Source organism: Haloleucobacter ellipsoideus, assembly GCF_052491725.1.
Genome location: NZ_JBQWAR010000020.1, coordinates 371771 through 428450, shown reverse-complemented (window position 1 = coordinate 428450; position 56680 = coordinate 371771). Strand labels below are relative to the sequence as shown.

The 56680-nt window shown below is 63.8% G+C and carries 51 protein-coding genes (2 of these 51 cut by a window edge); 17 read left to right on the top strand and 34 right to left on the bottom strand.

Features of this window, described 5'->3' with window-relative positions; translation table 11 throughout:
* Positions 1-1525, top strand: partial view of a 2-polyprenylphenol 6-hydroxylase gene (ubiB, locus tag ACT6QG_RS13810; protein ID WP_444978141.1) — the 3' portion only. The gene continues 44 nt to the left of window position 1, outside the view; the window shows 1525 of its 1569 coding nt (coding positions 45-1569); the start codon falls outside the window, past its left edge; it ends in the stop codon at positions 1523-1525.
* A gap of 119 nt (positions 1526-1644) precedes the next feature.
* On the opposite strand, the gene ACT6QG_RS13805 is transcribed toward ubiB, so the two are convergent.
* The 8 genes from ACT6QG_RS13805 to ACT6QG_RS13770 form a co-directional block, all read right to left on the bottom strand.
* Complete coding sequence (locus ACT6QG_RS13805) at positions 1645-2733, bottom strand: linear amide C-N hydrolase (protein WP_444978140.1); 1089 nt, start codon at positions 2731-2733, stop codon at positions 1645-1647.
* Positions 2734-2861: 128 nt separating this feature from the next.
* Entirely contained in the window at positions 2862-4679 is a 1818-nt protein-coding gene (locus ACT6QG_RS13800; protein ID WP_444978139.1) for a V-type ATP synthase subunit A, read from the bottom strand.
* Entirely contained in the window at positions 4676-5371 is a 696-nt protein-coding gene (locus tag ACT6QG_RS13795; RefSeq protein ID WP_444978138.1) for a hypothetical protein, read from the bottom strand. The genes ACT6QG_RS13800 and ACT6QG_RS13795 overlap by 4 nt, the downstream gene beginning before the upstream one ends.
* Complete coding sequence (locus ACT6QG_RS13790) at positions 5368-6054, bottom strand: hypothetical protein (protein ID WP_444978137.1); 687 nt, start codon at positions 6052-6054, stop codon at positions 5368-5370. Before ACT6QG_RS13790 ends, ACT6QG_RS13795 begins: the two co-directional genes overlap by 4 nt.
* A gap of 51 nt (positions 6055-6105) precedes the next feature.
* Positions 6106-6546, bottom strand: coding sequence for an ATP synthase subunit C (locus ACT6QG_RS13785; RefSeq protein WP_444978136.1), 441 nt, complete (start codon positions 6544-6546; stop codon positions 6106-6108).
* On the bottom strand, positions 6543-8426 hold the full coding sequence (locus ACT6QG_RS13780; protein WP_444978135.1) for a V-type ATP synthase subunit I: 1884 nt from the start codon (positions 8424-8426) through the stop codon (positions 6543-6545). The genes ACT6QG_RS13785 and ACT6QG_RS13780 overlap by 4 nt, the downstream gene beginning before the upstream one ends.
* Positions 8423-9100, bottom strand: coding sequence for a V-type ATP synthase subunit D (locus ACT6QG_RS13775; protein WP_444978134.1), 678 nt, complete (start codon positions 9098-9100; stop codon positions 8423-8425). The genes ACT6QG_RS13780 and ACT6QG_RS13775 overlap by 4 nt, the downstream gene beginning before the upstream one ends.
* 5 nt (positions 9101-9105) lie before the next feature.
* Positions 9106-10482: a V-type ATP synthase subunit B gene (locus ACT6QG_RS13770; protein ID WP_444978133.1), complete on the bottom strand. Its 1377-nt coding sequence runs from the start codon at positions 10480-10482 to the stop codon at positions 9106-9108.
* Positions 10483-10976: 494 nt separating this feature from the next.
* Here ACT6QG_RS13770 and fabI (ACT6QG_RS13765) point away from each other — a divergent pair, with 494 nt between their 5' ends.
* The 5 genes from fabI (ACT6QG_RS13765) to ACT6QG_RS13745 all read left to right on the top strand — a co-directional run bounded on the left by fabI (ACT6QG_RS13765) (position 10977) and on the right by ACT6QG_RS13745 (position 15864).
* Positions 10977-11741, top strand: a complete 765-nt coding sequence (gene fabI, locus ACT6QG_RS13765; RefSeq protein WP_444978132.1) for an enoyl-ACP reductase FabI — start codon at positions 10977-10979, stop codon at positions 11739-11741.
* Between the two features lie 159 nt (positions 11742-11900).
* Positions 11901-13289: a bifunctional enoyl-CoA hydratase/phosphate acetyltransferase gene (locus tag ACT6QG_RS13760; protein ID WP_444978131.1), complete on the top strand. Its 1389-nt coding sequence runs from the start codon at positions 11901-11903 to the stop codon at positions 13287-13289.
* 14 nt (positions 13290-13303) lie between these two features.
* Entirely contained in the window at positions 13304-14509 is a 1206-nt protein-coding gene (locus ACT6QG_RS13755; RefSeq protein ID WP_444978130.1) for an acetate/propionate family kinase, read from the top strand.
* An 18-nt stretch (positions 14510-14527) separates the two neighbouring features.
* Entirely contained in the window at positions 14528-15181 is a 654-nt protein-coding gene (locus ACT6QG_RS13750; protein ID WP_444978129.1) for a CoA transferase subunit A, read from the top strand.
* A gap of 32 nt (positions 15182-15213) precedes the next feature.
* Positions 15214-15864: a 3-oxoacid CoA-transferase subunit B gene (locus ACT6QG_RS13745; protein ID WP_444978297.1), complete on the top strand. Its 651-nt coding sequence runs from the start codon at positions 15214-15216 to the stop codon at positions 15862-15864.
* A gap of 152 nt (positions 15865-16016) precedes the next feature.
* Here ACT6QG_RS13745 and ACT6QG_RS13740 read toward each other — a convergent pair whose 3' ends face one another.
* The 6 genes from ACT6QG_RS13740 to ACT6QG_RS13715 all read right to left on the bottom strand — a co-directional run bounded on the left by ACT6QG_RS13740 (position 16017) and on the right by ACT6QG_RS13715 (position 23739).
* Positions 16017-17951 carry a BatD family protein gene (locus tag ACT6QG_RS13740; RefSeq protein WP_444978128.1) on the bottom strand — a complete coding sequence of 645 codons (1935 nt, stop codon included), beginning with the start codon at positions 17949-17951 and terminating at the stop codon, positions 16017-16019.
* A 70-nt stretch (positions 17952-18021) separates the two neighbouring features.
* Positions 18022-20154, bottom strand: coding sequence for a vWA domain-containing protein (locus ACT6QG_RS13735; RefSeq protein WP_444978127.1), 2133 nt, complete (start codon positions 20152-20154; stop codon positions 18022-18024).
* Positions 20151-21161 (bottom strand): vWA domain-containing protein, encoded by a 1011-nt coding sequence (locus ACT6QG_RS13730; protein ID WP_444978126.1) that lies wholly within the window; start codon positions 21159-21161, stop codon positions 20151-20153. The genes ACT6QG_RS13735 and ACT6QG_RS13730 overlap by 4 nt, the downstream gene beginning before the upstream one ends.
* Positions 21158-21676: a DUF4381 domain-containing protein gene (locus tag ACT6QG_RS13725; RefSeq protein ID WP_444978125.1), complete on the bottom strand. Its 519-nt coding sequence runs from the start codon at positions 21674-21676 to the stop codon at positions 21158-21160. The genes ACT6QG_RS13730 and ACT6QG_RS13725 overlap by 4 nt, the downstream gene beginning before the upstream one ends.
* Positions 21676-22674, bottom strand: a complete 999-nt coding sequence (locus ACT6QG_RS13720; RefSeq protein ID WP_444978124.1) for a DUF58 domain-containing protein — start codon at positions 22672-22674, stop codon at positions 21676-21678. The genes ACT6QG_RS13725 and ACT6QG_RS13720 overlap by 1 nt, the downstream gene beginning before the upstream one ends.
* Before the next feature lie 18 nt (positions 22675-22692).
* Entirely contained in the window at positions 22693-23739 is a 1047-nt protein-coding gene (locus tag ACT6QG_RS13715; protein ID WP_444978123.1) for an AAA family ATPase, read from the bottom strand.
* 380 nt (positions 23740-24119) lie between these two features.
* Here ACT6QG_RS13715 and ACT6QG_RS13710 point away from each other — a divergent pair, with 380 nt between their 5' ends.
* Complete coding sequence (locus ACT6QG_RS13710) at positions 24120-25358, top strand: DUF2778 domain-containing protein (RefSeq protein WP_444978122.1); 1239 nt, start codon at positions 24120-24122, stop codon at positions 25356-25358.
* 95 nt (positions 25359-25453) lie between these two features.
* Here ACT6QG_RS13710 and ACT6QG_RS13705 read toward each other — a convergent pair whose 3' ends face one another.
* Together ACT6QG_RS13705 and ACT6QG_RS13700 are read right to left on the bottom strand one after the other, a co-directional pair.
* Positions 25454-26548: a hypothetical protein gene (locus ACT6QG_RS13705; protein WP_444978121.1), complete on the bottom strand. Its 1095-nt coding sequence runs from the start codon at positions 26546-26548 to the stop codon at positions 25454-25456.
* A 51-nt stretch (positions 26549-26599) separates the two neighbouring features.
* Positions 26600-28048 carry an FAD-binding oxidoreductase gene (locus ACT6QG_RS13700; RefSeq protein ID WP_444978120.1) on the bottom strand — a complete coding sequence of 483 codons (1449 nt, stop codon included), beginning with the start codon at positions 28046-28048 and terminating at the stop codon, positions 26600-26602.
* Positions 28049-28194: 146 nt separating this feature from the next.
* Here ACT6QG_RS13700 and rimM point away from each other — a divergent pair, with 146 nt between their 5' ends.
* Positions 28195-28773: a ribosome maturation factor RimM gene (gene rimM, locus ACT6QG_RS13695; protein ID WP_444978119.1), complete on the top strand. Its 579-nt coding sequence runs from the start codon at positions 28195-28197 to the stop codon at positions 28771-28773.
* 122 nt (positions 28774-28895) lie between these two features.
* Here rimM and ahcY read toward each other — a convergent pair whose 3' ends face one another.
* On the bottom strand, positions 28896-30293 hold the full coding sequence (gene ahcY / locus ACT6QG_RS13690; RefSeq protein ID WP_444978118.1) for an adenosylhomocysteinase: 1398 nt from the start codon (positions 30291-30293) through the stop codon (positions 28896-28898).
* Between the two features lie 550 nt (positions 30294-30843).
* Between ahcY and ACT6QG_RS13685 the strand changes: the two genes are divergently transcribed.
* The gene (locus ACT6QG_RS13685; RefSeq protein ID WP_444978117.1) at positions 30844-31437 is read left to right on the top strand and encodes a CarD family transcriptional regulator; all 594 of its coding nucleotides are present in this window, start codon (positions 30844-30846) and stop codon (positions 31435-31437) included.
* Positions 31438-31528: 91 nt separating this feature from the next.
* On the opposite strand, the gene ACT6QG_RS13680 is transcribed toward ACT6QG_RS13685, so the two are convergent.
* A complete protein-coding gene (locus tag ACT6QG_RS13680) occupies positions 31529-31885 on the bottom strand; it encodes a hypothetical protein (RefSeq protein WP_444978116.1) in 357 nt (118 codons plus the stop codon).
* A 169-nt stretch (positions 31886-32054) separates the two neighbouring features.
* On the bottom strand, positions 32055-33698 hold the full coding sequence (locus tag ACT6QG_RS13675) for a gamma-glutamyltransferase family protein (RefSeq protein ID WP_444978115.1): 1644 nt from the start codon (positions 33696-33698) through the stop codon (positions 32055-32057).
* Positions 33699-33819: 121 nt separating this feature from the next.
* On the opposite strand from ACT6QG_RS13675, the gene ACT6QG_RS13670 reads away from it, so the two are divergent.
* From ACT6QG_RS13670 to ACT6QG_RS13660, 3 genes are all read left to right on the top strand, one after another.
* Positions 33820-34062 (top strand): hypothetical protein, encoded by a 243-nt coding sequence (locus ACT6QG_RS13670; RefSeq protein WP_444978114.1) that lies wholly within the window; start codon positions 33820-33822, stop codon positions 34060-34062.
* A 541-nt stretch (positions 34063-34603) separates the two neighbouring features.
* Complete coding sequence (locus tag ACT6QG_RS13665; RefSeq protein ID WP_444978113.1) at positions 34604-35257, top strand: cold-shock protein; 654 nt, start codon at positions 34604-34606, stop codon at positions 35255-35257.
* 158 nt (positions 35258-35415) lie between these two features.
* Complete coding sequence (locus tag ACT6QG_RS13660; RefSeq protein WP_444978112.1) at positions 35416-35607, top strand: hypothetical protein; 192 nt, start codon at positions 35416-35418, stop codon at positions 35605-35607.
* Positions 35608-36165: 558 nt separating this feature from the next.
* On the opposite strand, the gene yihA is transcribed toward ACT6QG_RS13660, so the two are convergent.
* From yihA to ACT6QG_RS13590, 14 genes are all read right to left on the bottom strand, one after another.
* Positions 36166-36819: a ribosome biogenesis GTP-binding protein YihA/YsxC gene (gene yihA / locus ACT6QG_RS13655; protein WP_444978296.1), complete on the bottom strand. Its 654-nt coding sequence runs from the start codon at positions 36817-36819 to the stop codon at positions 36166-36168.
* 151 nt (positions 36820-36970) lie between these two features.
* The gene (locus ACT6QG_RS13650; protein ID WP_444978111.1) at positions 36971-39409 is read right to left on the bottom strand and encodes a transglycosylase domain-containing protein; all 2439 of its coding nucleotides are present in this window, start codon (positions 39407-39409) and stop codon (positions 36971-36973) included.
* Between the two features lie 229 nt (positions 39410-39638).
* On the bottom strand, positions 39639-41330 hold the full coding sequence (pgi, locus tag ACT6QG_RS13645) for a glucose-6-phosphate isomerase (protein ID WP_444978110.1): 1692 nt from the start codon (positions 41328-41330) through the stop codon (positions 39639-39641).
* Between the two features lie 389 nt (positions 41331-41719).
* A complete protein-coding gene (rpsU, locus tag ACT6QG_RS13640) occupies positions 41720-41992 on the bottom strand; it encodes a 30S ribosomal protein S21 (RefSeq protein WP_444978295.1) in 273 nt (90 codons plus the stop codon).
* 125 nt (positions 41993-42117) lie between these two features.
* Positions 42118-43227: a 5-(carboxyamino)imidazole ribonucleotide synthase gene (locus tag ACT6QG_RS13635; RefSeq protein ID WP_444978109.1), complete on the bottom strand. Its 1110-nt coding sequence runs from the start codon at positions 43225-43227 to the stop codon at positions 42118-42120.
* Entirely contained in the window at positions 43228-43713 is a 486-nt protein-coding gene (gene purE, locus ACT6QG_RS13630; protein ID WP_444978108.1) for a 5-(carboxyamino)imidazole ribonucleotide mutase, read from the bottom strand.
* 94 nt (positions 43714-43807) lie between these two features.
* Entirely contained in the window at positions 43808-44773 is a 966-nt protein-coding gene (locus ACT6QG_RS13625) for a lipid A biosynthesis lauroyl acyltransferase (protein ID WP_444978107.1), read from the bottom strand.
* Between the two features lie 61 nt (positions 44774-44834).
* The gene (locus ACT6QG_RS13620) at positions 44835-45857 is read right to left on the bottom strand and encodes a zinc-binding dehydrogenase (protein ID WP_444978106.1); all 1023 of its coding nucleotides are present in this window, start codon (positions 45855-45857) and stop codon (positions 44835-44837) included.
* Between the two features lie 157 nt (positions 45858-46014).
* On the bottom strand, positions 46015-47298 hold the full coding sequence (locus ACT6QG_RS13615) for a beta-ketoacyl-ACP synthase (protein ID WP_444978105.1): 1284 nt from the start codon (positions 47296-47298) through the stop codon (positions 46015-46017).
* A gap of 68 nt (positions 47299-47366) precedes the next feature.
* Positions 47367-48554 carry a beta-ketoacyl-ACP synthase gene (locus ACT6QG_RS13610; RefSeq protein WP_444978104.1) on the bottom strand — a complete coding sequence of 396 codons (1188 nt, stop codon included), beginning with the start codon at positions 48552-48554 and terminating at the stop codon, positions 47367-47369.
* On the bottom strand, positions 48547-49020 hold the full coding sequence (locus ACT6QG_RS13605; RefSeq protein ID WP_444978103.1) for a 3-hydroxyacyl-ACP dehydratase FabZ family protein: 474 nt from the start codon (positions 49018-49020) through the stop codon (positions 48547-48549). The genes ACT6QG_RS13610 and ACT6QG_RS13605 overlap by 8 nt, the downstream gene beginning before the upstream one ends.
* A gap of 15 nt (positions 49021-49035) precedes the next feature.
* Positions 49036-49317 (bottom strand): acyl carrier protein, encoded by a 282-nt coding sequence (locus tag ACT6QG_RS13600; RefSeq protein ID WP_444978102.1) that lies wholly within the window; start codon positions 49315-49317, stop codon positions 49036-49038.
* A gap of 318 nt (positions 49318-49635) precedes the next feature.
* Positions 49636-50535, bottom strand: coding sequence for a KPN_02809 family neutral zinc metallopeptidase (gene ypfJ / locus ACT6QG_RS13595; protein ID WP_444978101.1), 900 nt, complete (start codon positions 50533-50535; stop codon positions 49636-49638).
* A 159-nt stretch (positions 50536-50694) separates the two neighbouring features.
* Positions 50695-51354 (bottom strand): phosphatase PAP2 family protein, encoded by a 660-nt coding sequence (locus ACT6QG_RS13590; RefSeq protein ID WP_444978100.1) that lies wholly within the window; start codon positions 51352-51354, stop codon positions 50695-50697.
* A 464-nt stretch (positions 51355-51818) separates the two neighbouring features.
* On the opposite strand from ACT6QG_RS13590, the gene ACT6QG_RS13585 reads away from it, so the two are divergent.
* Positions 51819-52517 (top strand): orotate phosphoribosyltransferase, encoded by a 699-nt coding sequence (locus tag ACT6QG_RS13585; RefSeq protein WP_444978099.1) that lies wholly within the window; start codon positions 51819-51821, stop codon positions 52515-52517.
* A gap of 4 nt (positions 52518-52521) precedes the next feature.
* The gene (locus tag ACT6QG_RS13580) at positions 52522-53592 is read left to right on the top strand and encodes a quinone-dependent dihydroorotate dehydrogenase (RefSeq protein ID WP_444978098.1); all 1071 of its coding nucleotides are present in this window, start codon (positions 52522-52524) and stop codon (positions 53590-53592) included.
* Between the two features lie 176 nt (positions 53593-53768).
* Here ACT6QG_RS13580 and mscL read toward each other — a convergent pair whose 3' ends face one another.
* A complete protein-coding gene (gene mscL / locus ACT6QG_RS13575; protein ID WP_444978294.1) occupies positions 53769-54200 on the bottom strand; it encodes a large conductance mechanosensitive channel protein MscL in 432 nt (143 codons plus the stop codon).
* 353 nt (positions 54201-54553) lie between these two features.
* Here mscL and fabA point away from each other — a divergent pair, with 353 nt between their 5' ends.
* The 3 genes from fabA to fabI (ACT6QG_RS13560) all read left to right on the top strand — a co-directional run.
* Positions 54554-55093 (top strand): 3-hydroxyacyl-[acyl-carrier-protein] dehydratase FabA, encoded by a 540-nt coding sequence (gene fabA, locus ACT6QG_RS13570; protein WP_444978293.1) that lies wholly within the window; start codon positions 54554-54556, stop codon positions 55091-55093.
* 46 nt (positions 55094-55139) lie between these two features.
* The gene (fabB, locus tag ACT6QG_RS13565) at positions 55140-56357 is read left to right on the top strand and encodes a beta-ketoacyl-ACP synthase I (protein WP_444978097.1); all 1218 of its coding nucleotides are present in this window, start codon (positions 55140-55142) and stop codon (positions 56355-56357) included.
* Positions 56358-56522: 165 nt separating this feature from the next.
* Positions 56523-56680, top strand: the beginning of a protein-coding gene (gene fabI, locus ACT6QG_RS13560; RefSeq protein ID WP_444978096.1) for an enoyl-ACP reductase FabI. It continues 691 nt past the right edge of the window; the window shows 158 of its 849 coding nt (coding positions 1-158); the start codon lies at positions 56523-56525; its stop codon lies beyond the right edge, outside the window.

The following is a 56680-nucleotide window of genomic DNA, read 5'->3' as shown; positions in this document are numbered from 1 at the left end:
TTATGTGCTGGCGCGTGAGGGCGTTCTGTCCCTGGTGTCGCCGGCCGTTGCACCGCCGCTGGCCCGCCCGGCATTGCGCATCGCCCGCATGATGGCGCGCCGGGATGCCGGCAGCCGCGCGGCCCGCTTCTCCCGCGCCCTTTCCCGCCTTGGCCCTTCCTATGTGAAGCTCGGCCAGTTTCTGGCCACGCGCCCGGATGTGGTTGGCCCTTCTGTGGCGCGCGATCTTGAGGTGTTGCAGGACCGCATGCCCGCCTTCGGGCAGGATGTGGCCGAGCGTATCGTCTCGGAAGCTTTCGAGAAGCCGGTGAAGGATGTCTTCCCGGTGTTCGGCCCGGCGGTTGCCGCCGCATCCATCGCCGAGGTGCACAAGGCCGAGGTGGTGGAGCGCGATGGCGAGCGCCGCACCGTTGCCGTGAAAGTGCTGCGCCCGGGCGTGCAGCGCCGTTTCTCTTCCGATATGGCAAGCTTCCGCCGGCTGGCGAAATTTGCCGAGACCAATTTCGCCGAGGCCCGCCGCCTGCGCCTTGAAAGCGTGGTGGATACGCTGGCCCGCTCGGTCGCCATGGAAATGGACCTGCGCCTTGAGGCGGCAGCCTATACCGAGCTTGCCGAAAATACCCGCGAGGACAAGGATGTCCATGTGCCGGAGGTGGACTGGGGCCGTTCTGGCCGCGAGGTGCTGACCACCGAATGGATCGACGGCATCAAGCTGTCCGACAAGGACGCCATCATCGCCGCCGGGCATGACCCGAAGGAGATTGCCCGCATTGTCATGCAGAGCTTCCTGCAACAGGCGATGCGGGATGGTTTCTTCCATGCCGACATGCATCCTGGAAACCTGTTCGTGGATGCCACCGGCCGCCTCGTGGTGGTGGATTGCGGCATCATGGGCCGCCTTGGCATGAAGGAGCGCCGCTTCCTTGCGGAAATCCTCTATGGCTTCATCACCCGCAATTATCGCCGCACGGCGGAAGTGCATTTCGAGGCCGGCTATGTGCCGCGTCACCATTCGGTGGAGGATTTCGCCCAGGCCATCCGCGCCATTGGCGAGCCGATCCATTCGCGCACGGCCGACCAGATTTCCATGGCGCGCCTGCTCTCCCTGCTTCTGGAAGTGACCGCGCTGTTCGACATGCGCACACGGCCGGAACTGCTGCTGCTGCAAAAGACCATGGTGGTGGTGGAAGGCGTTGCCCGTTCACTCGATCCGCAGCTGGATATGTGGAAGACCGCCGCGCCTGTGGTGGAGGACTGGATCGCCGGAAATCTTGGTCCGGTGGGCCAGCTTCAGCATGTTGGTGCGGGGCTGGGCGAAATTGGCCATTTCGCCAGCGGCATTCCGGCCCTGCTCGGGCAGGGTGCGCGGGTGATGGACCAGCTGGATACCGCTACGCGAAACGGCCTTCAGCTTTCACCGGAAACGCTGGATGGCATTGGCCGGGCCGAGGCGAAACGGGCGCGCTGGGGCAATATTGCACTGTGGATCATCGCCATATCCCTTCTGGGCATCTGGCTGGGATAGATCGCACCGGCCCCTGCCGGAGCAGCGGTTCCGGGAATGGGGCAGACAGGCTCTGTCTCATGGGCTGTGCAGGGGAATGCCCTGCACAGCCTTTTTTCTGGCCTTCCTTTTTTCGGGCCTTACTGCGCCGCGATCTGGCTGAGAACAGGCGGGCTCGCGGGGGTGAGGCGTGCCATGGGGCTCACCTGAAAGGCCTTGCCCTCCGCCATGGCGGACAGGTCAAGGGCGATATAGTTCATGCCGCCCGCATTGCGCAGGAAGAGACGGCGGCGGTCCAGATCGGAAATGCTTGTCCATGAGGTGGATTCGGTGGGGATGGCCCCGGCCTCATGCCCGCTGACCTGCAAATGCCCGCTGCCAAGATCTGGCGGGTCGATCGCAATCCCGCGCGGGCGATCGAAATTGTTCATGATATGGGCGACCATCTCCACAGCCTTGTCCGCCTCGGTCTGCTTCTCGGCAAACTGGGCGTAGAAGACGGCACGGATGAAGCGGTCAACCGATGTATCCGTACCCGGAAGGCCAGCCTTCGAGATGCCGGAGCCGGGCTGCATGGCGCTATAGTTCCCGAATGTTGCCTTGGAGTGGTCGACATTGTTCAGGAAAGTATAGTTGTTCACATTGGTCAGATGCCATGAGAACTGGGGCGCATTGGTCATGACGCCGACAGGATTGTCATAGATCGTGCGCACGCCATTGTGGAACTCCACCACCAGGCTGGCCCCGCTCGGATCATGCAGCCCATAGTGGAAGGGCATATCCAGATTACCGAGGATCGGCACCGGTTGCAGGATCACCGGCATGTCGGCCAATGCGGCCCTGGCCTCGGCCACACAGGAGAACTGGCCGAGAAGCCATGTGCCGAGATCGATGGCCGAGAGCGCCGCGCGGTCCGCATCCACCGGAGCCTGCGGGCCGCCGGCCTGCGGATAGGACTGGACGCTGAAGGTGAGGCCGGCATCGTTCAGCCCCTCGATCATCTTGAAATCATCCGGCGCGCTGGTCTTGTCGGGCGAGGCCGGCATCGTCACGGCAATGATGGCGTGACGGTTCTCCCATGTCAGCACGGGGTGGCCCTGCACATGCGATGACAGCTGCTGCCCCTTCGGGAAGAAGGCGACCTGATAAGGCAGATCGATGCTCAGTTCCAGTGTGCGGCCAAGATAGGCGCGGTTGGCGGCGTCCCGGTAAAGCAGTGAAGTGCACATGAGAACGAATTTCTGCCTCTGGTCATTGGGGGCACAAGATATGATGTCTTGCGAAACAATAGCATGACTTCACAAGACATGAATGCCCGATATGGCGGTGTGGACGATGGCTTTCGCGCCGGCTTCCATCAGGTCACGGGAATACTGGCGCCCAGCTCATCGATTTCGCGCACAAGGCGCTCGTAATCCGGCGAATTGGGAGCGGCATAATTCAGGTTCCTGAACAGGCCGGTGAGCCGGGTGAAGTGCCGGCGCACGCTTTCCTTGTCCTCGAACTCGTATCGGCTGGTGGCAATGGCATAGACCATGTCGAACAGCGCCTTTTGCCGCTCCAGCGAAACAGAGCTGTCGATAGGGTCGAACGCATCCTGCTGGAGAAACACCATGTCGAGGAATTTCGCCGCCTCCATGGCGAGGAAATCCTCGATGGAGATGCCTTCCTCGCCGGCCACCTGCTCCATGCGCTGGATTTCATCACCCTGCTGGAGCAGCGCGACCATTTCATCGATGCGGGCGGTCCAGTCCGCTCCCATATGGGTGGCCGACCAGCCCTCAAGCTGCTTGCGATAGCGGGACCAGGAGGTGAGTGGGTCGATGGCCGGGTAGAAGCGCTTGTAGGCCCGGTCATAGGAGAGGCCGAGAAAGCACTTCACCGCGGCGAGGGTGGACTGTGTCACCGGCTCCTCGAAATTGCCGCCGGCCGGGGAAACCGCGCCGATAATGGTGAAGGAGCCGGTGGAGCCATCATTGGTGCGGATGACGCCGGCGCGCTCGTACACACTCTTGATGGCGCTGTCGAGATAGGCCGGGAAGGCTTCCTCGCCGGGAATTTCCTCCAGCCGGCCGGAGGTTTCGCGCATGGCCTGCGCCCAGCGGGAGGTGGAGTCGGCGATCATCAGCACCCGCAGGCCCATCTGGCGATAATATTCGCCGATGGTGATGCCGGTATAGATCGAGGCCTCGCGCGAAGCGACCGGCATGGAGGAGGTGTTGCAGACAATGACGGTGCGGTCCATCAGCGAGCCGCCGGTGCGCGGGTCCTTCAGCCGGGGAAAATCGGTGATGGTTTCCACCACCTCGCCCGCCCGCTCGCCGCAGGCCACCAGAACCACGACATCCACATCCGAATGGCGGGCGATGAGGTTGAGCAGAACGGTCTTGCCCGCCCCGAACGGGCCGGGAATGCAGGCCGCACCCCCCTGTACCACAGGGAAGAAGGCATCGATGATGCGCTGGGTGGTGATCATCGGCTCGGAAGGATAGAGCCGGGTGGACAGGCCATTGCGCAGTTGCAGGCGCGGCAAAGTGCGGCGCACGGCCCATTCCTGCGCGAGGGAAAGCGTGCGCTCGGCGCCCGAGGCGGTGGTGATCCGGGCGACGGGCTCGTCCACCGTCACCGTGTCATTGCGGATCCAGTCGACCGTCCAGTCCTCGTCGAGATCGAACGGCACCATGATCTTGTGGGTGATGGGGCCTTCCGGAACGGTGCCGATGGCATCCCCCGCGCGCACCTTGTCACCCACCCGCTTCAGGGCGGTGAAGGACCATTTTTCCGAAGGGTCCAGCCCCGGTGCGGCCACACCGCGGGGCAGAAAGGTGCCATGGCCCTGCGCCAGAATTTCCAGCGGGTTTTGCAGGCCATCATAAACCTGCCCCAGCATGCCCGGCCCGAGGCGGATGGAAAGCAGGCGGCCGGTCTGTTCCACCCCGTCGCCAAGGCCCACGCCTGCCGTGCTTTCATAAACCTGCGCATCCGCCTCATCGCCGATGACGCGCAGCACCTCGGCCTTGAGACGCTCATTGGGCGCGCGGGCGGGGCGGATATAGACGACCTCGTTCTTCATCAGCCGGCCCTGTTCCGGGTCCACCAGACGCAGGCGCACAATGTCCTCCTGCACGGCAACGATGGTGGCGGTGATTTCATCCGGGCTGCGATGGGCACTCATGCGGGAATCCTGACATCAAGGGCGTCGCCGCAGGCGGCGTCGAGCAGGGCGGAGAAGCGGGCGGTGGATATGGCCACATCATAATGGACCCAGTGATCCGCCAGATACCATTTGACGAGATAGCAGGCGACCGCCTCGAAATCGAAGAAATGGCCATTGGCATAGCGCGAGGTGGCGTCCCATGCGGCCTGCAGGGCGATGCGTTCCACGCCGGCGCTGTCATCCGCCTCCAGCCGTTCGCGCGCCTTGTTCACCCACGGGAAGGAATGGGTGACGCCAAAATCCGGCAGGTTCCAGTTTTTGCGGATGGTCTCGACATAACGGCCATAGCCCCATGCGGTGCCGGGGGCTGGGGCCTCTTCTCCCGCAAGGCGGCGGCGCAGGGCGGCGAGCAGGGTGCGCACCTCCAGCCGGTCGCGGATCATGTTGCGCAGGCACTCATTGCGGATGGTGCACATGATGCGGTGGAGCGAGGCCAGATAGGTGGCGTCATCCGTGCCCAGCGGAATGCGGCTCCAGGCCAGCGCATCGCCAAGGCGCTCAAGGTCCGCCCGGTCTTCGGGAAGCAGGAAACCGAGCCTTTCCTCCAGCCGGATGGCGCTGATGACGGGCGTGGCATTGGCCAGCAATGGCCCGTGCGCCGGCAGGGAGGCCATGAGCATCACATATGGCTCGTGGGGCCCGCCCATCATCTGACGACACCCTCCAGAAGGGCGCGGAAGCGGGGCTGGAGATGGGCGAGAAGCAGATCGGCAACCGCCTTGTCGGTGAGGTCCACGCTCACGCCACGGTCCGCGAGATGAATGCGGATGCCTGCCTCCTCTCCCTCCTGCCGGGTGAAGGAGACGCCGGCGCGCAGCATGTCCGCGGCGGTGGCAGCGGCGAAATGGGTGAGCGAGCCTTCCACCAGTTCTTCCGGGTTGCGGCGCAGCTCATCCAGCCCCACCGCATGGCGCGGAAGCTCGATCTCCACCTCGGCGGCCCGGTCGATGCCGGATTCAGCGCGGGTGCGGCTGGCCACGGCGAGGATCATGCGCTTGAGCAACTCATCATCCCGCATCACCGAGGAAACGGTCTTGCCCACTTCCGCCGCGAAACGCTGGGAGATCTGCCCTTTCAGGTCCAGCAGCGTGTCCCGCACGGCGATGCGCAGTGCATCCTCTCCCGCCCGTTGCAGTGCCTCGGCATCCTTGCGGGCGGTTTCGCGCAGGGTGCGGGCCTGCGCCTCCGCCTTTTCCAGAATCTCGCGGGCATGGGCCTGTGCCTCCGCCACGATGCGCTCGGCCTCGGTGCGGCCCGCGCACACGCCCTCATCCCGCAGGCGGGTGATGAGGGCTTCGACGCCGGAGGTGGTCGCAGTCTGCTTGTGGGCCATGGCGCGCTCCTGGTGCATGTACGGGCAAGGCCGGCCGAGGCCGGCCCGGGGTCAGATGGTGCGGGCGAGAACCAGCGCGAACACGAAGGTGAACACCGCAAAGCCTTCCACGATCGCCGCCGGGGCAAGGCTGAGGCCGAAGATCTCCGGCTTGGTCTTGGAGGCGGTGATGGCGCTGGCGCAGGCTCGCCCCTGCCATGCGGCCGCATAGCCCAGAACCAGTGCGGAGATGAAGCCGATGCCGAACAGCGCCCCCCCGTTCTCGGGCGTGATGTCCTGCTGCAGGGAGAACATCACCACGATGCCATAGATGACATTGGAGGAGGGGATGACCGAAACGCCGATGAAACGCCCATAGCCGCTGTCGGTTTCCAGCATGGCGCCAATGGCGGCCTGCCCGGCAATGGCCACGCCCACGGCGCTGCCCCATGCCCCGAAGGCCATGGGAGAGAAGACCCCGATCCAGCCCAGGGCGACAATGAGTTCATTCATGCGGCAATCTCCTGAACGGTGCCGGGCAAGGCGGCGGGTGCGCCATCTGCGGGCTGTGAGGGTGTTTCGCCTTGCGCGCGGCGGGCAAAGGCGCGGAATGGATAGCCTTCTTCGGTGAGGCCCCAGCCGAAGAATTCGATGAAATTGAGCCTCAGCCCGTGCACCACGCCGCTCATGATGCCCAGCATGAAGTTCACGCTGTGGCCAAACACGAGGATGACCAGCATCAGGAGCACGCCAAGGCCGGGATGGGTGTCGCGCATGTCCATCGCCAGACCGTTGAAGGTGATGGCGAGCGAGGCGCTGGCAAGGCCAAGGGCGAACAGGCGCAGATAGCTCAGGATATCGCCGAAGAGCTTGGAGGCGCTGGTCAGCGCCATGGCTCCGGCGGCAAGGCGTTTCAGCCAGTCTTTCGGCGCATGCACGGGCGTCTGCGCCGCCGCGCCCGCGGACACCAGAAACAGGCCCAGCGCCACACCGATGCTGCCCGCGGTTTCAGCCGAAATGCGGCTTTCATCCGCCCCGTGCGCCAGCATCATGCCGGACCATATGGTCACGATCCACCCCAGTGCCGAAAGTCCGGCTCCCGAGCGGCGGTTGAGCCAGGCCACAGCCCCGAGCGCGATGGAGATATGCAGCGCGCCGATGAGCAGGGAGAGCGCCATCATGGCGTCGAAGTCCTGCACATCGATGATGGAAACCGCGGAAAGCCATGTGTCCTCAGGCGGCTCCAGCCCGAAATAGGAGCCGGCCAGAATGCCATAGACCAGCGCGGTGGTGGCAAGGGTCGCCAGCAGCACCCGCGCGCGCCGCCCTTCCGCCTTCGCGCCCAGCCGGCCCCAGAACAGCAGCGTGCCCAGGGCGATGATGGCCGCATAGCCTGCATCCGCGACAATCATCGAGAAGAACAGGGCGAAGGAGGCAAACACCATCAGGCTGGGGTCCCAGCTGCGATAGCCGGGGCTGGTGTAGAAGAAGGTCAGGTCGCTGCCGGCGCTGAATTTTTCCGGCACCCGCAATTGCGTGGGCGGGGCATCTTCCGGCCCGGGATTTTCGGTCACCATGGCCAGATGTGCATCATCGGCAAGACGGTTCACCGCCGAAACCCTGTCTGCCGGCACCCAGCCCTGCACGGCGAACACCGTATCTGCATCCAGCGTCTGTTCCAGCGCGACATGCAGGTCTTCCCGGTCTGCCGCCGCGGCCAGATGCAGGCCCAGCACCAGCCGCCAGCGGGTCAGTTCCGCCCGCGCGCTTTCAGCCCGGTCTATGGTGATGGCCAGATCGTCCAGCTCCCGCTTCAGCAGGCTGCGGGGCACCGCGCCCACCAATGTGCGCTGCACCGGCAACAGGTCGGGCGGGGGCTCCTCGGGGGAGATCAGCACGGTGAAGAGTGTGGTCGCATTCTTGCCGACAATCTGCCAGGGAAATGCGGGCGCCTCACGCTCCAGCCGCTCCAGTGCGGGCCGGGCGGCCAAAGGCAGGGCATAGAACCACAGGCGCTGTCCACCCAGCGCATCGGGCGGGGGAAAGTGGATATCGCCCCATTCGGTGAGGGCCTCCACCCGGTTCTGCAGAAAATCCCGCCGGTCCTGAAGGGCGCGCAGATGGGTGCGGTTATCCAGCACCTCGGCAACAACCGCATCCAGATCGAAAGCCGTGCCGGGGCGATAGGGCAGGCGCTCTTCCGGGCTTTCCTGCAGGTGCCGGTAGGCGGCCTGGGTCCTGTTCAGGCGGGTGACATCGCGCGGCACCAGCGGGCCGGCATCGCGCAGGGGGATGAGATGCATCACGCCGAGGCTTTGCAGGGCCTCCAGCGTGCGGGTCTTGTCCGCCACCGGGCCGCACAGGGTGATGCGTTGCATGGGGGCAATGGTCATGCGCCTGCCTCCGGCTGCGGGAAGGAGGGGGCAGGGCGCCGTGCATCCTGCCGCGGATGGGGGGCCCCGGCGCCTGCCCGCTTGGCCTTGGCGAGCTTGGCGGAAACCACGGCGGCGCGCTCCGTATCGCCAATGAAGACCAGGATGCGCCGGATATTCTGTTCCGCCTGCGGAATGAGGATCTTCTCGAACAGGTTGGTGCGCTGGGTCACCCGTGTCACCGCCTGATCCAGCAGGGCAAGGCGGCGTTCGGCAACCGCACATTCCACCTTCAGCCGCACGGCCTGGGTGAGGCGGCGCACAACGGAATCGACCCAGTGCGGACGGGTCATCGGCCCATAGGGCGCAACCTTGATGTGCAGTGCGTTGACCCGGGGTAGGCGCACCCCGGCCACATTCTGCGCGCCCATGTCAACGCTTTCCAGCGTCACCAGAGCATCGAGACTGACCCGCTTGTCCGCCAGCATGGGCAGGTTTGCGCCCGCGCTTTCCACGGCCTGGCGCAGCTCATCCTGCAAACGGGCATGAAGAGTGCGCGCCCGGTTCCGCTCGGCCATGAGCTGCTGGCGCTTCAGGTCCAGCGCCGGCAGATAGCGCCGGTAGGTCGCGAGGCTTTCTTTTTCCCGGCTGAGCTGGGACTTGCTGAGGGTGATCTTGCTGCCTGTCTGCGCCATCACGCTCAGCTTTCTGATGCGGGATAGTATTTCTCAAGCAGATTCTGCCGGATGAGAAGTTCTTCCGGCCCGAAACATTCCGCCATGGTCTTCCAGCCAAGGTCCAGCGCATCTTCCAGCGCGAGATTGGCGCCGATATCCATGAAGCGGGTCTTGAACAGGGCGCCATAGCGCAGCAGCCGGCGGTCATAATCGGAAAGCTCGAACGCCATGGCCTGCTTGCGCTCGGCATCGCGCGCCTCGGCATAAAGGCGGATCATGGTGTTCATCACGGCCGAATGATCGTCCCGCGTTTCCTTGCCGATCACATGCTGCTTGAGGCGCGAGAGGGAGCCGAACGGGTCAATAAAGCCGTCGCGCAGGTAGAACTGCCCCTCGGTGATGTAGCCGGTATTGTCCGGCACGGGGTGTGTCACATCGCCGCCCGGCATGGTGGTGACGGTGAGAATGGTGACAGAGCCTGCGCCCTGAAACACCGCCGCCTTCTCATAGCGCCGGGCGAGCTGGGAATAGAGATCCCCCAGATAGCCGCGATTGGAGGGCACGCGCTCCATCGCCACGCCCACTTCCTTCAGCGCATCGGCAAAGGCGGTCATGTCGGTCAGCAGCACGAGAACGCGCTTCTTTTCCTCCACCGCGAAACGCTCGGCCACCGCCAGCGCCATGTCCGGCACCAGCAGGCGCTCCAGCGGCGGGTCGGCCGCCTGATTGACGAACATCACCGTGCGCGCGAACACGCCGGCATCCTCGAAGGTGGAGCGGAAGCGCCAGTAATCATCGAAAGTGAGGCCAAGGCCGCCAAACACCACGATATCGGCATCCGCCTGCACGCCAATGCGCGCGAGCAGGGCGTCATGCGGCTCACCGGCGGTGGAGAAGATGGGGATCTTCTGGCTCTCCACCAGACAGTTGAACACATCGATCATCGGCACATTGGTGCGGATCATGCGGCTGGCCAGCGCACGCCGGGCCGGATTGGCGGAGGGGCCGCCAATATCCACCTGCCGGTCCTGCGCCAGCGAGGGGCCGGCATCCATCACGCTGCCATCGCCGGTGAAGACGCGGCCGAGAATATTGTCTGAAAAGGCCACACGGGGCGGATGGCCCAGAAAACGGGCATGGGTGCGGGTGGACAGGCCCTGTGTGCCGCCGAACACCTGAAGGGATGCCTCGCCTTCCTCCAGCTTCACCACCTGCGCAAGACGCGGGGCGCTAGCCGTGAGGCCGGCAGAATCCTGGCCGCGGTTCTCGTCGAAAACCACGGCGAGATCGCCATAACGGGGCCCTTCGGGGTCATTGCCTGTCTGCTGTGGCAATGCGACGCGCACCACCTCGCCAACAATGGAGAGTATCCGGTCGTACTGGATCGGAATGGTGGACATTCATACTCCCCCAGGAAAGACCTGATCTCCTGAAATGGTGTGGCGGCACAGATCAGGAATGGTCTGTGCCTCAAATCCATGCACAGCGCATGTGGAATGCGCCATTCTGAATATCAAATGTGCTCCGGCGAGAGCATGTGTATGCCACGATTCGCTCTCTATTGTGTGCTGAAACCCTAAAGACAGCCCCGACCCTTGTCCATATGTCGAGGCTGTACAAGGGGATGTGCGCGATCAACATGGCCGTGTGATGGCAGGCGCGCGCTTGACTGGAACCACGCTTGCATTGCCGTCGTGTCATCGTTCTGAAGTGATTGGATGGTTAGAGCATGTTGTGAACTGTGGACATGTTTTGCGTTGTCTTGATCTAGCGCAAGATATTCTTCTGCAAAAAGATGAGGCAGGAGAGATTTTGCGTATTTACGCACTTTCGCGTTGCATCAGGCTCTTCCGTGTTTAAGATGCCGGAACAGTCTAGCCTGGGGGAGGCTGTCATGTTTTCGCTCAAAGGTCAGAAGGCCCTTGTCGTCGGGGTCGCGAATGAACACTCGATTGCATGGGGCTGTGCCCGTGCCCTGCGTGAGCAGGGGGCAGATCTTGCAATCACCTATCTGAACGAGAAGGCCGAACAGTTCGTCCGCCCTCTGGCGGAAGAGATCGGGGCGGAAATCATCGCCCCTCTTGATGTGTCCGAAGACGCGGAGATGGATGCCCTCTTCGCGCAGATTTCGGAAAAGTGGGGGCGGCTGGATACACTTCTCCATGCCATCGCCTTCTGCCCGGCCGAGGACCTGCACGGTCGTGTCGTCGATTGCTCCCGCAAGGGTTTCGCAACCGCCATGGACATCTCCGTCCACTCCTTCATGCGCATGGTGCGGCGGGCCGAACCGCTGATGGCCAATGGCGGCTCCTGCCTCACCGTTTCCTATTATGGCTCGGTGCGGGTGATGGAGAACTACAATGTCATGGGCCCGGTGAAGGCCGCGCTCGAATCCACGGTGCGCTACATGGCCGCCGAGCTGGGGGACAAGGACATCTCGGTCAATGCCCTCTCTCCCGGGCCGATGAAGACCCGCGCCGCCTCGGGTATCGCTGAATTCGACAAGATGATGGATGATGTGGCCGAGCGCGCGCCCACACATCAGCTCACCAAGCTTGAGGATGTCGGCGCCTATGCCGCTTTCCTTGCCAGCCCTTCCGCCCGCAATGTCACCGGCTGTGTGCACATGATCGACGGCGGTTTCCATATCATGGGCTGAAGCTTTTCTAAATATCGCGATGAAACACGGGTGAGGGTTCCCCGCTTCCGCTGTTCTGTATAAGTGGAAGCGGGTTTCCCATGGACGGATCGTCTGGCGTTTATTGCCGGGAAATCCGACCCTCACCTTGTTGCAGATCCAGATTAAGGCAGGGTATTCATGATCCGAGAGAACAAGACATTCGATGAGCTCAAGCCGGGTGACAGCGCTGAACTCAAGCGCACCTGCACGACGGATGACCTGATCGTCTTCGCCAATGTTTCCGGCAACCACAACCCCATGCACCTGCCGCATCACGATATTGATGGCGACGGCAAGGAGGATGAGGTTGTCGCCCCGTCCATGTGGATCGGCTCGCTCATCTCCGCGGTTCTGGGCAATATTCTTCCCGGCCCCGGCACGCTCTATCGCCGGCAGGAACTGCGCTTCAAGGACCGCGCCCGGGCCGGTGACGACCTGATCGCACGCGTCACGGTTCTGTCCAAGAATGACGATGGCAGTGTGCGTCTGGGCACCGAAGTGCGCCGCGCGGCGGACAATGTGCTGGTGCTGGAAGGCGAGGCGGAGGTTCTGGCCCCGCGCGCCAAGTTCCAGTTCGAGGAGCAGGACCTTCCCGGCCTGGTGGTGCAGCGCCATCGCCATTTCGACAAGCTTCTGGAAACGGCGGAGAAGCTGCCGCCCATCTCCGTGGCCGTGGTTTCCCCGGAAGAGGCCAATTCGCTCGGCGGCGCGCTGCTGGGCACGAAGGCCAGGCTCATCACCCCCATCCTCGTCGGCCACAAGGACAAGATTCTCGCCGCCGCCAAGGAGCTGGGCGAGAGCCTGGACGGGATCGAGATCATCGACGCCCCCAATGACACCGCGGCCGCCAATGCGGCTGTCGATCTGGTGGCGGATGGTCGCGCCCATGCGCTGATGAAGGGCCATCTGCATACGGATGTGCTGCTGAAGGCCGCCCTGCGCAAGGAACGCGGCCTGCGCATCGGCCGTCGCTTCACCCATATCTTCGTCATGGATGTGCCCGGCGTCGCCCATCCGCTGCTGGTGACCGATGCGGCCGTGAATATAGCGCCCGACCTGCCCACCAAGGTGGACATCGTGCAGAACGCGATTGATCTTGCCCATTCGCTGGGCATGGACAATCCCAAGGTGGGCGTGCTGTCCGCCGTGGAAACGGTGAACCCGGCCATTCCCTCATCCGTCGATGCGGCACTGCTCTCCAAGATGAACGAGCGCGGGCAGATTCAGGGGGGCATCGTGGATGGCCCGCTGGCCATGGACAATGCCATCAACATCACCGCCGCCCGCATCAAGGGCATTGTTTCGCCGGTGGCGGGGCAGGCCGAGGTGCTGGTGGTGCCGGATCTGGATGCCGGCAACATGCTGGCCAAGCAGCTCACCTTCATCTCCGGCGCCGAGGCTGCCGGCATCGTGATGGGCGCCAAGGTGCCGATCATCCTGACCTCGCGCGCGGACAGCGACAAGTCCCGCCTCGCATCCTGCGCGGTGGCGCTGGTTCATCAGGCCCGTGTCTCCGGCAAGATCTGAGTGGAGTTGAAGACATGACGATTCCCGTCACGCTGACCCTGAATGCCGGGTCATCCTCGCTGAAATTCTCCATGTACAATATCGCCGGTGATGGCGAGCCCCAGCTGATGGCTATGGGCGAGGTGGAGAAGATCGGCAGCCAGCCGCGCCTGAAGACCCAGGTCGGCGTCAAGGGCGCCGAGGTCACGCGCGATCTGGCCGCGGCCGAGGCCAAGGACCACTCCTCCGCGCTGAACACCGCGCTGGGACTGCTGCGCGAAAAGTTCCCGGAGGCCCAGGCCTCCGTGGTCGGCCACCGTGTGGTGCATGGTGGCCCCCACTTCACCGAGGCGGTGGTGATCGACGACGCCATTCTTGAGGAACTGCGTCGCCTTTCCCCGCTCGCCCCGCTGCACGAGCCGCACAACATCGCCGGTGTCGAGGCCGCCAAGGTCCATTTCCCCGATGCCCTGCAGGTGGCCTGCTTCGATACCGCCTTCCATCGTCGTCATCCCAAGGTGAACGACATGTTCGCCATTCCGCGCGAATATTATGAGAAGGGCGTGCGCCGCTACGGTTTCCACGGCCTGAGCTATGAATATATCTCTGGCGAGCTGAAGGAAATCGCCCCCCTGCTGCATGCCGGGCGGGTCGTTGTGGCGCATCTGGGCAATGGCGCCTCCATGTGCGCCATTCTCAATGGCCGCTCTGTCGCCTCCACCATGGGCTTCACCCCGCTGGATGGCCTGCCCATGGGCACGCGCTGCGGACAGATCGACCCCGGAGTCATCTTCTACCTCCTGCAGCAGGAAGGGCTGAGCGTTGATGACGTGCGCAAGATGCTCTATGACAAGTCCGGCCTGCTGGGGCTTTCCGGCCTTTCCAACGACATGCGCGTGCTGCTGAATGCGCAGGTGCCGGAAGCACATGAGGCGATCGACTATTTCGTGTTCCGCATCCGTCGCGAGCTGGGCGGTCTGGCGGCAACGCTGGGCGGCGTGGATGCCCTCGTCTTCTGCGGTGGTATCGGTGAGAATGCGGTCGAGATCCGCCGGCGTATCTGCGAGGATCTGTCCTGGATCGGCATCGAGGTCGACACCAACAAGAACGAGAGCAATGCGCTGGTTATCAGCACCGAGTTCAGCCGCACGCGTGTCATGGTCATTCCGACCAATGAAGAGCTGGTGATTGCCCGCGCCGCCAAGCGGCTTCTGGCCGAACACCAGCAGAAGAAAGCCTGAGGGGGGAGAAAAGCTTTCATGAAAAAGGCAATCAAGGCCGAAGAGGCCGCCGCGCTTATTCCCGATGGCGCCAGCCTGATGATCGGCGGTTTCATGACCGTTGGCAGTCCTTTCCGCCTCATCGATGCGCTCGTGGCGCGCGGTGCGAAGGATCTGACGATCATCGGCAATGATGCCGGCCTGCCGGGCAAGGGCATGGGCGCACTGGTCCATGCCGGTGCGGTGAAAAAGGCCATCATGACCCATATCGGCCTCAACCCCGAGATCCAGGAGAAGATGATCTCCGGCGAGATCGAGGTGGAGCTGGTGCCACAGGGCACGCTGGTGGAGCGCATCCGCGCCGCCGGAATGGGCCTTGGCGGTGTGCTCACCGCCACCGGCATCGGCACGCCGGTGGAAGAGGGCAAGGAAAAGGTGGAAGTGGACGGCAAGACCTATCTGCTGGAAAAGCCGCTGCATGCCGATTTCGCCCTGCTGGCCGCCCATCAGGCGGATTATGTGGGCAATCTCGCTTATGCGCTGACCGCGCGGAACTTCAATCCCTCCATGGCGCTTGCGGGCAAGACCGTGATCGCCGAGCCGGACTTCATCGTGCCCGTGGGCGTCATTCCCCCGGATTCGGTGCACACTCCGGGCGTGCTGGTGGATTACCTTTTGGCGAGGGCTGCGTGATGAGCGAAACCAACAACACCCAGAAGCCCGCAATGAGCGCGAAGGAAATCATCGCCCGCCGCGTTGCGAAGGAACTCAAGTCCGGCATGCTGGTCAATCTTGGCATTGGCCTGCCCTCCATGGTGGCGAACTATCTGCCGCCGGATTCGGATGTGTTCTTTCAGGCGGAAAACGGCCTGATCGGCCTTGGCTCCCGCCCGGTGGAAGGCATGGAAGACCCCTTCCTGACCGATGCCGGCGGCGGTTTTGTCAGCGCCATTCCCGGCGCTGCCTCCATCGACAGCTCCATGAGCTTCAGCCTCATTCGTGGCGGCCATCTGGACATCACGGTTCTGGGCGGCCTGCAGGTGGATGAGCGCGGCTATCTGGCCAACTGGATGGTGCCGGGCCACAAGGTGCCGGGCATGGGCGGGGCGATGGATCTTGTGGCCGGCGCCCGTCAGGTGATCGTGGCCATGGTGCACACCGCCAAGGGCACACCGAAAATCGTCCCCGAATGCAATCTGCCGCTGACAGCCGCGCGACGCGTGTCTCTCATCGTCACCGAGATGGCGGTGATCGAACCGACCGAGGAGGGGCTGGTCCTGCGGGAGCGGGCGCCGGGCGTCTCGGTGGAAGACATCACTGCCGCAACGACAGCAAAGCTGATCGTGAAGGGCGATGTGCCGGAAATGGTGCTCTGAGCTTCAGTCTCTGGTGCCATCTCACCCGGTGAGGATTATGGAACGGGGGCAGGCGACTGCCTCCGTTTTCTTTTGGGCGCTCTTCTTTCACGTCCCGCTGTCCGGTGCGTCTATTACGCCCATGTATCTTGCGCCCATGTACCGGGGCTGTTTCAGCGTGGGTGCGGGTAGAGAGGCGCAAGTCTCGCCCCACCGCCCTGACGGATGCGCTTGCGTACGGGCCTGCGGACCTTGCGCACGGCGGAAAGCAGGGCTTTCCCGCGCCACTGGCCGGGGGAGCCGCCATAAAGATGGGTGCGCAGATCATCCAGCGCCGCGTCGATCCGCCCTGCGTCCAATGCGGAAGCTCTCCATGCCGGCATGTGCGCCGTCTCCATGGCCCGCGCCCATGCCAGATAGGCTGCATGCGCCAATGCGGCATCATGGGCCTTGCATGCCTTTTCCAGTGCCGCGAACGCCTCGGGCTCAGGCCGCGGGGCCGGGGGCGCAGCCTTCGGGCGTGGTGGGGCGGGCGTGGAGGCCGTCCGGCTCCGGCGGCGTTTGCGCCGTGCCACCAGCCACCATGACAGGAGAGCGAACAGGGCCAGAAGGCCGGCCCCTGCCGCCGGCAAATGCCCCAGCACAAGCTGCCAGAGCAGGGTTGCGGTTCCGATGGCCCATACCACCAGCTCCTTCATCAACGGGCTGTCCGGACCGCTGGCGAAAGAGGGCAGGGAGCCGGGTGCCACGGGGGCCGGGCCGGATGGCGTGGCGGCAGCACCGGCCAGCCCTGCGGCTTCCGGCATATCGCCTTCCACCTCGATCGTCACGGCGGGCAGGCGCGCCACTTCCTGCTTGCCGGTATCCAGATTCCACCATTGCACATCAATGGCCGGCAGGGTGTATGTGCCCGGCCGGGTGGGGATGACCGAGATCACCTTCCGCAATTGCGCGCCGAGCTGGCCATCAATCCACGCGGTTTCGGTTTCGCCCTTGTCCTCATACTGGCGCAGGCCGGGCACGGGCGTGAGGGTGAGGGGTGGAAGCTGGTTCGGCGTTGCGCCCTTGGCTTCCAGCGTCAGGGTGCGGGTGAGGGTCTGCCCCACCTTCACCTTGTCGAGCGGGCCGGACCATTCATCATGCAGCATCACGCTGCGGGCGGGCATGAACCAGCCGGTGGCATCGGCCGGGCGCGGCTGCACCTCCACCTTCACCGGAAGGGAGCGCACCGTGATGTTCCGCTCGGGCGGAAGCTGGCCGGTGAAGGTGCCGCGCCCGAGCAGGGCGGCCATGTTTTCATCATTGGGATTGCTGGAGGCAACCCCGGCAACTGTCGCTTCCAGTGTGAGCGGCTGGATCTCGATGGTGCCGGAGCGCTGCGGGCGCATGAGATAGCTCTGCTCCAGCACCCGATAGCGCTTGTTCTTGATGGTTTTGAGAAAATGGCGCTGGTCGCCGTCCGGCACGAAGGTTGCGCCTTCCGCCACCGGCTTTTCCATCGAGCCGCGCATCATGCCAATGCGGTCATAGATGCGGATCGTCACCGGAATGTCGCTCTGGGCGAAGGCCGGGCCCGCGCCGGTGGCCAGCCGCACGAACAGGGGCGTTTCGGGAATGTCATCACTGGCGGCGGCGGGCACCACCTGAATGCGGGAGGGAGGAGAGGTCTGCCCGCCCACGGTGAGCGGGGGAATGGTGAGCGTGCCTTCCCGCTTGGGCAGAAGGGTCATCACCCACTGGTCCAGATGCACCGGGCGGCCATTCTCCATTTCCGCGCGGCTGCTGCGCCGGCGGTCCACCACCTGGAAATTGGTCAGAAGCGGGGTCAGGTCCGGCGGGGAGCGGCCCTGCCCATTGGCAAGGGTGAGCACATAATTGAAGGTCTCGCCCGCGGCGATGACATTGCGGTCCGGCTTGCCTGTGAGCGGCCGTGGCTGGACAGGGGTGCCGGGCGGGGTGGGCAGGCGTTGTGTCTGCGCGCTGGCCGGCTGGGGCAGGGCGGGGGAAAGGCCGAGGCCGGCAAGCCCAAGCCCCAGTGCGCAGAGCATGGCCCGCAGGGCCGGGCTGCGGCGGTGGTGCCCAGAAGGCAGGGCGGGGGAAGGGGCCATGGAGCGCACCGGGCCAGAGCCGGAAGGCCCGCCTTTTCGCAGAGTGATCAAGGCCGGAAGCTGCCACATGTCAGTTCCCCGGCTCGGTGTTGACGCTGAGGCCGGTATAATAGGCGCGGATACGGGCACGCAGCAGGCCGGCCGGGTCATCCGGTACCATCCGCAGCGCCTGCTCGCTGTTCTGGTCCTGCTCGCTCATGGGCTGGGGCTGGGCTCCGCCATTCGGCCCGCCGGCCTCATCCTGCCCGCCAGAACTGTCCGCGCCGCCGCCCTGCGGGGCGGGCTTGTCCGGCTGCCGGCTTTCCGGGGCGCTCTCTTCCGGCTTCTCATCCTGCGGGCTGGCGTCCTGCGGCTGGCCGTCATCGCCATCCGGGCCGGGCTTCTCATCCGGTTCGGGCTTTTGCTGCTGCTGGTCCTTGCCCTCTTCGGGGGCGGGGGCATCAGGCGTATCGCCGGGCTCCATGGGGGCGTCGCGGGAGGGATCGTCCTCCGGCTTGGGGCCGGTGTCATTCTGTGCGCCGGATTTCTGGTCGGGTGCATCGTCCTTGCCGGAGTCCGGCTTGTCCTGCGCGCCGTCACCATCCTCGCCGGGCTTTTTGCCATCAGGCGATTCCTGCTTGCCCGAATCCTGTTCCCTGGGCTGCTGGTCCTGAGGGGTGTCGCCCTGCTGCTGGTCCTTGTCCTGCTGCTGGTTCTGCCCGCCTTGTCCCTGCTGGTCCTGCTGCTGGCTCTCGCCTCCGCCGCCACCGGAGCCGCCACCGCCGCCTCCGCTCTGGTCCTGCTGCTCTTCCTCTTCCTTCTTCAGAAGCTGTTCCACCAGATCGCGGTTGAACAGGGCGTCCTCATTGGTCGGGTCCCTGGCCAGCGCGGCATCATAGGCGGCCAGAGCCTCCTCCAGCCTGCCGGCGCGGGCCAGCGCATTGCCCAGATTATAGTCCGCCCCCTGGGAGGTCTGATAGGCGGATGCGGCCTCCTGAAACTGCCCGGCCCGGTAGAGCGCGCTGGCGCGCCAGTCAGGGTCCTCAAAGCGGCGGGCGGCATTTTCATAATCGCCTTTGGAGAAGGCATCGGCCGCCTGCTGGTCAGGTCGCTTCCACAAATTCTGCCACAGGCCGGGCGGGGGAACCGGAGCTGCATCGCCCGTTTGCTTGTGTTCCTGCGCCTGAACAGGGGGCGCTGCCAGAGGCAGGAGCACGGCCAGCAGCAGCGCGGCCAGCCAGCCGCGCCGGAAGGCCAGCGCACCCAGAAGCAGAACCGGTACGAGCAGAAAGGAGCCCATATCCAGCCATGTATCGGCGGTCATGCCCGTATCCTGAAGCGGATTGTTCGCGGTGGTGGCGACAGGCTGGGCGAAAATGGTGTCGATATCGCGATCATCGATGCTGATGGGGGTAAAAACGCCCTTGCCGGCTTCCGCCACGGCTTTCAGGCCGGCTTCATCCATCGGCGGGGCGGCGGATGCGCCACCGGTCTTGCCCACCGCGATGACGCTGACCTTGTAGCCGGCCTGTTCCACGGCGCGGGCGGCCTGCTGCATGCGCGCGGGGGTATCGCCCGTGCTGTCGGTGATGAGGATGATGCGCCCATGTTTGGCGCCCGCGCCCTGCAACAGGGCCGCCGCCTGCAGAATGCCCTGCTCCGGCCGGTTCGCCCCCTCCGGCATGAGGCTGGTGGACAGTTCCGGCAGCATGGCGGAAATGACGCGGCGATCCTCCGTCAGCGGGGCGGCGACAAAAGGCACATCCGCATAGATGACCAGCCCCACCTGCCCGCCGCGCATATGGTCGAGAATATCCTCGATCTTGTGACGCGCGGCGATGAGGCGGGAGGGTTCCTCATCGCCCGCATCCATGCTGCGGTTGAGATTGAGCACCAGAACGGTGGGATCGAGCTGGTCGAGGGCGGGGGAAGGCAGCTTTTGCCATGTCGGCCCGGCCATGGCGAAGATCGCCAGAACCCAGCCGATCAACAGTGCCGCCACCGGCCAGCGCTGCCCGCTTTGCCGGCCGCGCACGGCCAGATGGCGCAGCAAATGCGGGTCCACCACGCCGGCCCAGTCGCTGCGCCCGCGCCGCATGTGGCGTGCGGCCAGCACGATCAGCACAAGGGCGGGCAGGAGGGCATACAGCCATTCCGGCCGCAGGAAGTGGAAATCCGCCGGCAGCAGGGTGGCGAGGGTGGGCAGGTTCAGGGCCTCCATCATGGCTGCGCCTCCCCGGCACTGGCTCGCCTGCTGCGGGCGGGCCATGCAAGGCGCAGGGCGAAGAGCAGGCTCAGCACCAGCGCCGCCCCCAGCGGCCAGGGAAACAGGCTCACTGTGGGGCGCAGATAGAGCGGCTCGCCGGCCGCCGGCTCCAGCCGGTCGATATCCTGATAGATGGAGGCCAGCCCCCCCGTATCCCGCGCCCGGAAGTAGCGGCCGCCGGTCATGTCGGCAATCTGGGCGAGGGTCTTCTCGTCGAGATCCTCAGGTGCGTTCACCGCCCACATATTGCCGCCGCCTGGGTCCGCGCCCACGCCGATGGTGTAGATCTTCACATGTTCGCGTCGGGCGATTTCGGCGGCCTGAAGAGGGTCCAGCACGCCGGCGGTGTTCGCGCCATCGGTGAGGAGGATGAGCACGCGCTGGTCTTCCGGCCGGTCTCTCAGGGTTTTCACGGCAAGGGCGATGGCATCGCCGATGGCGGTCTCCTGCCCGGTCATGCCAATGGAGGATTCCTTCAGCAGGGCGCGCACCACATTGCGGTCAAAGGTGAGGGGGGCCTGGATATAGGCCCGGCTGCCGAACAGGATGAGGCCCACCCTGTCTCCGCTGCGGCGGGCGATGAAGTCATCCGCCACCGCCTTCACCACGGTCAGCCGGTCGAGCGGAATGCCGCTGACGGAGAAGTCCTGCCGCGCCATGGAGCCGGAAAGGTCCACGGCCATCATCAGGTCCCGCCCTTCCAGCGGAACGGGAACGGGCGCGCCGATATAGGCCGGGCGCGCGGCGGCCAGAACCAGCAGCAGCCAGATGAGCCACATGATGAGGAGCCGCCAGCCTCCGCGCCTGTTCGGGTTCACGCTTACCACGCCCTGCGCCTCCAGCGTGCGGAAGAAGGGCACGCGCAAGGCCCCGGCCTTGCCGGCGCGGGCCTGCGGCAGCAGAAGGCGCGCGAGAAGCGGGAGAGGCAGGAATGCCAGGGCCCAGAGCCATTGGAAGGAGATCATGCGTTGGCCCTGATCCAGCGACGCACGGCCTTGAGCAGTTCATTGCGCAGGGCGGCATCGTCCTTGCCCGCGGCCTCCGGCGTGCGGGGCGGCAGATAGGGCGCGCTGGCGACAAGCTCCGCCAGATGGGGGGCAAGGCCGTGCTTCCCGGCGCCGAGAAAGGCCACCCATGCCGAGCCGGTGAGAGTGGCTTCGCGCGTGCGCTTCCGGCTGACGAGAATGCGGCGGATCAGCTCGGCGGATGCGGCCGCGCTGGCCCGGCTGTCATGCCCCTCCGCCGCATCAAGGGCCTTCAGCGCCTTGTAGGCCAGAGTGCGTCGCCACAGCCATTCGCGTATGCCGAGGATGAGGACCACCAGCAGCACGAGGCCGGCCAGCGCAATCCAGCCCGGCGCGGGGGGCCAGAAGGGCACATCCGGGGGCAGGTGAATGTCCCGCAGCTGGGCGAGCGGGTCATGGTCTCCCTCCAGGGAGAGCGGCACGGGAGCCTGGGGCAGTTTCAGTTCCTGCGCCATCAGGCGGCCCCCCGCCCGCTCACGCCCCGCCCGCCGCGCGGCCGGCCGAGACGCTCCGGATGGAGGATGGCTGCGGGGTCATCCCCCGTGCGCACCGGCAGGAAAGCGATGCCATGCTTGCGGCAGAACAGCTCCAGCCGCCCGCGCCGGGCTGCAAAATGCCGGGCCCATGCTGCTTTCTGGTCTGCCCGCGCCGCATCCAGAACCGCAACGCGCTCGCCATCGCTGATGCGATAATAGCCTCTGGCCGGAAGGCTTTCCTCCAGCGGATCGTGAATGAACAGCGCCGTCACCTGATGCACGGCGGAGAGGCGGCTGAGGGCGAGGGCCGCGGCATCATCGAAATCATCGAAATCGCTGGCGAGGAAGATGAGCGTTCCGGGGCGCGCGGCCATGCGCAGCCGTTCCAGCGCATCGCACAGGGCGGGCTCGGGGGCAGGCGCCTTCACGGGGGCGCGGGGTTTGGCCTCGCTGTCCTCGAAGGCATCCTGTGTGGCTGCGGCCACGCTTTTCAGAAAGTGCAGAATGCGGCGACGGCTGCGTTCCGGCTTGTGCGCCACCAGACGGGTGGGAGAGAGGGTCACCCCGCCCACCCGGTCATTTCCCGCCAGCGCCACCCATGTCAGCAAGGCGGTGACGCGGGCGGAAAGAACGGATTTGAAGCAGTCGCGCGTGCCGAAGCGCATGGCGCGGCGGGCATCGGACAGGAGCAGAACCGGACGCTCGCGCTCTTCCTGAAACAGCTTGGTGTGGGTGCGTCCGGTGCGGGCTGTCACCCGCCAGTCAATGGTGCGGATATCGTCCCCGGGCTGGTAGGCGCGCACCTCGTCAAACTCCATGCCCCGCCCGCGAAAGGCCGAGCGGTGCCCGCCAAACTGGTGGGTGCGCACCTTGCCGCCCGGCGCAAAGCCGCCCAGTCCCTCGCCGGGCTGGAGAGTGATCAGCTCATCAAGACGGGCGACGAGCCCGTAAAGGGAGGAGGGGGAAGGTGCGGCCATGGGGCTTCAGCTGCGCTTTCAGCCCACGGGCACGCGGGAGATGAGGGCATCCAGAAAACTGTCCGTGGTCATTCCATCCGCCTGCGCCTCGAAGGTGAGCAGAACGCGATGGCGCAACACCGGATGGGCGACAGCCTGCACATCTTCCGGCACCACATAATCGCGCCCCTCCAGCCAGGCATGGGCGCGGGCGCAGCGATCCAGCGCGATGGTGCCGCGCGGGCTGGCGCCAAAGCCGACCAGCCCTTCCAGATCCGCCCCGTAAAGGGTGGGCTTGCGGGTGGCGAAGACGAATTGCAGCAGATACTCCTCGACAGCCTCGGACATATAGGTGGCAAGAGCCGCCTGCCGCGCCGCGAAGATGACGGACTGGGGCAGGGCCGCACCGAACTCGACACTCTCGCCATGCGCCTCCCCGCGCACGAGGCGCAGGATCTGCCGTTCGGCGGCAATGTCGGGATAGTCGATCTTCACATGCAGCAGGAAACGGTCGAGCTGGGCCTCGGGCAGGGGATAGGTGCCCTCCTGCTCGATGGGGTTCTGCGTGGCCATGACGAGAAACAGCTGGGGCAGGGCATAGGTGACGCCGCCCACCGTGACCTGCCGTTCGGCCATCGCCTCCAGAAGGGCGGCCTGCACCTTGGCCGGGGCGCGGTTGATTTCGTCCGCCAGAATGAAATTGTGGAACACCGGGCCGGGCTGGAAACGGAAGCTGCCATCTTCCGGGCGATAGATATCGGTGCCGGTCAGATCCGAGGGCAGCAGATCCGGCGTGAACTGGATGCGCTGGTCATCGCAATCAATGGCCCGGGCCAGCGCCTTGATGGCCTTGGTCTTGGCAAGGCCGGGCGCGCCTTCCACCAGCAGGTGCCCATCCGCCAGCACGGCGATGAGCAGCAGTTTCACAAATTCCTCCTGGCCCACAATGGCGCGGTTCATGTGGCTGGCCAGCTTGTGGAATGCCTCCAGCAGCGCGGCAGAGGCCGGGGCATGGGCACCAGGGGGGCGGGCCGCAGGGCTGGAAGGCTGGCCACCCGCGGGGCCTGCATTGGGAAGGGAGGTCATGAAAGGCTGAGATCCAGTTCGGGCCGGCGGAGGAAACCTTGTAACTCAAAAGCTGCGTGCGCTGCACAATGCACCATGCCAGGCATGCATGGCGCGCCTGCGGGGCAGGCCTTTCTATTGGCGTTTCCAAAGTCTAAATTCAATAAAGCATTTACCGGATTGTCGTAACCTGTGATGCAGGAGTTGGGACAACCCCTGATTGGATGGAGAGGATGCCCCCACGCACGGCAAAAAAAAGGCGTGAATGTGGGTTTTCTGCCAAAAAATTGCGGGTTGGCCTCAAAAGTGACGGAATGATTTGAGTTCTGCATGGGGTATGGTTCCGCTGACAGGGCGGGGCGGTGCCCGGGCCGGTCTTGAGCCGGCACGATCATTTGTTCATGAACGGGATCAGGACACAGCGCATGTGGAGCCGCGAGCGGAAAAAGGGAGACAAGCCGGATGCCGGGACGCATCTGGCTGACGATGCCCCTTCCCTCAAAGAGGATCCTGCAGGCTGGGCGCGCGAGGATGGCGAGGATGACGCCAGCCCCCGGCGCAAGGGCCTGCTGTCCCGCATGCTTCCCACAGCGGCCATTGCGGCCGGCGTGCTGGGGCTCGCCATTCTGGCGGCGACACAGGGTGTCGCATGGATCAGCTCCGCGCCGCGGGTTGAGGGTGAGCCCGTGGCCCGGCATGTGGCCGAGACCATTCAGCCCACGGCCATGCCCAGCACCTACAGGCTCGCCAGTGTCGGCGGACATGTGGGCGATGCGTCCATCCTGCCTTCCTCGGGCTGGATGGATGTGGACCCCAACTGGGTCTTGCGCAGTGAAACGTCCGGAGCCGCCACCCGGTTCCAGAGCGCCGCCGATTCCGGTGCGGCCGATCGCCCCCAGACCCATGTGGTGGTGAGCGCGCCCGTTCCCGCGCCAAACCCCATGAGCGCGGCCGAGACCCCGCTTCTCGGCCCCGACATTGCGACAGCCCCCCTGCCGCTCAACCATCCGCTTGCGCGCAGCGAGCGGATGGAGCGTGACAGCGATTCGACACGCATGGCCTCTCTGGGCCCGGCCGGGACGCCCGGCGGGGAGCCTGCGGAGATGCGCGCCGCCCCGAGCGTGCCGGAAGAGGAGGTTCGCCGCCCTCCGCGTCGGCGCGGTGGCATTCCCAGCCATACCGATGTGACGCTGCCATCCCCCGGCGACCGTTATGCCGTGTATGACATTTCCGGCAAGATGGTCTACATGCCCAATGGAGACCGGCTGGAAGCCCATTCCGGCTATGGCGACAAGTTTGATGATCCGCGCTATGTCTCGGTGCGGATGCTGGGCCCCACCCCGCCCAATACCTACCGCCTGACAATGCGTGAGCGCCCGTTCCACGGGGTCGCGGCCCTGCGCATGCACCCCATTGGCAGCGGCAAGATGTATGGGCGCGACGGCTTCCTGACCCACAGCTATCTGATGGGCGCGCGTGGCGATTCCAACGGATGCATCTCGTTCAAGGACTATGACCGTTTCCTGAGTCACTGGAAGCGCGGTGAGATCACCCATATGGTTGTGGTCGCCCGTTTGCCGGACAGCGAAAGGCCGGAGCCCAAGCTGCCGGGCCTGCTCTCCTGGCTGAAGCCGAAGTGATCTTCAGGACATTTGCAGAAACATGAAGAAGGCCGCGCGGATTGTGCGGCCTTTTGCTTTTTTCAGCGCGCTTTTAAGTGTGTCTGTAGAATATCTCAGCTGAACGTATTTTCAGACAGACGAGATGCTATTGTTTCAATGGGTGTGGTCTCCATTAGGTCATTTATTTTTGTGGTGCTCTGGAGGTTGATATATCTATTTCCCATCAGTCCGCCGGAAGATGACTTTCTGAAATTTGTTTCAATGAATTTATCAACTACATAGTATCTTCGATAATCCTTGCAATCCGAAAAACCATGGTCCAGTGCGGATTTGATAGCTCTCAGAATTTTCTTTTTGTTTTCTTCTGTCAGTTGTCCAAAGGATTCGGCTTTAGGATCAACTTCCAGATCGTCGTCCTTGGGGCGAGCGGTAAACCCGCCGACCAGACGTCCTATGTGGCTAACCATTTTATGATGGTAAAGACCCAGAATATGCGCCCTGTACCATTTGGGGCGTCGCAATTCATCTTCAAAGAATACGCCTGTGTCTATGGCCTGCTGAAATGTGCGTCCACTCAAGACTATAGCCATATGCCGGTATTGATCTGGGAGAAGGTTCTGGGATTCCAGGAATGATTCATAATCCTGAACGATATCCTCGAGATCTGGAGTCGATGTCGAAACTTCCTTCAGGTTTTCCATGAGATCAGAATAAGTCAGTGCGAAAAACTTAAGTGTATTTCGCTTGTTCTCATCTGTTTTGTATCCTTGATTAATGTAATATTGCACTTTATCTGCCACATCTGGGCTTATCGGGTGGGCGCTGATGCCGATAAGGTAGGTTGAGCCAGGTGGATGGCCTTGTTTTATGATCGCTTCTGAGTGTTTGATAAGCTGATCAGATGTGAGGCTGCTATTCAGCTTCGCTTCCACATAGATATGTAGTGAATCCTGGGAAATGTATCCATCTGGGACCTGCTTGTTTCTTTTATTTTTCTCCATGTCAGTTTGATGGGACAGTGTTTTCTGTGGTTTGAAATGCAGTCCTACGTTCGGGGATTCCTCCGTAAGGATAGAGGATAGTAGTCTTTCCATGAGGAGTGGAGAGTAGCGATAGACATGTCGAAGCATGAGAAGTGTATTGTTTGTAACGTGGTTCTCTCTTTGTGCATAAGTCTGAAAATAATTTAACTCTGCCATTTTGGTCATCTATTTCCATTTGAAATGGGGAGATACTCTGAACGGTGGGTGTCATCTCCCTCACCGCGCCAGCATCTTGCCCGGATTCATCAGGTCGGCCGGGTCCAGTGCATCCTTCAGCGTCGCCATCAGGGACAGCGCCACGGGTGACTTGTAGCGCACCAGTTCCTCGCGCTTGAGATAGCCGATGCCATGCTCGGCGGAGATGGAGCCCTCCATATCCGCCACCAGATCATGCACAATGCGGTTGAAGTCTTCCCAGCGTGCGAGGAAGGCGGCCTTGTCCATGCCGACAGGCTGGCTGAGATTGAAGTGGATATTGCCATCGCCCATATGGCCGAAGGCGCAGACCCGCAGGCCCGGCATATGCGCCACACAGCATGCGCTGGCCTGTGAGATGAAATCGGCCACACGAGAGACGGGCACCGAAACATCATGCTTGATGGAGCCGCCCTCGCTGCCCTGCGCCTCCGAAAGGCTTTCGCGCAGCTTCCACAGGGCTTCCGCCTGCGCCTCGCTGGCGGCGATGACGGCATCCTGCATCTCGTCCGCCTCAAGGGCCTCGGTGAAAACCTCCTCGGCAAGGGCGGTGAGGTTATCGGTGCGGCGGGTGGTGGTGAGTTCGGCCAGCACATAGAATTCATGCGCTCCGGCCAGCGGGTCCCGCGTGCCGGGAATGTGGCGCAGAACGGTTTCCAGCCCGAAACGCGGCAGGAATTCAAAGCCGGTGAGCGCATCACCCGCCACATCGCGCAGGCGGCGGAACAGGGCGAGGGCGGCATGGGGGCTTGTGAGGCCCACAAAGGCGGTCATCCGGCTGCGCGGGGCCGGGAACAGGCGCAACGATGCGGCGGTGATGATGCCGAGCGTGCCTTCCGCGCCAATGAACAGGTCTTTCAGGTCATAACCCGTATTGTCCTTGCGCAGGCGGGAAAGACCGTTCCAGATGCGGCCATCCGGCAGAACAACCTCAAGGCCGAGCGTCAGCTCGCGCATATTGCCATAGCGCAGCACGGCGGTGCCGCCGGCATTGGTGGAAAGGTTGCCGCCGATGCGACAGCTCCCCTCCGAGGCGATGGACAGGGGAAACAGGCAGCCCTGGCTGGCGGCGGCCTGTTGTACCTGATGAAGCGTGCACCCGGCCTCTGCTGTCAGGGTCAGGTCCAGCGGGTTGATGGCGCGCACCTGATCGAGCCTGTTGAGGCAGAGCAGCAGGGCGCCAAAGGGCACCTGCCCGCCCACAAGGCCGGTATTGCCCCCCTGCGGCACCAGTGCAATGCCCGTCTCCGCGCAGGCGGCGACAATGAAGGCCACCTCTTCAACCGAGCCCGGTTCCAGCATTGCCGGGGTCGCGCCCTGAAAAAGTCCGCGCCGCTCCACCAGATGGGGGGCGAGCGTTTCGGCATCGCGGATGACATGCTTCCCGCCGATCCGGGCGCAGATGCGCTCCAGAAGCGGGGCAAGGCGGGCGGGGTCTGGCAGGGTGGGCCGGGGGGTATGGCTGGACATGGGGGCACAGTGCCGCAAGGCCGGGCGGGCAGCAAGGCCGGTGTGGCGGCGGGGAAGGGCGCCATCATCATTGGCCTTGCGCGCCGGCTGGTCTATAGCGCTCTCAACATGTTCATTCCATCTGATCCGGAGGCCCGGGCCTGTTCATGACCGAGCGCATTCTCGTTGCCCGTATCGGCGCCCCGCACGGGGTGCGTGGCGAGGTTCGCCTTTTCATCTTCACGGAAGATCCCTTCGACCTGCCGGACTATGCGCCGCTGACGGATGAGGCGGGCAAGCGCGTCTTCACCATTGCCGGCCTGCGCGCGGCAAAGGACCATTTCGTGGCGCGTCTGGAAGGTGTGGATGACCGCACGGCCGCCGAGGCGCTCACCAATGTGGATCTGTATCTGCCCCGCACGGCCCTGCCGGAGCCGGAGGATGAGGACACCTTCTATCATGCCGACCTGATCGGCCTGAAGGTGGAGGGCGAGGATGGCGCGCTGCTGGGCAAGGTGGTGGCGCTGCATGATTTCGGGGCGGGTGACGTGCTGGAATACCAGCCTGTGCCCCGCCCCAATCCCGAAGGCCGGCGCCGTGGCAACAAGGGGGGTACGCTGATGGTGCCCTTCACCCGCCTGGCGGTGCCGGTGGTGGATGTTGCCGGGGGGCGCGTGGTGCTCGCCGCCGATTTTGTGGATACGGGTGAAGATGACACCCCGCCCGAGGATGCCGATACCCAGTGAGGGCATCCCCCCTGCACGGTCCTGAATGCAAGAGAACGCCGGCCCGCAAGGACCGGCGTTCTCTTTGAAGCGTCATTGCTGAACATGCGGAGCCGGGCGATGGGAACCGCCCGGCGGGCACATCAGTAGCGGTAGTGCTCGGACTTGAACGGGCCGTTCTGCGGCACGCCGATATAGTCCGCCTGCTCCTTGGAGAGCTGGGTGAGCTTCACGCCGATCTTTTCGAGATGCAGCTTGGCCACCTTCTCATCCAGATGCTTGGGCAGGGTGAACACTTCGCGCGGATAGTGGCCCGGCTTGGTGAACAGCTCGATCTGCGCCAGCGTCTGGTTGGTGAAGGAGGCGCTCATCACGAAGCTCGGGTGGCCGGTGGCGTTGCCGAGATTCACGAGGCGGCCTTCGGAGAGAAGGATGATGCGGCGGCCGGTGGGGAACTCGATCTCGTCCACCTGCGGCTTCACATTGGACCACTTGAAGTTCTTCAGGCCGGCGACCTGAATCTCGCTGTCGAAGTGGCCGATGTTGCACACGATGGCGCGGTCCTTCATGGCCCGCATATGGTCCACGGTGATGACATCGATATTGCCGGTGGTGGTCACGAAGATGTCGGCGCGCGGGGCGGCATCTTCCATGGTGGTGACCTCATAGCCTTCCATCGCGGCCTGGAGCGCGCAGATGGGATCGACCTCGGACACCAGCACGCGGCAGCCGGCATTGCGCAGCGAGGCGGCGGAGCCCTTGCCCACATCGCCGAAGCCGGCAACCATGGCGACCTTGCCGGCCATCATCACGTCGGTGCCGCGGCGGATGCCGTCCACCAGCGACTCGCGGCAGCCATACAGATTGTCGAACTTCGACTTGGTGACGCTGTCATTCACATTGATGGCGGGCCACAGCAGGGTGCCCTTCTTCTGCATCTCGTAGAGACGATGCACGCCCGTGGTGGTTTCTTCCGTCACGCCCTGAATGTTCTTGGCGATCTCGGAGTAGAAGCCGGGCTTTTCCTTCAGGCGGCGCTTGATGGCGGCGAAGAGGACGCTTTCCTCCTCATTGGTCGCCTTTTCGAGGAAGGCGGTGTCGCCCTCTTCGGCGCGCTTGCCCAGATGGATGAGCAGGGTGGCATCGCCGCCATCATCCAGAATCATGTTCGGGGTGCCGCCATCGGCCCACTCGAAGATGCGGTGGGTGTATTCCCAGTAGTCTTCCAGGCTCTCGCCCTTGATGGCGAAGACCGGGGTGCCGGCGGCGGCAATGGCGGCGGCGGCGTGGTCCTGGGTGGAGTAGATGTTGCAGGAGGCCCAGCGCACATCCGCGCCGAGAGCCTGAAGGGTCTCGATCAGCACGCCGGTCTGGATGGTCATGTGCAGCGAGCCGGCAATGCGCGCGCCCTTGAGCGGCTGGGCAGCGCCATATTCCTCGCGGGTAGCCATCAGGCCGGGCATCTCGGTTTCGGCGATGTCCAGTTCCTTGCGGCCCCAGTCGGCAAGGCTGATGTCTTTCACCACATAATCGTTGCTCATGACTTTCTCCGCTCGAGCTGGCCCGCCGGATGATCGATCGCCTGCCGCGCAAGGGATGCGCTGGCTGGCTGGCCGGTGGGGTATGGGGGGGCTTAACATGGCCGGCGTCGCGGGGCAATCGGGATATAAGGAAATGTTTATATCAATTACAGGCGATATGTCGCGCTGCACCATGGGGCGGGCCATGGCGATTCAAAGCCGCAGCATCCTTTGATTTTCAGGAAAATTGTGATATGAAGGGGAGTACAGTCGAATGTCTCCATCACAACTGCATCATGCGTCTTGATATACGCAATCTCGGGGATTGAGGGCGAGAACCTGCGTGTCAGCCTTGTTTTGGCATGACGCGACAGTCAGATGTTGCTTTCGGCTGGAAGAGCGGGCCATCCGGTGTCGCGACGCGATTTGCTACGCGTTGCTACCTCACCTCATGGCCCATGTCCACAGCGCACGGCGCGCGTCATCCCGGTTGCGGTCAGGCCAATGACCAGCAGGGGAGACGCAGCGCCAAAGGTTCGGCCTCCGGGCCGGATCGGGAGTGGTCCAGAGCATGTCGACCAAGAAGAACGCGCAGGCCCGTCTCGGTTTCAAGACGGGTGAGCACATCGTTTATCCCTCTCACGGCGTCGGCCGAATCATGGCCATTGAGGAACAGGAAGTCGCCGGTTTCAAGCTCGAATTGTTCGTCATTTCGTTCGAGAAGGACAAGATGACGCTCCGGGTCCCGCTTCCCAAGATCGCCAGCGTTGGCATGCGGAAACTTTCGGAAACCAACATTGTGGAAAAGTCCCTGGAGACCCTCCAGGGCCGCGCGCGCGTGAAGCGCACCATGTGGAGCCGTCGCGCCCAGGAATATGAAGCCAAGATCAATTCCGGTGATCTTGTCGCCATTTCCGAAGTGGTGCGCGATCTCTACCGCTCCGACACCCAGCCCGAGCAGTCCTATTCCGAGCGCCAGCTCTATGAAGCCGCGCTTGACCGCATGGCCCGCGAGCTTTCCGCCGTGCAGGACCTGACCGAGACCGAGGCCATCAAGCTCATCGAGCAGAACCTGCTCAAGGGCCCGCGCCGCGGCCCGGCCGCCAGCAAGGCCGCCGAAGAGGTCGATACCGATGTGGAGGAGGAAGAGGAAGAGGCCGCGTGAGCCTTCCGGCTCCCTGAAGGCCAGTTCCCTTCCACACAATCAAAAGCCCGGCTCAGGCCGGGCTTTTTCAATGTTGGGGTGTGGGTAGTCTCTACTGTCCCGGCCGCCAGCCATCATTATAGAGGCAGGCCCGCACCAGTGTTTCGCGCGCCTCCGAATTGACATCGCGCGTGCTTGTCACAGGCGGGTTCCACACCTTGTCGCGCCGGCAGATCTGGGTGCCGTTCGGTCCGCCCGGCATGCAGGTTTCCGGCCCGTCGGAATAATAGGCCTGGCGGGAAACATAGGTTTCCTGCCGCACCGGCATCTGCACATAGGCATCGGCCTTGCACTGTTCCATCGCGACATCAAAGTCCTGGGCGGAGGCGCCCGGCTTTGTCATTCGCTCGATGCAGCCGGAAAGAGCCAGCATGCATCCCGCCACGGCAATCATCCTCATCCAGACCATCGGCGCCCCCTTGATGCCTGCTCGTCCGGCCGCGACTGGCCATGGTGTCGCAGGGTCATCTCAGGAGATATGGTTCTTGCTCATGACGCCAGCCTGACAGGCGACAGTTCACCGGAAAATATACTGCCGCCTGCCTGGCAAAGGGCTCACAGGGCCTGCATGCGCAACATCACACCCCTGCAGCGCCGCCATCCGCCCGCGGATCGTGTGCGCCTTCCAGGGTGTTGTCGGGATGGAGCACGACGGCGCCGGCATGGCCCATCGTGTCGCTCCATGTCTCCTCCAGCACCTGCATGGGCTGGCCGGAGCGCCGGAGCCCTTCCAGCACGCTCTCCTCAAAGCCGGATTCCAGACGCAGGGCGAAGGTTTCATCCCCCCATGTGCGCCCCAGCAGCCAGCGGGGCCGGGCAATGGACTGGCCCAGCGGCATGCCGAACATCACATGCCGCGAGAAGACGGCGGATTGGGACTGGGGCTGGCCTTCGCCGCCCATGGTGCCATAGGCGATGATCCGCCCGTCATTGAGCTGCGCCAGCGCCGGGTTCAGCGTGTGGAACGGTACCCAGCCGGGACGCAGGGCGTGGATGCTCTTCTCATCCAGCGAGAAGCTCACGCCGCGATTCTGCATCAGCACGCCGGTTCCCGGAAGCACGCAGCCGGAGCCGAACTCGAAATAGATGGACTGGATATAGGAGACCATGAGCCCCGAGGAATCGGCCGCCCCCAGCCAGATGGTGTCTCCGGGTCTTGCCGGCTGCGGCCAGGGCAGGGCGCGCTCGGGGTCGATGCGCGCCGCCATGCGGTCCAGCGCCTCCGGGGTCAGGTAGGGGGCAAGGTCGACGGGGGCGTGTTCCGGGTCCAGCACCACCTTGTCACGCACCATGAAGGCCTGCTTGGTGGCTTCCACAAGCCCGTGGACATGGGCGAAGCTTTCGGCCTGCTGCACGCCGAGGCGCTCGAACAGCGCCAGAATGATGAGGGAGGCGATGCCCTGCGTGGGCGGCGGCGCATTATAGGCCGTGCCCACCTTGAGCTGCACCTGAAGCGGGGCGCGCCGGACCGCCTTGTAGCGCTCCAGGTCCGCGCGGGTGACCGGACTGCCGATCTGCTCCAGATCTCTGGCGATCTCGCGACCGATGTCGCCGCTGTAGAAATCCTGCAATCCGGTGCGGGCGAGATGCTCCAGCGTGTCGGCCAGGCGATTCTGGCGCAGGATTTCGCCGGGTTGCGGTACTGTCCACTCCTGGTCCGCCTCATCCTTGCGCAGGAACGTTTCCCGGAAGCCGGGGGAGGGGCTGAGGGCGGCCAGATTCTCCCGCGCCAGACGGGAGAAGGAGCGGCTGACGGGGGAGCCTGTCCGGGCATGGTGGATGGCGGCCTCAAGCAGGCGGGGCAGGCTCATGCGTCCGCCATTCGCGCGGGCCGCCTCCAGCGCCAGCGCCCATCCGCCGACCGCACCGGGAACGGTGAGCGCCGAGAGGGGGCCGCGGGCCGGAATGCTCTCCAGTCCCTGATCCCGATAATGGGCGATGGTGGCCCTTGCGCCCGCAAAGCCTGCCGCAGCAATGTGATGCACCTTGCCGGAAGGCTCGCGGATGAGCCAGAATCCATCCCCGCCCAGATGGTTCATATGGGGATAGACCACCGCAATGGTGGCCGCCGCCGCAATGGCTGCCTCCACGGCATTTCCGCCTTCAGCCAGAACATCGCGTCCGGCCTGGGCGGCCAGAATGTGCGGCGCCGCCACCATGCCGCGCCCGGCATGGACGCTTTCATGGTGCAGAATGGCTTCAGAGGCGGGCGGGAAGGTCATGGGGCTCTCCTTTGATCCACCTTGCATCTGCATCTTGACCTTCTGGCCAGAGCATCGCAATTTCCGCCCTTGATAGCCCATGGGGTGTGCGGGGCAAACTTCCGCGCTGAAGGAGCAAGAGATGAATCGTGCCGGCCAGGTGAACTGGAGCCATGTCCTGACAGTGACAAGCGCCACGATTCTCGTGCTGACGGAAGTTCTGGCTGTTGCGGTTGCCGCCGGCTGGGCTCTTGGCGGCCTGCTCAATCTGGGGGATCTGGGTGAATATGTGCTGATGGGCCTGTTCGCCCTCCTCGCGCTCTATGCCACACGGCTCTACTACCGGCGCGCCGTGCAGGCAGAGCCGCTGCGCTATCCGCGCTGAAGGCTGGTCTCGCGCCCCATATTTCTTCCGGTTCAAAGAGTTTTCGGGTCGTTTTTCAGGAAAACGCAGCTTAGCGGCAGGGCGTTGACAGAAAAACAGGCAGGCCCTGTTTCAGCGCGTCTCACCGCCAAACATCCGCCCCGCCGGAATTTTTTCTGGAATATCAGGTGGCTGCGTCGCCCTGTGTGCGGCGCGGCCCCTCGGTTGTGCGTTGCACATGGAGGCGGGAAGGTGATCATGCCTGCGCGAAAATCAGGGCAAGTGCGCCAAGCCTCAATATTCATGTACCAAATGGAATCCGTTTTGTGCTAGGGTGTTGAAGGTCGGGAAACAGTGCCCAACAGGTTGTTGGTGCGTGACAGCCCGATCTTGTCCATTCGGCGCAAGGTATAGAAACAAGTGGCTGGGTTGAGCGTTGAGCGAAGGTGTATGTCAAGACGCCCTGATAGTGCATTCCAAAACTGCACGGTAGACGCAACGATTTCAGCAGTGGTGGATAGCCCTGAGCCTAAATTGGCGATTGACCTCAACGGAATTGCATATGAGCCGTAACCGAGACTTCCGAGAGCCGCGCCGCCGTGGCTTTGACGACGACTTTGCGCCGCCGCGTGACCGCGGCTTCGGAGGGGACCGTCCTTATTCTTCACCCAGCAGCAGCTTTGGCGCTCCTGTGTCCACAGGCCCGACCATTGATGCCACGGTGAAGTGGTTCAATCCCGAAAAGGGTTTCGGGTTTGTCGAGCTGGCCGATGGGTCGGGTGATGTGTTCCTGCACGCGCGCGCTCTGGAAGCCGCCGGCCAGGACAGCGTGCCCCCCGGCTCCCGTCTTTCCGTGCGGGTTGGACAGGGCCAGAAGGGTCGTCAGGTGACCGAGGTTCTCGAGGTGGATACGTCCACTGCCGAGGAAGCTCCCCCGCGTCGCAGCTTCGGCTCGGCCCCGCCCCGCACCGGCGGCGCAGGCCCGCGTGTGGCCACCGGCCCGACCGAAGAGCGTGTCGGCACCGTGAAGTGGTACAACCCTGACAAGGGTTTCGGCTTCATCGCGGTGGAAGGTGGCGGCAAGGACGTGTTCGTCCATGTCACCGTCATTTCCCGCTCGGGTCTGGGCGATCTGGCCGAAGGCCAGCGGGTTCTGGTGGAAGTGGGTCAGGGTCCGAAGGGTCCCGAAGCCCGCAGCATCGAACTGGCTGACTGAGCCACTCTTGAACCATGCGGCGCGCGCTACCCGAGACGGTGGCGCGCGTTGGCGTTTCGGGATTTTCCGCTCCTCTCCGGAGCATTATGTGCGGCTGGGTTCAGTTTTTCTGAGTGTTGTGCAGGCGCGCTTTCTTGTAAATGTGGAGTTCCATTTCAATGACGCAGCAACTTGAGGCAGATCTCGCCGGTCTCCTTGAACGTCTCAAGAATGCCCAGCGTGAGCTGGTCCTGACTGCAGCCAGCGGAACGACTGTTCCTTCTGATGGAATGTTGCGCAAGATTTCCGAGCTTGAAGGTGTTATTGCCGCAACTGAAGCGGTGATGGAAGAAGAGCGCGCCCGGCGCTGAGTTTTCCGGTTTTTTCTGTATCTTCCTGCCTGACACGGCCGGCTGAAGCGTGGCTCCCGGTTTCGGAAGGCATCTTGCCTCGAAGATCCTGTCTGTATCTGTTGATGTGTCCAGTTACGGAAAGGGATGACTATCCGGGGCCGAGCTGTTGCGGCACGCATGCTGCATGTCTTGCCTGCTGCTCTGGATATGTGCAAGAGGGCAGGCTTGATCCGGCAGCCTGCAGCTTTTGAACAGATCTGTTGTTCAAAAGGTCTTCGGCAAAAGCTGGCAGTGTGCATCCATGCGCAATATTTGGCGCGGGGAGAACTTCTCTTGTCTCTCCAGTGTCTGGAAGCTGTATTGCGCCGCTTTACGGGTCTCTGTCCCGCAATGCCGGTCCATTCAGGCACATGCCGGATCTGTCTGTCCCATCCCGCACAAAACGGGTTGAGCCATTCCGGCATGTACAGCCAGAGAGCACCGCGATCCTTTACAGATCTCATCAGCCTGTAGCTGTGATGAGGCTCTTTTCGAGAGCATCCTCACAGCTACAAATCCTGTTGCGGCAGAATGGACTCAGGAGAGTTCGTTCAGAAGCTGGGCGATAGCCGCGCGCAATTCGGGAAAACCGGCGCCGGTATTGCTGGAGGTGGGATAAACCTCCGGATAGGCGGCAGGGCGGCGTTTGATCTTGTCCTTCAGCTCCGCAATCACCGCCGGCATTTCGGTCGGCTTGACCTGATCCGTCTTGGTGAGAATCAGGGCATAGGACACGGCCGCCGTATCCAGCAGGTCGAGAATCTCGTTATCGACAGGCTTCAGCCCGTGGCGTGAGTCCACCAGCACGAAAACGCGCGCCAGATTGACCCGCCCGCGCAGATAGTCGCGGATCGTCCGGGTCCAGGCATCCACCTTGTCCTTCGGGGCCTTGGCGAAGCCATAGCCGGGCATATCCACCAGACGAAGCTGGGGGCCCGCATCAAAGAAGATGAGCTCCTGCGTGCGCCCGGGGGTCACCGAGGTGCGGGCCAGTGCCTTGCGCCCGGTCAGGGCGTTCACGAGGGAGGATTTGCCCACATTGGAGCGTCCCACCAGCGCGATTTCATGCCCCTGCATGGGGGGCAGGGTTTCAATGGTGGGGGCGGCCCAGATGAACTTCCATTCACCGGCAAAGAGCAGTCGTCCCTGCTCACGCAGGGCGGCGGCAGCCCGCGCCTCCTCCTCCGTCATGGCCGGGGTGGTGTTGGCGGATGATGCCGCCTCATGCGGGGCGCTGGTCTTGGAGCTTGTCATGCCTTGCTTATCTCTGAGGGCGGGGGGCGGCGCAAGCCTTCTCCCGCCATGTCTGTCCTCTGGATCTGTCCTCTGTGCGCCTGCCGGATCAGAAGAAGGTTTCCTTGAACCATCCATCCAGTGTCTGGCCCTGTTCCGCCGGCGGCTGTGGCTGTTGTTGCGGCTGTGCGCCCGGCTCTCCCACCAGCTCGCCGAAGAGAGAGGAGGGCTGGTCTTCGGGAATGGCGCCATCGGCCATGGGGGCGCTGCCGGGCGGGCCATAATCCCCGCTTTCGGAGACGCCGGGCAGCTCCACCACCGGCACATTCTTGTGCGCGGCCTGCATATAGCTGTTCCAGATGCTCAGGGGCAGATTGCTGCCCGAGGTGCGCTTGGTGGGGGAGGAATCATCATTGCCCATCCACACGGCAGTCACCAGATGGGCCGTATAGCCCACGAACCAGGCATCGCGATAACTCTGCGATGTGCCGGTCTTGCCCGCCGCCTGCCAGCCGGGCAGGGAGGCCGCGCGCCCGGTGCCGCTCACCAGCGTTTCGGCCAGCATATGGTTCATCATCCGGGCATAGACCGGATCCACAACCTGCCCCGGGCCGGAAAGCGTGCGCTGGTAAAGCACAATGCCATCCGCGCCTGTCACCTTGTCGATCACATGGGGAATGATGCCAACGCCGCCATTGGCGAAGGGCACATAGGCCGAGGCCAGTTCCAGCACCGAGACTTCCGAGGTGCCAAGGGCGATGGAGGGGTTGGGAGTCAGCGGCGAGGTGATGCCCATGCGGTGGGCCGCCTTTACCACCGCCTGCGGCCCCACTTCCAGCGCCAGACGCACGGTCACCGTATTGAGGGAAAGCGCCAGCGCGCGCTGGAGCGTGACAGGGCCGAGATATTTGTGGTTGGCATTTTCCGGCTTCCAGCCCTTGATCTGGATCGGCGCGTCTTCCATCACCAGATTGGGGACCAGCCCCGCTTCAAGCGCGGCGAGATAGACAAAGGGCTTGAAGGCCGAGCCGGGCTGGCGGCGCGCGGTCACGGCGCGATTATACTGGCTCTCCTCATAGGAGCGCCCGCCCACCAGCGCGCGCACCGCTCCGCTGGGATCGAGCGAGACGAGCGCGCCCTGTTCCACGCGATATTTCGCACCGGACTTGTCCAGCACAGAGGTGATGGCCGCCTGTGCCGCCTGTTGCAGGGCCGGATTGATGGTGGTGCGCACGGTCACGTCACCGGAAATCGGGCCGACATAGGCATCGAGCTGGTCCACCACCCAGTCCGCCACATAGCCGATGGAGTTGGGGGTGGTGCCGCGGGCGAGCTTGGCCGGGTTGGCGATCGCCGCCTTCGCCATTTCAGGCGTGATGAGCCCCTGCCGTTCCATCACCTTCAGCACCAGCTCCGCACGGGCCTGCGCACCCTTCAGGTTGCGGGTGGGGGCAAGGCGGGAGGGGGAATTGACAAGGCCGGCCAGCATGGCGGCCTCTGACAGCGAGACCTGGGTGGCCGATTTGCCGAAATAGCGCTGCGCCGCCGCCTCCACGCCATAGGCCCCCGCGCCGAAATAGACGCGGTTGAGATAGAGATCGAGGATCTCGGATTTGGAATATTCAGCCTCCAGCCACAGGGCGAGAACCACTTCCTGAATCTTGCGGGAATAGGTGCGCTCCTGGGTCAGGAACAGGTTCTTGGCAAGCTGCTGGGTCAGGGTGGAGCCACCCTGCCGCACCCGCCCGGATGTGAGATTGGCCACGACCGCGCGCGCCAGCCCTTCCGGGTCCAGCCCGAAATGGCTGTGGAAGCGCTGGTCTTCAATGGCGATGAAGGCTTCAGGCAGATAGGGCGGCATCTTGCTGATGGGAATGGCCACGCCGCCCATATCCCCGCGTGTCGCCAGTGTTTGCCCGTTCTCGCCCAGAATGGTCACGGTGGGCGGGCGCTTGGGCACCATCAGCGTCTGCATGGGGGGCAGCTTGGAGGCTTCATAGGCCACCAGTCCCGCCACGCCGATTGCGGCCCACACGCCGATGATGAGGCACCATTTCACCAGCAGCCAGATGAGGGAGCGCTTGCGCCTTGCGGGGCGGCCCTTGCCGCCTGCGCCGCCTCTTCCACCGCCACTGTCTCCGCCTCTCCTGCCTCCACGCCCGCCGCCAGACGCGCGCGCGGGCGGCGGTGCGGGCCGTTCCGCCATCAGGCCGGCGGGAGAGGGGGAAGAGGGGGCTGGTGCGGGTTTGCGGCTGCGCCCGCCGCCGGCAGGGGTGCGGGCCATCTCGGCGGGAATGATCTGTGCCGCGCGCAGATCGTCCGGGTCCGGCTTGTCTGCTGGCGCCTCTTCCACAGGGGCGGCACGGGCCGGGCGCGAAGGCGTGGAAAGGGCTGGCTCGGCCCGCAATTCCGGCTCACGGCGCGACGTGGCTGCGCGGCTGCGCGGGGCGGCTGTCTTGCGGGATGCCACGACAGCGGGTCGATCATCCGGGGAAAGGCGTAGATCGAACGCGGAATCCGCAGGGGGAGAGGCGGGGGGGCGTCTCATGCTGGCGCCCCGCATCATATCGCCATCATGCTCGCCTGCCGCGTCACGTCCTGCCTGCGTGTCGCGTCCTTGTCCTCTGGTCACCATGAAGAATACCGCGCCGCCATCACGAAATTGCCTGATCGGGCCTTTTCATCATCAAAATGGGGCAGAAACACCAGCGTGTTGCTGGCCCATGGCACATTGTCCCCGGTCTCATCGTCTGATGCCGGCCCATGCGGCCGGAAACTCATGCCGAGGCAGCGCGCAGATGGGCGATGATGCCGGCAGTGGAGGATGAGGCATCTTCCGGGGCTTCCCCCTTTGTCAGGGCCGGAAGCAGGGCGGTGGCCAGTTCCTTGCCCAGTTCCACGCCCCACTGGTCAAACGGGTTGATATCCCAGATGCAGGCCTCGACGAACACGCGGTGCTCATAAAGCGCGATCAGCCGCCCCAGTGTGTGGGGGTCGAGCTGCCGATAGGCGATGGTCAAGGAGGGACGGTTGCCGGGGAAGACGCGATGTGGCGCAAGGCGCGCCACCTCCTCCTCCGGCAGGCCCCGTGCCCGAAGCTGGGCGGCGGCCTCTTCCCATGTGCGTCCGCGCATCAGCGCTTCGGACTGGGCGAGGCAATTGGCGACAAGAAGGGTGTGATGCGCGCGGAGTGCCGGTTCATGTCCCTCGGCGGCAATGAGAAACTCGACGGGAATCGTATCCGTGCCCTGATGGAGCAACTGGAAGAAGGCATGCTGGGCATTGGTGCCCGGCCCGCCCCACACCACCGGGCCGGTGGGCTGGCGCACCTCTTCCCCCGCGCGGGTCACGCGCTTGCCATTGCTCTCCATGTCAAGCTGCTGGAGATAGGCGGGGAAAGCCCTCAGCCGCTGGTCATAGGGAATGACCGCGCGGGTGGGATACAGGCACACATCCCGATGCCAGATGCCGATCAGCGCCAGAAGAACAGGCAGATTGGCGCAGAGGGGGGCGGCGCGAAAATGCCGGTCCATCGCCTCTGCACCGGCCAGAAATTCCCCAAACCGCTCAGGTCCAATGGCAATGACGATGGGAAGGCCGATGGCCGACCACACCGAATAGCGCCCGCCAATGAAATCCCACAGGTCAAACGCCCGCTCCTGCCGGATACCGAAGGCCTCGATCAGTTTGGGGGCGGTGGAGACGGCGGCGAAATGCGCGCTGACAGCCTCTTCCCCCAGGGCCTGCACAAGCCACTCGCGCGCCGTATGCGCATTGCGCATGGTTTCCACGGTTGTGAAGGTCTTGGACGCGACAATGAACAGGGTGGTTGCCGGATCGAGCTTTTTGAGCAGATCGGCGATATGGGCGGCATCGACATTGGAGATGAAATGGCAGGCCGGGCCATCATGAAAGGGGGCCAGTGCCTTGGTGACCATTGCCGGGCCAAGGTCTGAACCGCCAATGCCGATATTCACCACATCCGTGAAGGGCGTGCCCTTGATGCCGGCAATCGCCCCCGTGCGCACGCCCTCGGCGAAGGCGGAAACACGCGCGCGCGTATCCCGCAGGGCAGCCTTGATGTCCTGCCCGTCCACCAGAAGGGGTTCGGGCGACGAATCGCGCAACGCCACATGCAGGGCGGCGCGCTGCTCGGTATTGTTCATGCGCGCGCCGGCGAACATGCGTTCACGCTGTCCTTCAATGTCCGTGTCTTCGGCAAGGGCCAGCAGAAGGGCGATGCTGTCATCCGTCAGCGCTGTCTTGGAATAGTCCAGCAGCAGATCATCCTGCCGCGCGGAGAAGCGCGCGAAGCGGGAGGGATCCTCGAACAGTTCGGAGATGCTGTGCGTTTGTCCTGCATGCAGCGTGCGCAGGGCATGCCAGGACGCATCCCGCTTCCCGGTGGCGGAAGGGGTTTGCGCGGGGCGCGTTGCGGGCGCGGAAACGAGTGGGGGGATTGCGGTCATCGGGACAGCATCTTCCTCAAGGCGCGGAGCAAAACGCATAAGGGCGGGTGGTTTTCCTGCCCAACCGGTCTTGCATTACAGGTTGCATCCAGCTTTTCCAAGCTGGCAATACAAGCCATGCCGTCATGGCATCAAAATGGACACCTTGAGGCCAAAATGCTTTGACCCGGGGAAGACATATGCCGGCTGGCATATCATGCAGCACATGCTGCAGGGGGAAAGGAAATGCGGGCCTGATACGGAAGACATCCGCGTAGCCGGGCCACGCGGATGCCATAACATCTCGGATCAAGACACCCCCGGAGGGAATCACATCTGCAATTGTCTCAATAACAGCCTTGCAGGTTATGCCCTTCAGGCATGGAGCTGAAACCTCAGCCCCTGTTCACTCAGCGTGCGCGGCCCTTGGACGGCAGCAGGCCTTCACGCTGGGCGCGCTTGCGGGCCAGCTTGCGGGCGCGACGGATGGCTTCGGCCTCCTCACGGGCGCGCTTCTCGGAAGGCTTCTCGTAATGGCCACGCAGCTTCATCTCGCGGAAGATCCCCTCACGCTGCATCTTCTTCTTGAGCGCCTTGAGGGCCTGATCGACATTGTTGTCGCGGACGAGAACTTGCACGTGTGTACCTCTTTGAACTGATGCGCCGATCCGGTGCGATGAGATCTGGGATTCTGGTTCAGGCGTCAAGGAAGCCCGGAGGGTGACCTTGTCATGCACGTCCAGAAAGAGCCGCCCTATTATCAGGGATAGTTCGGCCTGTCCACATGAGTCTGCCGCAAAGACTGTTCTCAGCGGCTTTCCCTTTCTGTGGCGGGCAGGCCGGAATCCTTGCGCCAGACACGGTTGACGTGCCCCATCTTGCGCCCGGCCCTTGTTTCGTTTTTCCCGTAAAGGTGGAGGCGCGCTCCCGGCTCGGCCAGAAGCTGCGCCCAGTCATCGGCATCCTCACCGATGAGATTCGTCATCTCCACCCGCCCGAGACGGGCGCTGTCCCCCAGCGGCCAGCCGGCAATCGCGCGCACATGCTGCTCGAACTGCGAGGTGACCGCGCCATCCTGTGTCCAGTGGCCGCTATTATGCACGCGCGGTGCAATCTCGTTCACAACCAGATGCTGGCCAGCGCCATGCCCCACCACGAACAGCTCCACCGCGAACACGCCGACATAATCCAGCGCGCTGGCAATGGTGCGGGCGATGGTTGCGGCGGCTTCGGCGGTGGCCGGGGTGACATCCGCCGGCACGGTGGAGGTGTGCAGGATGTGATTGCGATGCACATTCTGTGTCACATCATAGGCGATGAAAGCGTCATCCGCCCGGCGCGCCGCCACCACGGAGACTTCGCGCTCAAAAGGCACAAACCCTTCCAGAATCGCACTCTGCCGGCCGATGGCCTCCCATGCGGCGGCCAGATCATCGCGGGTGCGCAGAGTCACCTGCCCCTTGCCGTCATACCCGAAGCGCCGGGTCTTCAAAATGGCGGGCAGGCCGGTCCGCTCCACCGCGGCCTCAAGCATCTCCAGGCTGTCGACCGCCTCGAAAGGCGCGGTTTCGATGCCGAGCCGGCGCACGAATGTCTTTTCCGTCAGCCGGTCCTGCGTGAGCTCCAGCGCGCGGGCGCCGGGCGCCAGCGGCACGCGCGCGGCCAGAAACTGGGCCGTGGCGAGGGGAACATTCTCGAACTCATAGGTCGCAACCGCAATGCCATCGGCAAAGCGGGCCAGCGCCTCCTCATCTTCATAGGGCGCGCAGATATGGTCCTGCACCACCTGAAAGGCCGGGCTGTCGGCCTCCGGGCACAGGATGCGCGTCTTCAGGCCGAGATTGGCGGCGGCAAGGGCCATCATGCGGCCAAGCTGGCCACCGCCAAGAATGCCGATGGTCTGTCCGGGGTTCAGCATCTAGACGACCGGGTGTTCCGTAACAGCCGCCGTGCGCTCCGCCCGCCATGCGGCGAGCCGCTCGGCCAGGGGGGCATCGGCAAGGGCCAGCACAGAGGCGGCCAGCAGGGCGGCATTGGTCGCCCCCGCCTTGCCGATGGCAAGGGTGCCGACCGGCACGCCCGCAGGCATCTGCACGATGGAATACAGGCTGTCGATACCCGACATGGCCTTCGATTCGACCGGCACGCCGAAGACGGGCAATGTGGTGAGCGCCGCCACCATGCCGGGAAGATGGGCCGCACCGCCTGCACCGGCGATGATGACCTTGTAGCCACTGGCCTTCGCCCCGCGCGCAAAGTCATACATGCGCTCGGGCGTGCGATGGGCCGAAACAATCCGCGCTTCATGCGACACGCCGAGCGCTTCCAGCGTCTCGACGGCATGGCGCATGGTTTCCCAGTCCGATTGGCTGCCCATAATGACGGCCACCTGCGGTGCGCTCATCTCTCCGACCCCCGCAAAATGGAAAGCGCGGACTTATCGGATGATTGGCTCCGCGGCAAGGAAAATGAACAACATTCGGGCAAATGTGCGCGCATCAGGGCCGCCAGCGCCGGTGCAGCCAGAGCCACTGTTCGGGATATTCGCGTACCCATGTCTCGATCACGGATGTGACGACCTGCATGCCGGCCTGCACGTCTATCTTGCCTTCCCCATCGCGCGGCATTTCGATTTCTTCCGTGATTTCAACACGGAAGCGCGCACCGGGAAGGCGGATCACACGCATGCCATGCACCGGGCACTCGAACTGCCGGGCCAGACGCGCGAGGGTGGGATTGGTGGCGCAGGGGCGGCCGAAAAACATCACCTCCGGGCCGCCGGTCCAGTACTGGTCCACAAGCATGCCCAGATGCTGGCCTTCCGAAAGCATGCGCGCCATCACCCGCCCGGCATCGCGCCGGGCGCGGATGAGATAGGGCATGGTTTCAGAGCGCATCTCCTCGATGAGGTCCGCAGCCTTCTTGTTGTTGGGTGCGCGATAGAGCACGCCGCCGGGGACATCGAACTTGGCCCCGGCAATGGCGCACAGTTCCCAGTTGCCGGTATGGGCGGTGAAGAACAGGGCCGGGCGGTCATCCGTCCGCAGCCGTTCAAGAATATGCGCGCCCACCACCTCTATGCGACCGGCATCCGGCCGCGCGGGATCATAATCCCACAGCCGGTCCTGCTGGGCGAAATCCGCCGTCAGCCGGCCCATATTGGCCCAGATGCCGCGGATCATCCGGTTGATTTCAGCGGCGCTCTTTTCCGGGAAGGCGGCGGTGAGATTGCGCCGCGCGACCTTTGTCACCGGCAGAAACGGCCCCACCAGCTTGGCCCAGAAGGCCATGCCGCCCGAAGAGACGGACAGGGGCCACAAACGCAGCCACCAGATGGAAAAGCGGACATAGCCGCCGACAATCGATTCCCCGATCGCATTCAGCCGATGGCGCAACCCGGCCCGGATGCGGTGCAGCAGGGGCGGACGTGCGCGTTTGACGGGCGGTTTTGCGGGATGAGACACGATGCGGCAGCCTGCCCTTGCCGCGCGCGGCCAGAAAGGCCGGTGCGGCAAGGGCGATTTCTCAGAATTTCACGATGATCTTGCCGAAGACCTTGCGGCTTTCCAGCCGCTCCAGCCCTTCGTTGAAGTTTTCCAGCGGCACGACAGTGTCGATCACCGGCCTGATGCCACGGCCCATCTTCTCCAGCCCTTCCGCGACATTGCGGATGGTGGCGCCGAAGGAGCCGAAAATCTTGTACTGGCGCTGGAAGAGCTGCATCAGGTTCATCTGCACGCTCACACCGGAGGTGGAGCCACAGGTGACAAGACGCGCGCCCGGCTTCATGGAAAGCAGCGAGGCGTTCCACGTATCCGCGCCCACATGCTCGAACACCACGTCCACGCCGACCTTTTTGGTGATCTTGCGCACCTCATGCTCGAAGCGGTCGCGGCGGTAATTGATGACATGGTCGGCGCCCAGCGCCTTCGCCTTCTCGCCCTTCTCGTCATCGCCCACAGTGGTGATGACGGTGGCGCCCACATCCTTGGCCAGACGAATGGCGGCAGAGCCGATGCCGGAGCCGCCGGCATGGACGAGAACGGTTTCCCCCTTCTCCAGCTTCGCATTGTCGAACAGCATGTGCTCGACAGTGGAGAAGGTGATGCCGGCGCAGGCTGCATCCTCGAAGGAAACCCCCTCGGGGGCGGGCAGCACCAGACGCTCGGGCAGGTTCAGCAGGTCGCGGGCGAAGCCGTCGATATGGAAGCCGAGAACGCCGCCGACATCGGTGCACAGATTGTCCCGGCCATCACGGCAGTTCTTGCAGTGGCCGCAGGTCATGGCGCCATACATGGAGACGGTCTGCCCCACCTTCACGCCGCGCACGTCCGCACCCACGGCAACCACCTCGCCGGCGGCTTCCGCACCCACCACCAGCGGCATCTTGCGCTTGGCGAAGGCCATGCCGCGCCAGCCCCACACATCGATATGGTTCAGCGCCAGAGCCTTCACGCGGATCTGCACTTCACCCGCGCCGGGGGCTTCCGGGTCTGGCAGTTCGACGATTTCGAGCTTGCGATCGGAAACGAGCTGAAGGGCGCGCATTGTTCTTGTCTCTGTTCTTGTGGGCGGCCGGGACTGGAGCCGGTCCATACTGGCCAGCCTTATAGCCGCCTTCGCACGGCAAGAGAAAGGCCGCTGAAAGGGAAAGCGGCCCTAAAAGCGCACGCTTCCCTCTCAACGGCCCTGATATGAAACGGGATCAGGCCGGTTCGCCTGTCACCACGAGGCAGACATTCTGGCCGCCAAAGCCGAAGGAGTTGGAGATGACGCGACGCACATCCGCATCGCGCGCCTCGTTCGGCACCACATCCAGCGGAATGGCCGGATCGGGAATGTTGTAGTTGATGGTGGGCGGAATGCGGCCATTGGCGATGGTGAGCAGCGATACCGCCGCCTCGATCGCGCCGGCCGCCGTCAGGGTGTGGCCGATCATCGACTTGTTGGACGAGATCGGGATGCCGGCCAGCTTTTCCTCGCCGAACACGCCCTTCAGCCCCACATATTCCATGCGGTCATTTTCCGGCGTGGATGTGCCATGGGCATTGATATAGTCCACGTCATCCGGGGTGATGCCGGCATCCTTCAGCGCGTTCTTCACGCAGCCGATGATCGGGCGGCCATCCGGGCTGGAGCGCGTGCGGTGGAAATTGTCGGCCATCTCGCCGCAGCCTTCCACGACACCGAGAATCTTCGCGCCACGGGCCACCGCATGCTCATAGCTTTCCAGCACCAGAGCCGCCGCACCCTCGGCCATCACGAAGCCCTCGCGATTCTTGGCGAAGGGACGCGATGCCTTTTCCGGCTCGTCATTGGAGGTGGTGAGGGCGGAGAGCAGCGAGAAGCGGATCAGCGCTTCAGGGTGCACGGACCCATCCGTGCCGATGGAAATGGCGACATCCGTATCGCCCCGGCGAATGGCCTCCACGCCCAGCTGGATCGCCGTGGCGCCGGAAGCGCAGGCGGTGGAAAGCGAGATGGGCTGGCCGCGCGTGCCGAATCGCTCCGCCAGATGGACCGCCACGGAGCCGAACAGGAAACGCTCATGCCAGGCCCGGAACTTGCCGGACATGGCCGACTGAAGCAGCTCGCGATAGGTGACCGGATAGCTGCCGACCGCCTCGGCCATCTGCCGGCGCTCGGGCCATTCCAGCTCCACCGGCGGAACAGCCGCGAACAGCGGGCCGGGGAAATTGCCGGGCGTGCCGATATTGGCTTCGGAAATGGCCTCTTCCATCGCCAGCGTGGCCAGCTTCTCGGACAGGTCCGGGGCAGGTACGCGGCCATCGAACAGATAGTCCACCGTGCCGGCAATGGTGGTGCGCATGCCCTCAATGGGGAAGCGGGTGATGGTGTGAATGCCTGATTCGCCCGCTGTCAGACGCCGCCAGTTGTCAGCCTTGCCCTGGCCGAGCGATGTGACCAGCCCGATGCCGGTGACAACCACAACCGGCCGGCCGAACTTGTCCAGATGCGCCTGCGTCATGTGCCGGCTCCTCATATTGAATGGCCATAACCGCGCCCGGCCGGCTGGGCCGGGCTGCGTGTATCGGCTCAGATCTTCTCCACCAGCGCGGCGCCTTCGCCACTCCAGTGGCCAATGCCGGTCACGATCACACGCTCGGCATCCGCGCCATCCTTCTCCAGCGGATCATCCGCGAGAGGGGGGAAGAGCGCATTGTTGGACAGGCTGAGTGCGGCCAGCGCGAGGGAGGCGATGAAATGCGCCTCGAATCCATGGCCCAGGCGGTTGCCAACGGCGCGCACGGGCAGGCCGGATTCTTCCAGCACACGGGCTTCCGCCTCGGTGGCACGCTGTGCGCCGGAGGCGCCGGACAGGACAGCCGTCCGGCCATCCGTCCCGGCGATCGCCAGAAGATCGCGGATCTGCTGCTCCAGCGCACCCTCAATCTTGCGCCGGGCCCGCTCGGACCAGACGCCGGAAAGCTTCGCGATGGGCTTTGCCCCGCGTGCTTTCGCGTGCTCGGGTGATTCGAGCACCAGAAAGGCACCCATGGAGCCGGTGATGATGCCACGGCCCTTGCCTGCGAAAACCGGAGTGAACGCACCCTTGGCGCAGTCCCCGTCCAGATCGTTCAGCAGCAGCGTGTCTTCACGCTCAGCATTGCAGGCGCCGCCCACAAGGCCCACCTCGCTCTGCCCCGCGGCAATGCGCGAGAAGGCGATGCGCACGGCATCCACACCACTGCTTTCCTCGCCCATGAAGGTGCGGGAGGAGCCGGTGACGCCATGGACGATGGAAATATTGCCGGCCAGCAGGTTGGAAAGCTGGGCCAGGGAAAGCGTGGGCCGCAGGTCCGAGAGCAGGCGCTCATTGAGCAGCTTGCCGGGATTTTCGGCTGTCGCCAGATCGCCAAGAATGGCGGAGTCGACATCGAAATCGCGCTCTCCGCCGCCGGCAGCCACGATCATGTCGGTTCTGGACAGGATCTCCGTATTCCCGGACAGGCCAGCCGAATCAAGAGCGAGACCGGCCGCATAGGTGCCGATCCGCTGCCAGGGCTCCATCTGCCTCTGGTCGCCGCGCTTGGGAATCTGTGAATCGAAGCTCACCTTCACCAGTGGATGAACCACATAGGGGGCAAAGGTTTCCGCATCTGTCACCGGCGCAGTGCCGCTGTTCAGAGCGTTCCAGTGGGCATCGAGCCCCTCTCCGAGCGAGGAGAGGAGGCCGATACCCGTGATCCACACTTCACGCCGCGCGGGCCGGACCTCAGGCATCCACAAAATCCTTGAGAGGGAAGGAGACGAGTTCCGCCACCTTCATCACCACCGGCTTCATCCGCCCCTCAGGCCAGGGCAGCACACGGAAGGTCAGTTCGGCGCCACAAATGGGCTTGCCTTCGAGCATGGCGTGGGTCTTGGCCACCACGAAGCCCGAACCCTCATGCATGATTTCCGAGTGCAGATCGAGATTCTGCCCCGGCAGCACGAAGGTCCGCAGCTTGGCTTCCTTCACCGTGGCGAGGAAGGGCATGCGCTCGAAACGGTTGCGCGCCAGAACCAGCCAGCCGGTGCTCTGCGCCATCGCCTCGATGAGAAGGACGCCGGGCATGATGGGGTAACCGGGAAAATGCCCCTCGAAGATGGAGCTTTCCTCGGGCACCATGCCCTGGCAGTGAATTTTGTTGAGCGACGGGTCGATGGACACGACCTTGTCGATCATCCGGAAGACTTCAGGACGCATGTTCGCAGCCTGACCTCAAGCGGACTTGGCAGCGACCAGCTCGTCGATGCGCGCGCAGAGGTTCTTGAGAACGAAATACTGCTCGGTGGTCGCCTTGCCGTCGTTCACTTCCTGGGTCCACTGCTCCAGCGGGAGCTTGATGCCGAACGCCTTGTCGATGGCGAAGGCAATGTCGAGGAAGTCGAGGCTGTCGATGCCGAGATCGTCGATCGCGTGGCTCTCGAGCGTGATGGTGTCCCGCGGGATATCACACGTTTCTGCGATGATATTGGCCACCGTTTCAAACGTGGAAGACATGGACTGCGCCTCTCATGTGCTCGGCCGTTCCGTGCCGCTGATTCTGGGACAGCGCGGATGCGACGGCAACAGCCGGAGCTGAAGCCGGATGGCCTCTGGAATAGGTTGACGGCCCCTATAGCGAACGCCGTTGGAGGATTCAATGGTAGACCACGGCCAACACGCAAGCGTGCCACCCGTTCCGCAACTGGGCCTGCTGCCTCTTCGCACGCCATCGGGCCGGCTGCAAGCCCTCATCCGGCCCCTGCCGGCCACAAGCTGTGACAAGAAGGGAGCCGTGCCTTTTGGGGAACGGTGGCGAATCAGCGGCATGGCCTGTCAGATCGGTTCCTTGAAGCTGTTACACTGCTGCATGGAACCACTTTTCAGCCCGCGCATGAACCATGTCATGCGCTGCTGCGAGGTGCCGTGGGTGAAGCTGTCCGGCACGGCAAAGCCTTGAGCCTGCTTTTGCAGGCGGTCATCGCCAATGGCGCTGGCGGCATTGAGCGCCTGCTCCACATCCCCTTCTTCCAGCACCTTGTAGCGGGCATCGGCATGGTGGGCCCAGACGCCGGCCAGACAATCGGCCATCAGTTCCGTCCGTACGGAGATGGCGTTGGCCTCGGCCTTGCTGGAGGCCTGTTTCTGCGCCTGCTGCACCCGCGGCAGGATGCCGGTGATGTTCTGCACATGGTGGCCCACCTCATGGGCGATCACATAGGCGGCGGCAAAATCCCCCGGCGCATTGAAGCGATTCTTCATTTCCTGGAAGAAGCCGAGATCGAGATACACCTTCTGGTCGAGCGGGCAGTAGAACGGCCCCATCGCCGATTGCGCGCCGCCACAGGCCGAGCGGGTCGAGCCGGTGAACAGCACGAGGCGCGGATCCTGATAGGTCTTGCCTTCTCCACGGAAAATATCCGCCCAGACATCCTCGGTCTGGGCCAGAACCGCGGCAGCGAATCGCCCGGCCCGGTCGGTCGGGGTGCCCGAGCCGGCCTGCTGCGGCTGCGGCTGGGATTGCTGATACGAGCTGCCGCCCGTGCTGTTGAGCGCTTCCAGCCCGCCAATGAGCAAGGCGGGATTGATGCCCAGAGCCCAGCCCACAAGGCCAACCACGATAATGGTTCCGATGCCAAGCTTGCCCTTGCCGCCGGGCATGCGGAAGCCGCCCCCGCCGCCCTGACCGCGACGGTCCTCAACATTCTTGCTGGAGCGGAAATCGTCCCAACGCATGGCTCTCGTCTCCCGCAAATGCGCCCGGATGGCAGGCCGGTGCCGGCCGATCCGCCATCCATCAGAATCATACAGCTAAAGGCGCAATCACCCGCCTGCAAGGCAACTCAGTGATGAGCGCCATATCCGGGCTTCATGTCCGGGCTCTTCAGTCCGGCGCTATGTCTCGGTCTTGCCCTCGTGCCTGCCCGGTCGCAGCCGCAGGGTCTGGCACAGGCGGGAGAAGCCCCGGCGGGTGGAAAGTCCGGCGCGGGCGATGGTGCGTTCCACCCTTGTGTCTGTTGGCGCATTGCGACGGTCATAAAGCCAGTAGCGCGTGAGCGCGATGAGGGTCACGACCAGAACGCCAGAGAACACGACATCGGTGAAGAAGTGGCCGCCAAAGCCAATGCGCAGGCCACCCACGAGAACCCCGAAGGCGACCGCGCCGCTCAGGGCCAGAATGCGCAGCGGGCCGGGAGGCACCAGGCTGGCGGGCGCGAGCATCCAGAAGCTCAGGGCGCCCTCGCCGGACACGAAGGAGCAGTTGGAGGAGCAGCTGCCTGTCGGGTCATACCAGGGCTGGTAGCCATGCGTTCCGCCAAACTGCTCCACATGAACAGGACGCGGGCGGTCCCATGTTTCCTTGAAGATGCCATTGACCAGAAGACCGGGGCCCGCGGCCATGGTCAGCGCGAGCAGGATCGCCGCGCGTGCCGGGATCAGCATCCGCACATGGGGAAACAGGAACTTGGCGATGATGACCACGAAGGCCGGCGCGACCGTGATCCACGGGATCAGGTGCCCCATGGCGCGGAATGTCTTTGCCCAGGGATCCATGGCGAGAATGAACCCGACCTGTGGATGCCAGAACAAGGACGCAAGTTCGATATCCCAGCTGGGGAAGACCGAAAACAATATGGCCACGGCTGCGCCGGCCCACAGGACAAAAAACAGGACGAGCTTCAAAAAGGTATCGCCTTGTGCTGATCAAGATCACGCACCCGCCCCCGAGGCGTGCATACGACCACATGGACTGTTTCCAGCCATGTGAACGCATGGTCTGGCCGTTTACAGGCCGTTGCCGCGAATGACCAGAGGGTCTCTTTCAACAGAGTGGGAAAAAGCCGTTTTTTGTCGGTGTTTTGCCGGCTTTTAGTATTCCGATATGGAATTTGGCGGATGGCGCGGTTCTGGCGGTGTGTTTTCGGATCAGGCGGGGTGTCGCGCGCGCGCGGCTCTGATATATGCCGGGCAACAGTTTGAGCTTTCCGTTCTCCTGCCGATTCAAGAGGCCCGCTCCCATGGCGAACATCACCGCTTTCGCGGACAAGGAAACCATCGCCCGTCAAACCGCCCGCATGCTTCTGGAAGTGGAGGCCGTGCGCTTCTCGGCGGACAAGCCGTTCATCTTCACATCCGGCTGGGCCAGCCCGGTCTATACGGATTGCCGTCGCCTGATCTCCTTCCCCCGCGTGCGCCAGACCCTGGTGGATTTCGGCATCACCACGCTCTACAGCAATGTCGGCTATGAGCAGTTCGATGCCGTGGCCGGTGGCGAGACGGCGGGCATTCCCTTCGCCGCCTGGGTGGCGGACCGCATGATGCTGCCCATGCAGTATGTGCGCAAGAAGCCCAAGGGTTTTGGCCGCAATGCCCAGATCGAGGGCGACCTTTCTCCCGGCCAGCGCATCCTGCTGGTGGAGGATCTCACCTCCGACGGCCGCAGCAAGGTGAACTTCGTCAATGCCCTGCGCACCGCCGGGGCGGAGTGCTCGCACTGCTTCGTCTTCTTCTATTATGACATCTTCCCGGAATCCCAGACGATCCTGAAGGAGGCCGGTCTCTCCCTGCATTATCTCGCCACCTGGTGGGATGTGCTGGCCGAGGTGAAGGCGACCAACCGTTTCGACAACCAGACCGTGGCGCAGATCGAGGCTTTCCTGCATGATCCCCATGGCTGGTCTGTCGCCCACGGGGGCGCTGCCGCAGCCAGCGAGTGACGATATGAGCCTTTATGCTCTCACGCGGCCCCTGCTGAATTTCATCTCGCCCGAGCAGGGGCACACACTGGCCATCAAGGGCATGAAGCGCGGGCTTTCCCCGCGTTTCATGGAGCGGGATGACCCGATTCTGGCCACGCGCCTGTGGGGGCTCGAGTTTCCAAACCCGATCGGGCTCGCCGCCGGCTTTGACAAGAATGCCGAGGTTGTGGACCCGGCCCTGGATCTGGGGTTCGGTTTCGTCGAGGCCGGCACGGTGACCCCGCGCCCGCAGCCCGGCAACCCGAAGCCCCGCCTGTTCCGGCTGGAGGAGGATCGCGGCGTCATCAACCGCTTCGGCTTCAACAGCGAGGGGCTCGGCCCGTTCGTCTCCCGCCTCAAGGCCCGGCGCGATGCCGGACGCGGGGGAATCGTCGGCGCGAATGTCGGGAAGAACAAGGAAAGCACGGACGCCATCGAGGATTATGTGACCGGGGTCGAGGCGACCTGTGCGGTGGCCGACTATCTGGTCTGCAACATTTCCTCGCCCAATACGCCGGGGCTGCGTTCCCTTCAGGCGCGGGACGACATGTCCGCCCTGCTGACCCAGGTTCTGGCCGCGCGGGACAAGGCCTTCCCGCAGGCGCTCGGTCGCCTGCCGCTGCTGGTGAAGGTCGCGCCCGATCTGGATGATGGCGCACTGGCGGATGTGGCGCAGGTTGCGCTCGAAACCGGTGTCGACGGCATCATCATGGGCAACACCACCCTCTCGCGGCCCGACAGCCTGAAGAGCGCCCACAAGGGGGAAACCGGCGGGCTCTCCGGCGCGCCGCTGATGACCCTCGCCACGGACCGGCTGGCGATGCTCTATCGCCTGCTGAATGGCCGCCTGCCGCTGATCGGCGCGGGTGGGGTCGCCTCGGGGCAGGATGCCTATTTGAAGATTCGCGCCGGAGCCAGCCTCGTGCAGCTCTATTCGGCCCTTGTGTTCCATGGGCCGGATCTGGTGGTGAGGATCAAGAAGGATCTGGCCGCGCGGCTGAAGGCCGATGGCTTCAGCCATGTGAGCGAGGCGGTGGGCGCGGATATGCGCTGAGTGTTCCGGCCGCCTCCACGCTTTGGAGGGGGATGCGGGCTGCCCTGTGTCTGTCACATGGCAGGCATGTGTAGCGATGTGTGGTTTTCCACAAGCAAATGCCCCGGTCGCGCATCAGGCGAGCCGGGGCATTTGTATTTCCGGGATGAAAGAGCCGGGCTCACATCATCCGGGCGTTATTTGCGGGCGACATCCCGGGCGAGAAGATCGCGAATCTCGGTCAGCAGCTCTTCTTCCTTGGTGGGGCCGGCCGCGACCTCGGCGGTCTTTTCCTCTGCCTGGCGGCGCAGGCTGTTCAGCACGCGCACGACAAGGAAGAGCACGGCCGCAATAATCAGGAAGTTGATGGCAATGGTGATGAAGCTGCCATAGGCCAGAACCGCGCCCTGCTTCTTGGCGTCGGCCAGATTATCCGCCGTGACAGTGGAAGACAGGGGGATGAAGTAGTTGGAGAAATCCAGACCACCCGTGACCGCACCAATAACCGGCATGAACACATCACCAACCAGTGATGTCACGATATTACCGAATGCCGCACCAATGATAACACCGACCGCAAGATCGACGACATTACCTTTGACGGCGAATTCCTGGAATTCCTTCAGGATGGCCATGTGTTTTCCCCGGCGCGTGCAAAGTTGGAACAAATCGAGGAATTGCGCCGTGCGAATCCCCTGAACGGCATCTGAGCCAAACCGGCCCATTGCGGCAAGACCATCGGTGGCAGGATTTGCCCGGACGGTCGCAATTTCACCATGAATCGCCGTGTCCTGTGGTCTTGCGGACACTCGTCGGCGCCTTGTGGAGACTGGAATTTGCCCATTGAAGCGGGCAGTGACGTTTTCATGACTTTGAGCAGGACCTTGCCTATGGTAGTGAAGGCCCGCTTCCGGCTTCGGGGGCGAGCTTCAGCAGCTCGGAGACAACGACCCAGATGGGCATCAAGGCGACACAGTTGAGAATGGCGGACCGGCAGAACAGTTTCGATTATGAAGATCTCCTCGCATGCGGACGCGGCGAGCTGTTTGGGCCGGGTAACGCGCAGTTGCCGTTGCCGCCCATGCTCATGTTCCATCGCATTACCGAGATTTCCGAGACAGGCGGCGAATATGGCAAGGGCTATATGCGCGCCGAGTTCGATGTGACCGAAGATCTGTGGTTCTTCGATTGCCACTTCAAGGGTGATCCGGTCATGCCCGGCTGCCTGGGGCTCGATGCGCTGTGGCAGCTTGTCGGCTTCTATCTCGGCTGGCTGGGTTCGCCCGGTCGCGGCCGCGCCCTGGGGCTGGGAGAGCTGAAGTTTTCCGGCCAGGTTCTGCCTTCGGTGAAGAAGGTGGTGTACGGCATTGAGTTCAAGCGCGTGATGCGCTCCAAGCTGGTGCTTGGCATTGCCGATGGCTGGGTCGCGGCAGATGGCGAGGTCATCTACCGGGCCAAGGATTTGCGTGTCGGCCTGTTCCAGGCTGAAAACGGGTCGGAGAGCGGGGCAGCGGGCGCCTGAGGCGTCCGTTTTCCAGTCATCGGCCAGCTTCCAATGGGGAATTGACATGCGGCGCGTCGTCGTCACGGGGATGGGTATTGTCTCATCCATCGGCAACAACACGCAGGAGGTGCTCGCCAGCCTGCTCGAGGCCAGGAGCGGCATTTCCTTTGCTGACGATTATGCGAAGCTCGGCTTCCGCTCGCAGGTGCACGGCAAGCCGACCCTGAATGCCGAAGACGTTGTGGACCGGCGCGCCATGCGCTTCCACGGCGGCGGCACCGCGTGGAACCATGTGGCCATGGAGCAGGCCATCAAGGATGCCGGGCTGGAGGAGAAGGATGTCTCCAATATCCGCACCGGCATGGTCATGGGCTCCGGGGGCTCCTCCACCAAGACCATCGTGGATGCGGCCGACATCACCCGCGAGAAGGGCCCCAAGCGGGTTGGCCCCTTTGCGGTGCCCAAGGCGATGGCCTCCACCGCCTCGGCCACGCTCTCCACCTGGTTCAAGATCAAGGGGCTGAGCTATTCCATCTCGGCCGCCTGCGCGACCACCAATATCTGTATCGGCAATGCCTATGAGCTGATCCAGTATGGCAAGCAGGACATCATCTTTGCCGGTGGCTGCGAGGATCTGCACTGGACCCTCTCCGTGCTGTTCGACGGCATGGGCGCGATGTCCTCCGCCTATAATGACCGCCCGGCCGTGGCCTCGCGCGCCTATGACGCGAACCGCGACGGCTTCGTGATTTCCGGTGGCGCGGGCGTTCTGGTTCTGGAAGAGCTGGAGCATGCCAAGGCGCGCGGCGCGAAGATCTATGCCGAGATCGTCGGCTATGGCGCGACCTCCGATGGCGTGGACATGGTTGCACCATCGGGTGAGGGAGCCGCGCGCGCCATGCAGATGGCGATGGCCGGCATCAAGGCGCCCATCGATTATATCAACCCGCACGCGACCTCCACGCCGATTGGCGACCTGAAGGAGATCGAGGCCATTCGCGCCGTGTTTGGCGACAAGTGTCCGCCGATTTCCGCCACCAAGTCGCTCACCGGCCATTCACAGGGCGCGACCGGCGTGCATGAGGCCATCTATTCCATCCTCATGATGCAGAATGACTTCATCTGCGAAAGCGCGAATATCGAGGAGATCGATCCCGCCTTTGCCGATATGCCCATTCTGCGCAAGCGGATGGACAATGTGAAACTCGGACATGTGCTTTCCAACGGCTTCGGCTTTGGCGGCACCAATGCCAGCCTTGTACTGAAGCATGTGGATGCGTGAGTTTTCACGCCTTCCAGTTTCGGGCGCCAAGCCTGGTTTGTTATTTTTCGTTGCGAGAGGTGAGGTGCACTCCTGCCGGACAGGCCTTACAGGTCTGTCATACGGCAGGAGAGGGGGGCAGGCTGCCCTGCCTTGCGCCTTGCCGCCGCACGTTGAGGGTGAGTGATGCAGGACCTGATGAAAGGCAAGCGCGGCCTGGTGATGGGCGTGGCCAACGACCATTCCATTGCCTGGGGCATTGCAAAGGCGCTGGCGGCGCAGGGTGCGGAACTGGCCTTCACCTATCAGGGCGATGGCATGGCCAAGCGCGTGCGTCCGCTGGC

Coding starts and splice junctions, on each gene's coding strand:
- ACT6QG_RS13745 (WP_444978297.1), top strand. CDS start 15,214: ATGAGCGCGAAGGAAATCATCGCCCGCCGCGTTGCGAAGGAACTCAAG.
- ACT6QG_RS13750 (WP_444978129.1), top strand. CDS start 14,528: ATGAAAAAGGCAATCAAGGCCGAAGAGGCCGCCGCGCTTATTCCCGAT.
- purE (WP_444978108.1), bottom strand. CDS start 43,713: ATGAGCGCACCGCAGGTGGCCGTCATTATGGGCAGCCAATCGGACTGG.
- ACT6QG_RS13700 (WP_444978120.1), bottom strand. CDS start 28,048: ATGTCCAGCCATACCCCCCGGCCCACCCTGCCAGACCCCGCCCGCCTT.
- ACT6QG_RS13600 (WP_444978102.1), bottom strand. CDS start 49,317: ATGTCTTCCACGTTTGAAACGGTGGCCAATATCATCGCAGAAACGTGT.
- fabA (WP_444978293.1), top strand. CDS start 54,554: ATGGCGGACCGGCAGAACAGTTTCGATTATGAAGATCTCCTCGCATGC.
- ACT6QG_RS13730 (WP_444978126.1), bottom strand. CDS start 21,161: ATGATCTCCTTCCAATGGCTCTGGGCCCTGGCATTCCTGCCTCTCCCG.
- rimM (WP_444978119.1), top strand. CDS start 28,195: ATGACCGAGCGCATTCTCGTTGCCCGTATCGGCGCCCCGCACGGGGTG.
- ACT6QG_RS13770 (WP_444978133.1), bottom strand. CDS start 10,482: ATGTCCACCATTCCGATCCAGTACGACCGGATACTCTCCATTGTTGGC.
- ACT6QG_RS13660 (WP_444978112.1), top strand. CDS start 35,416: ATGACGCAGCAACTTGAGGCAGATCTCGCCGGTCTCCTTGAACGTCTC.
- ACT6QG_RS13790 (WP_444978137.1), bottom strand. CDS start 6,054: ATGGCCCACAAGCAGACTGCGACCACCTCCGGCGTCGAAGCCCTCATC.
- ACT6QG_RS13635 (WP_444978109.1), bottom strand. CDS start 43,227: ATGCTGAACCCCGGACAGACCATCGGCATTCTTGGCGGTGGCCAGCTT.
- ypfJ (WP_444978101.1), bottom strand. CDS start 50,535: ATGCGTTGGGACGATTTCCGCTCCAGCAAGAATGTTGAGGACCGTCGC.
- ACT6QG_RS13710 (WP_444978122.1), top strand. CDS start 24,120: ATGAACGGGATCAGGACACAGCGCATGTGGAGCCGCGAGCGGAAAAAG.
- ACT6QG_RS13620 (WP_444978106.1), bottom strand. CDS start 45,857: ATGCGCGCCCTTCAGCTCGTTTCCGATCGCAAGCTCGAAATCGTCGAA.
- ACT6QG_RS13585 (WP_444978099.1), top strand. CDS start 51,819: ATGGCGAACATCACCGCTTTCGCGGACAAGGAAACCATCGCCCGTCAA.
- ACT6QG_RS13615 (WP_444978105.1), bottom strand. CDS start 47,298: ATGACGCAGGCGCATCTGGACAAGTTCGGCCGGCCGGTTGTGGTTGTC.
- ACT6QG_RS13675 (WP_444978115.1), bottom strand. CDS start 33,698: ATGACCTTCCCGCCCGCCTCTGAAGCCATTCTGCACCATGAAAGCGTC.
- ACT6QG_RS13725 (WP_444978125.1), bottom strand. CDS start 21,676: ATGGCGCAGGAACTGAAACTGCCCCAGGCTCCCGTGCCGCTCTCCCTG.
- ACT6QG_RS13670 (WP_444978114.1), top strand. CDS start 33,820: ATGAATCGTGCCGGCCAGGTGAACTGGAGCCATGTCCTGACAGTGACA.
- ACT6QG_RS13705 (WP_444978121.1), bottom strand. CDS start 26,548: ATGACCAAAATGGCAGAGTTAAATTATTTTCAGACTTATGCACAAAGA.
- ACT6QG_RS13580 (WP_444978098.1), top strand. CDS start 52,522: ATGAGCCTTTATGCTCTCACGCGGCCCCTGCTGAATTTCATCTCGCCC.
- ACT6QG_RS13780 (WP_444978135.1), bottom strand. CDS start 8,426: ATGACCATTGCCCCCATGCAACGCATCACCCTGTGCGGCCCGGTGGCG.
- ACT6QG_RS13605 (WP_444978103.1), bottom strand. CDS start 49,020: ATGCGTCCTGAAGTCTTCCGGATGATCGACAAGGTCGTGTCCATCGAC.
- ACT6QG_RS13720 (WP_444978124.1), bottom strand. CDS start 22,674: ATGGCCGCACCTTCCCCCTCCTCCCTTTACGGGCTCGTCGCCCGTCTT.
- ACT6QG_RS13590 (WP_444978100.1), bottom strand. CDS start 51,354: ATGGATCCCTGGGCAAAGACATTCCGCGCCATGGGGCACCTGATCCCG.
- ACT6QG_RS13775 (WP_444978134.1), bottom strand. CDS start 9,100: ATGGCGCAGACAGGCAGCAAGATCACCCTCAGCAAGTCCCAGCTCAGC.
- ACT6QG_RS13685 (WP_444978117.1), top strand. CDS start 30,844: ATGTCGACCAAGAAGAACGCGCAGGCCCGTCTCGGTTTCAAGACGGGT.
- pgi (WP_444978110.1), bottom strand. CDS start 41,330: ATGACCGCAATCCCCCCACTCGTTTCCGCGCCCGCAACGCGCCCCGCG.
- fabI (WP_444978132.1), top strand. CDS start 10,977: ATGTTTTCGCTCAAAGGTCAGAAGGCCCTTGTCGTCGGGGTCGCGAAT.
- ACT6QG_RS13740 (WP_444978128.1), bottom strand. CDS start 17,951: ATGGCCCCTTCCCCCGCCCTGCCTTCTGGGCACCACCGCCGCAGCCCG.
- ACT6QG_RS13680 (WP_444978116.1), bottom strand. CDS start 31,885: ATGGTCTGGATGAGGATGATTGCCGTGGCGGGATGCATGCTGGCTCTT.
- fabB (WP_444978097.1), top strand. CDS start 55,140: ATGCGGCGCGTCGTCGTCACGGGGATGGGTATTGTCTCATCCATCGGC.
- ACT6QG_RS13805 (WP_444978140.1), bottom strand. CDS start 2,733: ATGTGCACTTCACTGCTTTACCGGGACGCCGCCAACCGCGCCTATCTT.
- ACT6QG_RS13795 (WP_444978138.1), bottom strand. CDS start 5,371: ATGATGGGCGGGCCCCACGAGCCATATGTGATGCTCATGGCCTCCCTG.
- ACT6QG_RS13800 (WP_444978139.1), bottom strand. CDS start 4,679: ATGAGTGCCCATCGCAGCCCGGATGAAATCACCGCCACCATCGTTGCC.
- ACT6QG_RS13610 (WP_444978104.1), bottom strand. CDS start 48,554: ATGCCTGAGGTCCGGCCCGCGCGGCGTGAAGTGTGGATCACGGGTATC.
- ACT6QG_RS13785 (WP_444978136.1), bottom strand. CDS start 6,546: ATGAATGAACTCATTGTCGCCCTGGGCTGGATCGGGGTCTTCTCTCCC.
- ACT6QG_RS13650 (WP_444978111.1), bottom strand. CDS start 39,409: ATGAGACGCCCCCCCGCCTCTCCCCCTGCGGATTCCGCGTTCGATCTA.
- ahcY (WP_444978118.1), bottom strand. CDS start 30,293: ATGAGCAACGATTATGTGGTGAAAGACATCAGCCTTGCCGACTGGGGC.
- ACT6QG_RS13735 (WP_444978127.1), bottom strand. CDS start 20,154: ATGATGGAGGCCCTGAACCTGCCCACCCTCGCCACCCTGCTGCCGGCG.
- ACT6QG_RS13665 (WP_444978113.1), top strand. CDS start 34,604: ATGAGCCGTAACCGAGACTTCCGAGAGCCGCGCCGCCGTGGCTTTGAC.
- ACT6QG_RS13760 (WP_444978131.1), top strand. CDS start 11,901: ATGATCCGAGAGAACAAGACATTCGATGAGCTCAAGCCGGGTGACAGC.
- ACT6QG_RS13715 (WP_444978123.1), bottom strand. CDS start 23,739: ATGACCTCCCTTCCCAATGCAGGCCCCGCGGGTGGCCAGCCTTCCAGC.
- yihA (WP_444978296.1), bottom strand. CDS start 36,819: ATGACGGAGGAGGAGGCGCGGGCTGCCGCCGCCCTGCGTGAGCAGGGA.
- ACT6QG_RS13755 (WP_444978130.1), top strand. CDS start 13,304: ATGACGATTCCCGTCACGCTGACCCTGAATGCCGGGTCATCCTCGCTG.